This window comes from Streptomyces sp. AC1-42W (assembly GCF_003248355.1).
GTDB lineage: Bacteria > Actinomycetota > Actinomycetes > Streptomycetales > Streptomycetaceae > Streptomyces.
Genome location: NZ_QKWY01000003.1, coordinates 165,771 through 222,747, shown reverse-complemented (window position 1 = coordinate 222,747; position 56,977 = coordinate 165,771). Strand labels below are relative to the sequence as shown.

The window sequence follows — 56,977 nt, the reverse complement described above, 5'->3', positions numbered from 1 at the left end:
CGCGCACAGCGTCGGGGCAGTGTGCGGCAACCGGGCCGGTGACCCAGTCCGCCGCGTCGGCCGACACATGCGTGATCCCCGCGGAGCGTTCAGGGCCGAGGAGGTCGAAGAACTTGTTCAAGGTGGCCCTGTCCCGCCCGGGTTCGGCCCACAGCAGACGGCCCGAATCATGGTCCACGACGACAGTCAGGTACTTGTGCCGCTTCTTGTAGCTGATCTCGTCGATCCCGATCCGCCGCAGTCCGGCCAGCCGGTCGGCCTGCGCCTCGGCATCCGACCAGACCCGGGCGACCACGGCGCCGACCGTGCGCCATCCGATCCGCATCAGCCGGGTGACGGCCGTCTTCGAGCAGCAGGTGGCCAGCCAGGCGGCCTGCGCGTCGAAGGCGTAGGTGTGGCCGGCCCGGTGCCGGGCCCAGGGCACCGCCGCCACGGTCACCCCGTGCTCGGGGCAGGACACCCGCGGCGCGTCGGCCTCGATGAACGCCTTGAGTACCCCGACGTCCAGGGCCCGCCAGCGACGGCGTCCCTCTCCGGCGTCGTACTTCGCCGCCTTGCGGCCGCACACCCCGCACCGCTGCCGCCGTCCCCGAGCCGGACGGGCATGAGCGACGATCACCAGATCGTCGCCGCTGTCGGCCTCCTCGGCCTCGACCTGCTCGATCACCGTCTTTTCGACATCGAGCAGCCTGGCCCATATCCTCGTGTTCCGCACGCCGTACCTGGTTCTTCCGTTTCGTACCTTCAGCAGTCGAAACGTACTCCGGGTGCGGCGTGTTCTGCGCATACCCCCAGGTCAGCGACCCACGGAAGCGACAGGAGAGCCCAGAAAGCCCCCGGCGTGGCCGCAGTGCCGGTGCAACCGGCGACCCGGTCGAAGAGCAGTCGCAGCGGCCCCGCACCCAGCCGGGCCCGCGCCGTTGTCAGAGACCCCGTGCGCGCCGGACGCCACACCTCCCGCGCCCGGCGCGGCCAGTGCTCCACCAACTCCCGCAGCACCAGGCCGTATCCGTCACCGCTGAACAGCCACATCGTCAGGACGAAATACACCATCAGCCGGGCCGGCAACGACCGGGTCCGCTCCTCGCGCGCCCCCGCCTCATCGACCACGAAGTCGACCAGCTCGGGCGTGAACGTACGCGACAGCACCCCCATCCGGACCCGCTCCGGGTACGTCTCACCAACTATGTGATCTCTCGGCACAAGACCGAGACTCTACGCGATCATGAACTAAGCGAGCGACGTTGCCCCTCCGGCGATCGAGTGCGGCTCTGGCGTATCTCCAATGAATTCCGAGATATGCCGCTGACACGCCGCCGGCAATCAACGGGCGAACGGAAATTCGTTCCTCCCACATCTTTTCGGACGCGGTACGCGCTGTTAGCTTTCCGGCCATGGCGACCGACACGACGGCGCACGGCGCCGACCCGCTCCCGCGCAGACTGCCCGCCCCGGCCGGCCTGGGCACCGCCCCTGGAACGCCTGAGCTGCCGGGGCTTCCCGACGCGAAGATCCTGCTCGGCATACTGGGCCTCTGGTACCGGCAAGGGGTCCAGGCGGGCTTCCCCGATCTGACGGTCGGCCGTTTGGGAACCCGGCCTGAGAAATCCTTGAGAAACTCTTCAGACTTCCCGGTGGCCCGGTCGCACGCCGAACGCCGTGCGACCGGAACCCCTACGCTCCGATAGGAGAGGAAGGGGCCGCGTCCTTTTCGGATGGAATACCGGGAACGGATCTCCGGCCGCAGAGCCCTCGGGCCTCCCCCTGCGAGGATGAGATGGAGTTTCGAATACTGGGTCCGGTTCCAGGTCTTCGACGAGCGGACCGGCGTTCCGATCGTGCCGTCCGGCGCCAAACAGCGCGCCCTGCTCGGCGCGCTCGTCGTCAAGGCCGGCCAGGCCGTATCCGCGGACCGGCTCGTCGACGAATTGTGGGGCGAACACCCGCCCGTCAACGCCGCCAACGCCCTCCAGGCCCATGTCGCGCGACTGCGCCGACTGCTGCCCGCCCCGCCGCCGGCCGCCTCCGGGGAGGCGCCCCACGCATGGCTGGTGACCCGCGCGCCCGGATACGTCCTGCGGCTCGGGCACGCCGGCACCGACGCCCGGAACTTCCACCGCCTGGCCGCCGAGGGACGCGGTCTCGCGCCCACCGACCCCGGCCGCTCGGCCGATGTGCTGCGCCGGGCCCTGGCGCTGTGGCGCGGCCCCGCCCTGGAGGGCAGCGGCCGGGGCACGATCTGTTCCGTCGAGGCATCGCTGCTGGAGGAGAGCCGGCTCGTCGCGCTCGAATCGCTGTACACGGCATGCCTGGGCGCGGGGCGGGCCGGCGAGATCACGGGCGAGTTGGAGGAGCTGACCACCGCTCACCCGTTGCGCGAGCGCTTCCATGAGCTGCTGATGACCGCGCTGTACCGGTGCGGCCGCCAGGCGGAGGCCCTGTGGGTGTACAACCGCGCGCACCGCCGGCTCGTCCGCGATCTGGGCGTGGAGCCCGGCCCGCTGCTGCGCGGCCGCCTGGAGGCGATCCGCCACGACCCGGACCCCGCCCCGGCCCGCCCCTCCGGCGACGACGAGGGGGCGAGCGTGCGCCTGCTGCGTGCGGAACTCGCCGATCTGCGCCGCCACGTCGAGCGCCTGGCACGTGAACATCGGGAGCTGACGGCCCGCCTGGGGGCGCTCACCGCGACGCACGCGCCCACCTCCTGACCGGTCGCGCCACGTCGGTCGGCGGGCCGGAAGGCCCCGGCCTGCGCCCGGACCGCCTCGCTCCGCGACGACGCGCGGGCCCTCGGCCCGATCCGCGTTCAGCGATCCGGCCAAGGGCCCGCGCACCGGGCGGACGCGGTTCCGTGTACGGCTCCGCCCGCCCCTCACGTCGTCACCGCACCACGAGCCGTCCCTTGGCCGTTCCGGTGGCGGCGGCCGCCGGAACGGGCTCGGGACGCGCCGTGAGGATGAAGCGCTGGAGCCGGCTCAGCGCGGCCGACGGCTCCAGGCCCAGCTCCGAGACGAGGACCGTGCGCAGCCGCTGGTAGACGTTGAGCGCCTCGCCGCGGCGCCCAGAGCGGTGCAGCGCCAGCATGAACTGGCCGTGCAGGCTCTCGTGCATCCTGTGCCGGTTGACCAGGACGGTGAGTTCGGAGAGCAGTTCGCGGTGGCGGCCCAGCCGGAGGTCGGCCTCGATGCGCTGGTCGAGCGCGCACAGCCGGGCCTCGTCCAGGCGCCGGACCTCCATCTGGATCTGGCTGCCGGCCTGGACGTCGGTGAGCACGGGCCCGGTCCACAGCGACAGGGCGTCCGCCAGCCGGCGTGAGGCGCCCTCGTGGTCCTCGCCGTCCATCGCCCGGTAGCCGGCGCCGGCCCGGTGCTCGAACTCCCGGTAGTCGACGGCCCCTCCCCTGGTCTCCAGCCGGTAGCCGCCGGGCAGGGTGCTCAGGACGTCCTTGGCGGTACAGCGTTCGCTCTCGTCGTGTGCGAGCGCCGCGCCGATCAGCTCGCGCAGTTGGAGCACGTACGTCTGGAGCGTCGTACGGGCGCTGCGCGGCGGGTTCTCGCCCCACAGCTCCTCGATCAGCGTGGCCACCGGGACCACCTGGTCGGCGTGGAGCGCGAGCAGGGCCAGCACCTGGCGCGGTTTCGGCGCGGTCGGCGTGACCGAGATCCCGTTCTCGGTGACGGACAGCGCTCCGAGCAGGTTGATGTCCACGTACTCCCCCAAAGGTCGCTGCAGGCGGGTGCCCGGCCTGCGCGTTCCCGCGTTGCCCGTTCTGCCGGGGCCGGATCGCGATGGCGCGTCCTGGCTACTCGATAAAAAAACAGCACAGTCGGTTTGTCAATCCCCAAGGGTTCAAGACAAGCCCCCGACATCGATCTCCGGCCACACTCAGCCCGCGCTCAGCTCCCCCTCAACCGCCCGGAGTCCGGCATCCCAGCAGTTCAAAACGCACAATTGCCACCCTGGAGCATCCCTGCGCAGCGAAAGCCAGCCACTACGACGTGGCCGAATCCGATGCCAGGGAGCCCAGGGTGGCGGGCAGTGCGTTGCCATCTCATGGAGAGGCGCTGCTAAAACAAACCAGCTGGTCTCTTCAATGGGTGCGGAATGTCTCAAAGATCCCTCGAAAGTGGACAGACCCCGGGGCCTGTCCGCCCGGTACCGGCCCTAGGGTCTCCCCCGGGTTCCCGCGGGGTCCAGCGTTCCGAGCGGGGCCGGTGCGGCCAGGGCCGGGAGCAGCAGTTCCCAGAACCGCGCGACCGTGCGGGGGGCCAGCCAGACGGCATCCCGCGCGCCCAGCACCTCGAAGCCCGCGATCGCGCCCACGACCGCCGTCACGATCCCCTCCGGCTCGGCGCCCGGCCGCAATTCGGCCGCCGCGCCGGCTTCCCGTACGAGGTCCTCGACCCAGCGCCGCAGGTGCACCCGGAGGTCCGCCCCCGGCTCCCACGCCACGTCGGCGCAGAGCACGAACCCGGCCCGCAGCACCACATCGGTGGTCAGCTCGCGTGTGAGCGCGTGGGTGACGTCGACGAGGTGCTGCAACCGGCTCCGCCCGTCCGCCGGGGCCTCCAGCACCGCCCGCAGCCGGGCGAGCGCGGCGGCCTCCAGGGCCTCCACCAGGGCCCCCTTGCTGACGAAGTGGAAGTGCAGCGCGCCGTTGCTCACTCCTGCCCGCTTACTGATCCCGGTGAGCGAGGTGGCCGCCAGCCCCTCCTGGGCGACGATCTCGGCGACCGCCCCGATCAGGGCTTCCCGGGTGCGCATCGCGCGTTGCTGCCGTGCCATCGAGCGCTCCGTTACTGCGGGGGGTTGCCGTGCTTGCGGGCCGGTACGTCGGCGTGCTTGGTGCGGAGCATCGTCAGCGCGCCGATGAGCACCTCGCGGGTGTCGGCGGGGTCGATGATGTCGTCGACGAGCCCGCGTTCGGCCGCGTAGTACGGGTGCATCAGTTCGGCCTTGTACTCCTTGACCATCTGGGCCCGGGTGGTCTCGGGATCGTCCGACTCGGCGATCTGCCGGCGGAAGATGACGTTGGCGGCGCCCTCGGCGCCCATGACCGCGATCTCGTTGGTGGGCCAGGCGTAGGTGAGGTCGGCGCCGATGGACTGGGAGTCCATGACGATGTAGGCCCCGCCGTACGCCTTGCGCAGGATCAGGCTGATCCGGGGCACGGTCGCGTTGCAGTACGCGTAGAGGAGCTTCGCCCCGTGCCGGATGATGCCGCCGTGCTCCTGGTCCACGCCGGGCAGGAAGCCGGGGACGTCCAGAGGAGTGATGATCGGGATGTTGAAGGCGTCGCACATCTGGACGAACCGTGCGGCCTTCTCGGACGCCTCGATGTCCAACACGCCCGCCAGGGCCTGCGGTTGGTTGGCGACGATGCCGACGACCTGCCCGTTGAGCCGGGCCAGCGCGCAGATGATGTTGCGGGCCCAGCGCTCGTGGATCTCCAGGTAGTCGCCGTCGTCGACGATCTCCTCGATGACCTTGTGCATGTCGTACGGGCGGTTGCCGTCGGCCGGTACGAGGTCGAGCAGTACCTCCGAGCGGCGGGTCTGCGGGTCGGAGCACGGCTCGCACGGCGGGTACGCGCGGTTGTTCTGCGGGAGCATCGACAACAGGTAGCGGACCTCGGCGATACAGGTCTCCTCGTCGTCGTACGCGAAGTGCGCGACGCCCGAGATCTCGGCGTGCACATCGGCGCCGCCGAGGCCGTTCTGCGTGATCTCCTCGCCCGTCACCGCCTTCACCACGTCCGGGCCGGTGATGAACATCTGCGAGGTCTCACGGACCATGAACACGAAGTCCGTCAGGGCCGGACTGTAGGCCGCGCCGCCCGCGCACGGGCCCAGCATCACGCTGATCTGCGGGATGACGCCTGTCTTGAACGGGGTCTGGCGGCCCCACCTGAACGGGGTGAGTTCTAGATCTCGTCGCAACACAAGACCCCAAAGGTGTTGCAATGACGAGGAAGCGTCGAGGAGTTAAAACGCGTGGACCTGCTGCTTTGGCAGATAAGCGTGATCGCTACCTTCGGCTCATGGCGCAAGGGATGAGTAACTCGGCTGCTTGCCGAGAGGTCGGTGTCAACCGCAAGACGGGCTACCGCTGGACCTACGGGCGGACGGTGAAGGCTGCGACCGGCGAGGACTACGTCTACGCGCCGATCGCAGAGAAGAAGGGCGGTCAGGTCTCCGACCGCTTCCTGTCCGAGGACGAGCGCGTACAGATAGCCGACCTGCTCTGCGCGGGCCACTCTCTGCGCTCGATAGCCCGCCGGCTGGGCCGCAACGCGTCCACGATCAGCCGCGAGCTGCACCGCAACAGCATCCCCGCCACCGGCGCCTACCAGCCCTTCCAGGCCCAGCGCCGGGCCGTGGCCCGGCGGGCGAGGTCGAAGGGAGGAAAGCTCCGACGCGATCCAGAGCTGAAGGAGTTCGTCGAGCTGCACCTGGGCAAACGCTGGAGCCCCGAGCAGATCAGCCGAGCACTGCCAGCCGCGTTTCCCGGTCAGCCGGAACGTCATCTGTCCACGGAGACCATCTACCAAGCGATCTACCTACCTCACCGCGGCGGCCTGGACCGCGCGCCGGGCCAGCTACGGACCCGGCGCAAGCACCGGCGCAAGCGTCGCCGCCCCGACCAGCGCCTCACCCGGTTCAGGATCACCGGCCTGACCATCAAAGAACGCCCCGCCGAAGCCGCCGGCCGGGCCGTCCCCGGCCATTGGGAGGGAGACTGTGCGACACGAAGTTGCACGAATTTGAGTGGACTGACCGATTGGAGGGGCGGCTGATGAGGCCGTAGGTGCAGTCTCGGGTCCGTGTCCGTATAACCCGTCCCCGCCCTTGACGTGCGATGCCGGTAACGGCGTGGTGCGAAGCTCAGGGGAAAGCCCAAGGGCTCCCGTTCCATCCGGGAGTCACCGGCAAGGGGAAGACCGGACGGGTGAACGCAAGTGAACTCCCGATGATGCCTCGTGATCCCAAGCCCCGCCGATGGAAGGTTCCAGTGGGGTGCAAGGCTGGCCGCTGAGAAGCGGCAGGCGCTGGCCGGCAGAGGTCACTCCGGCCAGGCGGACACCGCCGCCTCGGGGTAAAGGGAGCACCCACCCCGGTCGTATCTCATTCGTGTGGAACGTGGAAACCCCGTTGGGGTCCGGGCCGTAGCGGTCCGGTCGGCCGACCGTGAGGAAGGCTCAACTCCCCAGCGGGAACAGGATGGCCCAAGAAGCCAATGCCGGAAGCCGAAAGGAAACGGGAACCCGGGCATGACGACCGGCCTCTCCGCTGGTCGCCCGCATAACCGTCCGGATACGGGTGTCTGCCCGGACCTGAAAGGGTGCTGACGTGGGCCAGGTGAGCCTGTGCGGACTCGCTGAACGAGGACGACGGAACCGAGGGGCAAGTTGGACACCATGACGAACACGGTCGGAACGGCCTCGACCGTCCCGATCACGGTCGCGACGGTGAACGGACCCGAGGGCGAGGACCTGGACTGGGCGTCGGTCGACTGGCGCCGAGCCGAGGAAGACGTACGACGTCTGCGGCAGAGGATCTTCACGGCATCGCAGGCAGAGGACCTCAAGAAGGTCCGCAACTTGCAGAAGCTGATGCTCCGGTCCCGCTCCAACACGCTCCTGAGCGTGCGGCGGGTCACGGAGATCAACGCAGGACGCGCGACGGCGGGAGTCGACGGGAAGGTGGTGCTGATGTCCCAGTCCAAGACCGCACTGGCTGACTGGGTTCAGCACCGAGCCCGACCGTGGATCCCCAAGCCCGTCAAGCGGGTGTTCATCCCCAAACCGGGGACCACGAAGAAGCGCGGCCTCGGGATTCCCGTGATCGTCGACCGGTGCCTGCAAGCCTTGGCACTGAGCGCACTGGAACCCGAGTGGGAAGCGCGGTTCGAGCCGAAGTCGTACGGCTTCCGGCCCGGCCGCGGCTGTCACGACGCGATCGGGGCCATCTACTCCACGCTCAACGGGAAGAACCCGCAGCGTGTGTGGGTACTCGATGCGGACCTGACGGCGGCGTTCGACCGTATCGACCACGACCAGCTGATGGCAGCGCTCGGAACCTTCCCCGCCCGGGGACTGATCCGGCAATGGCTGAAGGCAGGGGCCGTGGATCGAGGCCGGTTCGCCCCGACCGAGGCAGGAACTCCGCAGGGCGGAGTGATCAGCCCGCTGCTCTTCAACGTGGCCCTGCATGGGATGGAGGAAGCCGCAGGAGTCCGCTGGCAGACTCCGGCCCACCACTTCAGTAGGCTCATCGCAACAGTCGAGTGACCAGGTGTTGCGACGGTTGCTGGAATCCGCCCGGAAAGTTCTGGCCCCACCTTCCGAACGGATAGCCGACCGTTCACCCGGGCCCCTGACGGCCTCTTCTCGCTGGCTGCGCTTGTGCGCGGACCACCCGGCGGCCCGGCACTCGAACGCTTGGCGGAGCCACTTCTCACCGTTTTGGTGGGGCCAGAACTACCCGGCGGAGACAGACGCCCGAGGCACGCGTGTTGCGCTGGAAGATCCCGCCGTACCCGGCCAGCGCCGAAACACCCTCCTGGATACGGGCACCCGCGCCGTCGTTCAGCGACACCAGCGGCGCACCGGCCGCGATGGCCATGTCCATGATCTTGTGGATCTTGGTGGCGTGGGCCTCGCCCAGCGCCCCGCCGAAGATCCGGAAGTCGTGCGCGTACACGAAGACCGTCCGGCCCTCCACCGTCCCCCAGCCGGTGATCACACCGTCCGTGTACGGCTTCTTCGCCTCCAGACCGAAACCCGTCGCCCGGTGCCGCCGCAGCTGCTCGACCTCGTGGAACGAACCCGGGTCCAGGAGCAGTCCGATGCGCTCACGGGCCGCCAGCTTGCCCTTGGCGTGCTGCGCCTCGGTCGCCCGCTCACTCGGACCACCGGCCGCCTGTGCGCGGACCGCGTGCAGTTCGGCCACACGCTCGTGAGCGTTCGCCGCTTCCGCGGAGGCCCGAGGAATGTCATTCACAACTGTCACGACACGTCCCTTCCTCTCAAGGTGCGGCCCGATCGACGCCACCATAACAAACCGCGCATGCGGTTTGTATAGCGCGGCTGGTACGCACACGAATCAGTCGTGGGTGAAGTGGGCCGGCCCTATCGCCAGCTGTACGGAGAGCAGTAGCTCTCGAGGGGGCGCTCGGGCCGCCACGGCGGAACCTCGGGCAGCTCGGCGTCGCCGGCCTCGTCCTCCCGCCCCGCCAGCAACACGCACAGCACCACGGCGACCGCGGCCAGTTCCTCGTCGTCGGCGTGCCCGCGCTCCACCCGGAACGCGGGCATCACGGTGTCGAAATCGCCCATCAGCCCTCCTCAAACCTGTGGCCCACCGTCCGGCACTCGGCTTGAGAAGTCCTGCCGTTCCTCTGGAGATCCGCTGGAGTCCACACCGCACCGCACCCCTGCGCGGAGCCGCCCCCACCTGAAGCGGCCCCGCTGGACCGGGGTCCCCCCGGCGCCCCGGGGCCGGGTATTACGCCGTAATAATCCGAGCAGCCCGCACCCGGGCCCTCCGGTCACCACTCCCCCGCGTCCCGCCTCGCGCCCGGCACGTTGAAGGGGCTGCGCATTATTACGGCGTAATAATGCGCAGCCCCTTCAACGGCGGTCAGGCCGCCGCGGTGGCTTCCAGTTCGATCAGCTGAGTCGGGATGGCCAGGCGGCTCACCTCCAGCAGCGTGGTCGGCGGAGCCGCGGCCGCCGTCGCCAGGCGGGCGGTCAGGGTGGCGTAGTGCGGGAACAGGGCGTCGATGTCCGTCGTGTAGAGCGTGAGACGGACCAGGTCGGCCAGGGTCATGTCGGCCCCGGCGAGCACCGCTTCCAGGTTGTCGAGGCTGAGGGCCAGTTGAGCCGCCATGTCTCCCTCGTGCATCGGGTTGCCCTCGGCGTCGGTGGCGGTCTGGCCGGAGCAGTAGAGGGTCCTGGTGGGGCCGGTGATCAGCACGGCCTGGTGGAAGCCCAGCTTCTGGGACCAGGTCACCGGGTTGATCGGGGTTCGTCGCAGCGTCACGTCTGTTCCTCGCGTCGGATGACTTCGGTGTGCGCGACCCTGCCAGGAAAAGGTGACACCCCCTGTCGTGATGGATGGCTAGGGTCCTCATGTGCGTGCGGATCGGCTGGTCTCGTTGGTGTTGTTGCTGCGGCAGCGGGGCCGGATGACCGCCGGCGCCCTGGCCCGTGAGCTGGAGGTGTCCACCCGCACCGTGCTGCGCGACATCGAGGCGCTGTCCTCGGCGGGCGTGCCGGTCTACGCCGAGCGCGGTCGGCACGGCGGCTTCGCGTTGTTGCCCGGCTTCCGCACGGAGCTGACCGGGCTGAACCACGACGAGGCCCTGGCCCTGCTGGCCGCAGGTTCGGGGCGCGGCGGGCAGGCCTTCGGGCTCGGTTCGGCGCTCGCGGCGGCCATGCGGAAGGTGGTGGACGCGCTGCCGGACAGCCATCGAACCACCGTGAACGATGCCGCCCGGCGGATTCTCGTGGAGCCGGAGACCGATCTGCTGTCGCGCCCGGCGGAGACCGACGAGGTACCCGCCGCCGCGATGGCGGAGATCCGGCGCGCGGTGCTCACCGGGCGGAAGCTGCGCATCCAGTACACGGCCACGGGCCAGGAGGCCCGTCCGCGCACCGTGGACCCGGTGGGGCTGGTGACGGTCCGGGAACGCGGGTACCTGCTGGCCCTGCGAGCGGGCGAGGAGCGTACGTACCGGCTGTCGCGGGTGCTGGCGGCCGAGGCCCTCGGGGAGCCGGCGGAGCGGCCGGGGACGGTGGATCTGGAGCGGTCCTGGCGGCAGCGGTGCGCGCGGTTCCTGTCCGAGGGGCATCTCGCGGTGTCGGTGCGGGTGGCCCCTCAGCGGCGGGAGGAGCTGTTGCGCACGGCGGTGGCCGTGCGGGGCGCGGAGTCCGGGGAGGACGGGCGGCTGCGGCTGGAGGTGACGTTCCAGGATCTGCGCCATGCGGAGTGGGCGCTGTGGCAGCTGGGGACGGATGCGGAGGTGCTCTCCCCCGCGTCCCTGCGGACGGTCCTGCACGGGCGGGCCGCCGCGCTCGCCGCTCATTACGCGGACCCGGCCGCGATTATTACGCCGTAATAATCAGGAGGCCGGTCTCGGATTATTACGGCGTAATAATCCGGGACCGGCCTCCGTGGCGGCGGCTAGCGGGCGTCGGCCGCCGGGGCCTGCTCCGCCCGCATCCGCTTGGATTCCTCGATCTTGTAGTCGACGAGCAGCTCCGTCAGCTTGCGCCTGGACTGAACGTCGAGCTCGGCGATGATCAGGTTCGTCAGGGTGTGCGGGTCGGTCGAGGGCAGCCGGGCGGGGGGCTCCGTGGGCGGCTGCCGGTTCTGCTTGGGGGCGCGGGGCTTCTGGGCGCGGCTCGCCTTCAGCTGCTGGAGGTGGGCCTCCTGCTCCTCGGCCTTCTTCTTGCCGACCAGGCGCAGCGTGGCGGCGGATTCCTCGCCGGACTGGAGCTTCTCCTTGAGTGAGGGGGTCAGGGTGAGCAGCGCGAGGCGCTGGGAGACCCAGCCCTGGGAGCGGTGCAGCCGGGCGGCGAGGGCTTCCTGGGTGCCATGGATCTTCAGGAGCTGGTCGAGGGCCCTGGCCTCGTCGAGGTGGTTGAGCTCCTGGCGGTGGATGTTGGCGACGAGGGCCGATTCCAGTATTTCGTCGGGGTTGCTGCCCAGGTTGTCGTCGAGCATCACCTTGATCTCGGTGAGGCCGGCTTCGCGGGCGGCGGCGAGGCGGGAGTTGCCGTCGATGACGACGTACTTGGTGCCGGGTTCGAGGTCGGCCTCGCGGTCCGGGTTGCCTTCGAGGTAGGCGAAGCGGCCCATGATGCTGATGGCGGTCTTCTGGCCGTGGTCGCGGAGGCTGTTGCCGAGGTCGGTGAGGTCGCCGAGGTCGGACCTGGGGTTGTCGGGGTTGAGGCTGATGACGTCGACGGGGAGTTCGACCGGGGGAGGGGCGCCTTCGGTGGGGGCGGCGGCGACCTGGTTGATGGCGGCGCGCCGGGCGCTGATGGACTGGGTCTGGCCGAAGGAGGAACCGGCGCCGAGCCGGGATGCCTTGCTCATGAGATCTCCCGGGCGAGGGCGCGCAGACCGACTGCCTGGTCGCAGCGGGGGGAGTAGGCGAGCAGGGGCTGCTTCACGCGTACGGCCTCCTTCTGTTCCTTGAGGTCGCCGATGACGCCGACGACCCTGGGGTCCTTTATGTCCATCCAGGAGTTGAGGGACGAGGTGGCGATGTAGCCGCGGCGGGCGTCGTAGTGGTTGACGACGATGCCGAGGTAGTCGAGTTCGAGGTGCATGTCGTCGCGCAGGTCCTCGATCTGGGAGGTGAGGAGTCCGTAGGCGTCGGCGGAGCTGTCCTCGGCCTGGACGACGACGAGCACACCGGAGTTGCCGGGGGCTTCGCCCTGGCGGCGGCGGCCGTAGTAGGCGGCGGCGTCCATGCTGAGGCCGAGGCTGGGCGGGCAGTCGATGATGACGGCGTCGTAGTCGGCCTCGATGGCGGACAGGGCGCGTTCCAGGGCTGCTTCGCGGGCCCGGACCCCGGAGAGCTTGACGTCGAGGAGGAAGGCGTCGGTGCAGGCCGGCAGGAGGTGGAGGCGGTCGCCGAAGCGCGGGTCCTCGATGCGGACGACGAGGTCGGCGAGGTTGCCCTTGGCCTCGCCCGCCATGTGCTTGGTGAGGCTGTCGCCCTCGATGGGCAGGGGCTCGTGGCCGAGCTGCTTGGTGAGGTGGCACTGGGGGTCGAAGTCGACGAGGAGGACGCGCAGTCCGAGGCCGGGCAGGTCCTCGTAGTCGAGGGGGGAGGGGTGGTCGTCCTCGGCGAGGGCGGCCGCGAAGTGCTTGGAGATACGGACGGGGTGGAGCGCGCCGGGGTCCTCGGCGAGGGCTTCGCCGGTGCCTGCGGCGATGGCGGTCTTGCCGACGCCGCCCTTCTGGTTGCAGGTGATGATGCGCTTGGGGTGCTCGGGGCGGACGACGGTGGGGGCCGGGTTGGTCTCCAGCCACATTACGACGGACTGGGCGAGGCCCTGGATGAGGGAGACGCCGCGCGAGGCGCAGTCGGCGCGGAAGCCGTCCCACTGCCCGTCAGGCAGGAAGGTGGCGAAGGACTTGGCGCCCGCGGTGTCGATGGGGGAGAGGTTGGAGCCGAGCCGCCGCCAGGCCTCGATGCCTGCTTCGACGGCGTGCTGGATGTCGGTCTTGTGCTGGGCTGCCCGGATCTTCAGGTCCTGCTGCAGCACCGAGGGCAGCTTGGAGACGACCTTCTCGCGGTCGCCGGGGGAGGGCGAAGTCATGGCAGTCACCTTACTAACTTCGATGATCCTTCTCGGCATCGACGCGTTAGTTGTGACTGTGATTTCTTCGAGGATCACTCAAAAGCCCGGCTCCGGAGGGGTCCTGGAGCCGGGCTCGGTGGCCGGGAAGGGGCCCCCGCGCACGGGGGCGAGCGGATTATTACGCCGTAATACGTCGGCGGGGCGGCGGGATTATTACGGCGTAATAATCCCGCGGTCCCGTCAGCTGCCCGCCTCAGCCGTCGCGGCCAGGCCGCGTTGCGAGCGGGGTGTCTTGTCGCCCACCCGCTTGGGCTCGATGGTGCTCGGGTCGACCGCCTCGCCGGGGGCACCCTCGTGGTACGGGCCGTCCGGGTCGGCGTCGCGGTCGTGGGGGAGAAGGAAGAAGACCCGGCGCAGATGCAGTCCGCTGTCGGGGTCGGCCTCGGTGTCGGCCTCCAGCTCGGTGTAGCCGACCATGCGTCCGTCCCGTTCGTAGCGGGGCTTTCCCCGGCGGCGGGTGGTCTTGTCGAGCGCCTGGCGTACGTAGTCGAGATTGTCGGGGTTCTCCAGCCAGACCACGGCGTTCTCGTGGTGGAGGTCGCTCTCGTTCAGCAGCGAGCTCATGGCTGCAGCCCCTTAGTGTGTCGGCCGGCCGGGAAGAGGCCGGGGTGGGTGTGAGCACGTTCCCTGGTGGGGGCACCGTGTTCATGGTAGGCCGGATCGGCGGAAGTGTGCCGGGCGCGGTGGTCAGGCATGGCTGCTCCGGGAGTCCTCGTCCGCGAGAAGCCCGAGGCCGGGGTAGTACTTCTTGCCGCTGGACTTCATCATGTCGGCGGGCGAGGCGAGGCAGAGCTCCTGGCGGACTCGGGTCGCGAACGCACGGGCCGTCGCGGGCCTGATCCCCTCACCGGCCCCGCACCAGCTGCTGTACGCCGCGTACAGGAGACCCTGCTCCACCCGCAGGTCCGGGGCCTGGGTGGTGCAGCACTCGGCGAGGAAGCGGCCGATGTGGTCCTCGGTGGTGGCGTAGGCCGCGGTCGCCGAGCGCACCGTGGCGGGGCCGTCCAGCGGGTCGCGGGTGGCCAGGTAGAGCTTGGCGCCCTCGATGAGCCACTGCAGGATGCCGGGGCCCTCGCTTTGCACCAGTTCTTTGGCCAGGTTGTCGATCTTGCGGGCCGCCGGGACGACGCGCTCGAACGGGATCAGACGGATACGGCGCCAGAACGCATGGCCGCCGGTGCCTACTTCGGGACGGTGGTTGCCCAGCAGCCAGAGCTTGTGGGTCGGGTTGAAGCTGAAGAAGTCCTGCCGCATCCGGCGGGCCATGATGCGGTCGCCACCGGTCAGCAGCTTCACGCGGGACTCGTCGAACTTGTCGTTCGGCTTCAGCTCCGAGCAGACCACGATGCGCCGCCCGTGCAGCTCGGTCAGCTCCGTGGAGTGCTCGGAGAACTTGCCCTTCTCCATGAGGAAGCCCGGCGGCGCGGCCTGCGCGTAGTCGCCGAGAATCTGCGTCATGACGTCCAGCAGCACGGACTTGCCGTTGGCACCGGTCCCGTAGAGGAACGGCAGCACCTGGGCCCCGACGTCCCCGGTGACGGAGTAGCCGAGGAGCAGATGGAGGAAGTGGATGGTCTCCTCGCCCTTGGCGTCGTCGCCGAAGGTGTCGTGCAGGAAGCGGTGCCAGCGCGGGGTGGGCGTCTCCTCGGGCGCCACGCTCGTCGCCCTGGAGTGCATGTCGCCCTCGGGGTCCGGCTTGCGCAGATGCCCGGTGTGCAGATCGACGACCCCGGCCGGGGTGCACAGCGCGTACGGGTCGCCGTCCAGGACGTCCGGGTCGAGCGCCAGGGCGGGGGAGGCCTTCGCCTGGGTGAGCATGGCCTTGATGCCCGGCGTCGACATCGAGCGGCGCCGGTGCGCGCGGACCTCCCGGTCGGTGAACTGGCCGGTGGGGTCGGTGGCGGGCATCTGCTCCGCGAGGTCGCCCGCCGCCCACACCGCGGCCTTCTCGCCGCCCGTGCGCTTCCAGCGGTACTGGTCCCAGTGGTACCAGCCCAGGCCCTCGACGTGCCGGAACTGGTCCCCGAACATGACGGCGAACAGCTTGGCGTTGCCCCGGTCCGTGAGCAGCGCGGGCAGACGGCCCTCGGGCAGGGGCGGTTCGCCCGCCGCTGAGGCGTTCTGCTGGGCGGGCAGGCCGGGCATGCCGCCTTCGGTCTCGAGGGCGAGCATCTGCTGCGCGGCGGCAGTGGCGTCGAAGCGCGGGCTGCTCTCGGCGCTGCTCATGGGCGTCCTTCGGGATGGAGCGGGCGGGCTGCGCCGGCGGACAGGGCTGAGGCGATGACGGTGAGGCTGTGCCGGTGACGGTGCGGGCGCGCCGCGTCGGCGGCTTCGATGAGCAGGTCGCGCGCACGGGGCTCGGCGAGGTGTCCGGCGGCGACGAGGCCGCCCGCCGTGTAGGCGGCCCGGTTGAGCTTCTCGGTGAAGGCCGTGCCCTCGGCTGCCGCCGCGCACGCCCGGACCTCGGCGAGCAGGGGTTCCAGCAGCCGCACGGCCCGTGAGACGCCGCCTGCCGGGCGGACGGGGCGGGGTGCGGGGACCCGGGCCGGGGCGGGTCCGGGCGCGTGGCCGGTGCGGCGCAGTTCGACGGCGAGCCAGGAGGGCAGGGGAGCGGGCAGTCGGGCGGCCCCTACGGGGGTGTAGGTGCCCGCCGGGGTGCGGGTGGCCGGGGTGACGATGTAGCCGCCGGTGGCCCGGACGTCGACCTGCCAGGCCAGGGCCACCTTGGGGCTGGAGCCCACCGACGAGCGGTAGCGCGGTCCGTCCGGCGCGGTGCGGTACCAGACGTGGAGGCCGCCGGACGGGGTACGGACGCGAAGGGTGGCCTCGTCGTCCGCGGGGCTCGGCGCGCCGCGCAGCGCGGCCAGGAGGGCGAGGGTGTCGAACCCGGAGGCCAGGCCGGTCAGGTTGACGCTCTCGTGGATCGGAATGCCCGGCAGAAGGCGGTCCCGGTGCGGGACTTCGGCACTGTGTGCGTCGATATCCAGTACGACGAGCCCGGCCGGGCCGCAGGAGACGCCGACCCCCAGGCCGGGGTGGGCACCCCACCAGGCGGCCAGCCGCTCGGGGTCGGTGGTCGCCGCGTGGAAACCGTGGCACCACCTTCCCGCAGGCAGGCAGGGGCAGTCGGCCGGGCGGTGCGGGTCCTCCCGGCAGCCGGGGCAGTTGCCCGCCGGAGTCTTGCGGCCGGCGGCCAGCGGATGGACGGGCCAGCCGTTCCCCGCACACCAACGGGCCATGTCGAAGGGACTCGTGGCCCCCGCCGCGCGCGGGTCACCGGTCTCTCTTTGACGCGGCACGCTGATCGTCCTTGCCGAGGGGCCAACAGGTTTCGTTCAGTCCCGAACAACTCAGTCCCTCGGAGAAAGCCCAGGTCAGAGGGGTGCCTCCGACCTGCCGAGGGACTAAAGGGACTGAGTTTTCCAATCCGGATCAGAGCCTACAACAGGCATCCCGGAGCGCACGGGTCTCTTCGCTCCGCGAGTCCCTTCGGTCCCTTGCTCCGAGGAGTCGCAGTCGCACACCGCACGTTTTCGGCCAGCGAGCCGGAGGCCACCGGGGGGCGCCCGGAGGAGGGACTGAACGGAGGGACTGAACGCGGAGCCGAGGGACTGGAACTTTCAGTCCCTCTTCGGTCCCTCGGGCAAAACCGCAGGTCAGAGACTTGCAGGCCAAAATCGGAGGGACTGAAGGGACTCAAGGTCGGTAGTTATCAGCGCTTCAGGATAAAGATGATTAATGAAAGGTAAATATAGGGTGTTTCTACGCGCGAGCGCATACACACGCCTGCATAATCGCTTATAACTACCAACCTTGAGTCCCTTCAGTCCCTTCAGACCCTGATCTCCTCCGACCGCACCCCTCTGACCTGCGGTTTTGTCGGAGGGACCGAAGAGGGACCGAACGCGGAGGGACTGAACCGACGTCAGTCCCCCGCGCCAGCGGCAGGCCGGAACGCGTCCAGGTGGTCGGCCGCCCAGTCCTGGAACGTCCCGGCCGGGCGCCCGAGCAGGCGGGGGAGCGTGGGGTCCACGACCCCCTTGGAGCCGCTGTGCTGCCTTCTGGCGCTCTCCAGGAGCGCGTCGGCGATATCCGCCGGGTAGCGCGCTCCGAGGGCCGTACGGGCCTCCTGGGGGCTCAGCTCGTGGAAGCGGAGCTCCAGGCCCAGGAGCCGGGAGAGCTGAGCCGTCTGCGCGGCGGCCGAGAGCGGCTGAGGGCCGGTCAGGGTGTAGGCCCGGCCCGCGTGGTCTCCCGCAGGCCCGGTGAGGGCCCGTACGGCCGCCTCCGCCACGTCCCTGGGGTCGACGCAGGCGTTCTCGGAGAACCCGTACGGTGCGCGCACCGTACGATCGGCACGGATGGAGCGGGCCCAGGACAGGGTGTTCGACATGAAGGCGCGGGGGCGCAGCAGGGTCCAGGCCGTTCCGGAGGCGCGCAGCAGGTCTTCGTTGTGGCGCTGGCGACGGGTGATCAGATCATCGGCCCGGGGGTCGGTGACGGCGGCCGCGGAGAGTTTGACGATGTGCCGGACGCCGGCCGCGAGGGCCGGGCCGAGGAAGCGGGTGTCGTCGTCGCCGTCGGGGTTGGTGACCAAAAGGGCGGTGCGGACGTTGTGCAGAGCGTCCGTCAGCGAACTCGGGTCCGTGAAGTCGCCGTGGACGATGTGGGCGTCGGGAGGGGCGCCGGTGACCCGCTCGGGGTGCCTGGCCATGATGCGTACGGGCAGGCCGGCGGGGAGGAGCCGGAGCACTTCACGGCCGATCGTCCCGGTTGCGCCCGTGACAAGGATCATGGTTTCCCTTTCCTGCCGGACATTTCCCCGACCAGGGCGGAGGGAAGGCACCGGCCTGTAAGATACGAACTGGACGGTTTATTTACTCTTCCGCAACCACCCTTGAGGAGGGAGGAGGCAGAGTGGCTGAGCAGCTACGTGCTATCCGCACCCGGCAGACGATTCTTTCGGCGGCGGCCAAGATCTTCGAGGAACAGGGGTACCAAGCAGCCACGATCTCCCAGATCCTCACCGAGGCGGGGGTGACCAAGGGCGCGCTGTACTTCCACTTCCACTCCAAGGAAGACCTCGCCCAGGGCGTCCTCTCCGAGCAGGACCAGCGGATCATCGTGCCGATGCGCGCCTCCAAGGTGCAGGAGGTCGTGGACATCGTCATGCTGCACGCCCACCGCCTGCAGACCGATCCGATGGTCCGCGCGGGCGTCCGTCTGACGATGGACCAGCAGACGCAGAACCTCGACCGCAGCGGCCCGTTCCTGCGCTGGGGCGAGGTCGGCCTCGACCTGCTCCAGCAGGCGCAGGCCCAGGGCGAGTTGCTGCCGCACATCTCGCCGCCGGAGACGGCCGACGTGCTCGTGGGCTCCTTCGCCGGTATCCAGTCCATGTCACAGGCCGTCTGCGAGTACCGCGACCTGGTGGTGCGGGTGTCCGCCCTGATGCGGCATCTGCTGCCCAGCGCCGTGGTGCCGTCCGTGCTGGCCTCGCTCGACCTCTCCGAGGGCCGGGGCGCCAAGGTGTACGCGGAGGCCGTGAAGGCCGCCGACCTGCGCGACGGCGTCCTGGAGACCGCCAGCTGAAAGCAGCGGGGCGTCCCGCCGGGCCGTGCTCATGGCCGCCCGGCCGGGGCGCCCGCCGCGTTTCCGGAGCCGTCCGGTCCGAAGTACGCCGCCAGCACCCGGTCCAGCTCGCCGTCGCCGGGCACCCAGGCCAGATAGCCGTCCGGCCGGACCAGCGCCGCCTCGTACGGCAGGGCGGCCACGGGGCGCGCCTCGACGGTGTGCAGGATTCCCGCCCACGGCCGGGCGGCCTCCCGGTGACGGCCGGACTTCTCGCCGAGGAGCAGCAGGAGCGGCCGCCCGTCGTGCAACAGGCGGATGACGTCGGTGTCGCCGTCCGGGGTGCTCAGCGCGGTGTTGGCGAGGTAGGTCCCGGCAGCCGGGCCGCCCGCACCGGTGGGATCAGGCAGGACCGTGTCCTGGGCGCTGATCAGACCGCCCAGCCGGCCGCTCTCGTCCTCGGACGCGAGGAGCTCGGTGAACAGCGTGCGCAGGGCGTCCGCTTCGGGGCTCTGGCGCATCAGGGCGAGTTGGGCCAGGGTGCCGTCGATCACGCGGCGGGCGAGCGGTCGACGCTCGGCGCCGTAGCCGGTCAGCAGGTTTGCACCGGCCGTGCCGCGCACCGCGTGGGCCAGCCGCCAGCCGAGGTCGAGCGCGTCCAGGACGCCGGTGCTCAGGCCCTGGCCGCCGATCGGGAAGTGCACATGCGCGGCGTCGCCGACGAGGAAGACCCGGCCCTGTCCGAAGGTGCGGGCCAGCCGGGCGAAGTCGCTGAACCGGCTGAGCCAGCGCGGGGAGTGCATCGCGATGTCGCGGCCCGCGATACGGGCCACCTCCCCGCGCAACTCCTCCAGGGTGACCGGCCGGTGACGGTCCGGGTGGGGGCCGCCGCAGTCGAGCGTACGGAGATGGGCGCGACCGTCCCCGGTGTGCTTGGCGACGATCCAGCCGCGCGGGGTGCGGTGCCAGCCCTTGGGCAGGTCTCCGGGATCGTCCAGGGTGACCGTCCCCATCAGCGCCGACACCGTCGCCGGGACCGTGTCGGACTCGATGCCCGCCAGCGTCCGGACCGTGCTGCGGGCGCCGTCCGCCCCCACCGCGTAACCGGCGTCGCAGAGCACGGGGCCCCCGGGGCCCTCGGCCGTGACCCGTACGCCGGTCGGGTCCTGGGCGAGGCCGGTGACGCGGTGGCCGCGCAGCACGCGGGCACCGGCCGCCCGGGCCCGCGCCTCCAAGTGCCGTTCCAGGTCGGCCTGGGCGCACTTGAGGACGGGTTCCGGTTCGTGCGGGGGAGCGGTGATGGTCAGGCCGGGCAGCCCCGCGAAGTGGAAGGCGCTCGAGGTGGGCTCCGGCGGATACGGGGCGCGGGGCGGGCCGGGGAGGTGGCCCCGGCGGGCCAGGGACTGCACCGCGCGGGCGTGCAGCGTCGTCGCCTTCGGCTGCCCGGAGACCGACGTCCTCGGCTCCAGGAGTACGGTGTCCACGCCGGTCGCGGCCAGTTCGGCCGCGACGAGCATGCCGACAGGCCCTCCGCCGGCCACGAGCACCTCGGCCCGGATGGGATGTTCTCCCCGCACGACGGTGCCTCTCTGTCCTCGGTACTCTCCCGACGACAGAAATATACCGGACGTGCTGTTTTATATCTATCCCGGCCCGTTCTCCGGGCCCGGACGCCCGAAAACAGCTAGGGCTGGAGCTCGCGAGCGGCGGACGACGACATGGGGCCGCCCTCCGAACGCTCGGTCTTGTGCCCCTTGCTGCCCGGTGCCAGCGTGCGTACGTCCACGGCCTCGGCGGGCGCGCCGCGCGCGTACAGCCCTTCCGGCTCGGTGTCCCGGTCGTGGGGGAGCAGCCAGAACACCCGGCGGCGGAAGGTGCCCGAGGAGCGGGACGGCTTGGCCTTCGGACCGAGGAGGGCGTACCCGACCATTCTGCCGTCGCGGTGGTAGGCGGGCCGGCCCCGGCGGGTCGGGAGGCGGTCCAGGCTCTGGCGGACGTAGTCGAGCACGCTGATGTCCTCGAGCCACACGAGGTCCACCTCGTGGACGATCTCGTCCTCTGCGATGAGGGCGCTCATACTGTCTCCTCGTCCGCGAGCAGGCCGATGCCCGGGTAGTACTTGCGCTGGTTGGAAAAGATCATTTCCTTCGGTGATGCCAGCCCCACCACTTCGCGGATGTGCGCCGCGAAGGCCCTCGACGAAATCGCCGGAACGCCCTCATTCTGGCACCAGCGCTTGTAGGCCGCGTAGAGCTGGGCTTGTTCGGCCCGCAGTCCGGCGTCGAGCCGGCAGGTCTCGCCGACGAAGCGCCCGGTGTGGTCCTCGGTCTCCGCGTACACGGTCGTTGCGATACGGACGCGCTCGGGGCCCGACAGGTCCTTGTCGCCGCCCAGGTAGCGGCGGGCGCCCTCGATCAGCCAGTTGAGGATGCCCGGACCCTCCTGGGTGACCAGGATGTCCGCCAGGTTGTCGATCTTGCGGTGGTCGGAGACGACCCGTTCGAACGGGATGAGACGCATCCGGCGCCAGAACGCGAAGCCGCCCGTGCCGACTTCGGGGCGGTGGTTGCCCAACAGCCACATCTTGTGGGTGGGCTCGAAGCTGAAGAAGTCCTGCCGCATCCGGCGGGCCTTGATCCGGTCCCCGCCCGTCAGCAGCTTCACCCGCGCCTCGTCGAACCGGTCGCCCGGCTTGACCTCGCTGCACACGATGACCCGGCGGCCGTGCAGTTCGGCGAGGTCCGTGGGATGGCCCTCGTACGGGCGGGACATCAGGAAGCCGGGCGGCGCCGCGTCCGCGTAGTCCCGCAGCAGCTTCATCAGGACGTCCAGCAGGACCGACTTGCCGTTCTTGCCGGAGCCGAACAGGAACGGCATCACCTGCCCGCCGACGTCCCCGGTGATGGAGTAGCCGAGCAGCAGCTGGAGGAAGGAGATCATCTCTTCGCCGTCCGGGCCCTCGCCGAAGGTGTCGGCCAGGAAGCGGTCCCAGCGCGGGGTGGGCATCGCCTGCGGGGCGGCGGAGGTGGAACGGGAGTGGAAGTCCCTGGTGGGTTCGGCCGGGCGGATGTGCCCGGTCCGCAGGTCCACCACACCCGCCGGGGTGCACAGGGCGTACGGATCGGCGTCCAGCAGCGCCGCGTTGAGCACCATGCCCGGCGCGGACTTGGCCTGGGTCAGCATCGCGTTCATCCCGCTGGTGCTGAGGGTGCGCCGGCGGTGCTGCTGGAGCGCGGCCTGGGTGAACAGGCCGCGCGGGTCGGTTCCGGCCAGGGACTCCGCCAGATCGCCCGCCGACCACATCACCGTGTCGTCCTCGTCGAACTGCCAGCGGGTGCCGTCCCAGCGGAACCAGCCGATGCCCGGCACATGCCGGTAGTCGTTGCGGTAGAGCTTGACGAATAACTTGGCGTTGCCCCGGTCGGTGAGGGTGTCCGGCAGCAGCCCGTCCGCCGTCGCCTCGCCGTCCGCCGCCCGGTCCTGGGGCTCCGCGGGCGGGTAGGCGCCGTCCTGACGGGGCAGGGCCACGGGCTGCGCGAGGATCTGCGCGGCCACCGCCTGCACGTCGAAGGAGGCGGCCGACGGCAGCACTCTCTCCTTGTCCACGCTCACGTGCGCCCCCCGAGAGCCAGTGGCCGGGTGCGGCCCGCGCTCAGCCCGCCCCTGATGACGGCCATGCAGCGCCCCCGCTGCCCGGGGCGGGCCGCTTCGGCGGCCTCCCGCAGGGCCCGTACGGCCTCGTCCTCCGTGAGGTGCCCGGCGGCGACCAGACCGCCCGCCGTGTACGCGGCGCGGTTCAGCTTCTCGGAGAACGCGGCGCCCTCGGGCACCGCCGCGCAGGCGGCCACATCCGCGAGGAGCCCCCTCAGCAGCCGTTCGCCCGACGCGGTGGGCCGGCCGCTCGCCGCGAGCACCGCCTGCCGGGCCCGGGGCGGCACCGGCCTGGGCCCCGGCGCGGGGGCGTTGGGCAGATGGCCGGTGCGCTGGAGTTCCCTGGCCAGCCAGGCGGGCAGCGGCGCCGGGGTGCGCACGGCGTCGACCGGGCGGTAGGCCCCGGCCTCGGTGACGGTGCCGGGGGCGATGATGTACCCGCCGTGCGCCCGGACGTCCACCTGCCAGGCGAGTGCCCGGCCGCTGCCCGAACCGGCCGAGCACTGCCAGCGGTGGCCGCCGTCGTTGCGGTACCAGACGTGCATGCCGCCCGACGGCGTACGCACCCGCAGCGTCGAGGCGTCGTCGGCCGGGCTGGTGGTGCCGCGCAGGGCGGCCAGCAGGCCCAGTGTGTGGAAGCCGTTGGCCAGGCCCGTCAGGTCGATCCCTGCGGAGATCCCGACCCCGGGCAACAGGCGGTCCCGGTGCGGGAGTTCGCGGGCGTGCGCGTCCACGTCGATGACCACCAGGCCCGCCGGGCCGGTGGCCACGCCGACCCCCAGATCAGGGCGCCCGCCCCACCACCGGCCGATCCGCTCGAAGTCGAGCGTCGCCGCGTGAAACCCGTGGCACCAGCGGCCCGCCCGGACGCAGCCGCAGCGGGCCCGGACGTGGTCCGGGCCGCGGCATGCCTCGCAGTTGCCCACCGGTGTCTTGCGGCCCGGCGCAAGAGGATGAACCGGCCACCCCTGACGCGCGCACCACCATGCGGTCGTCAAGGGCTGCGAAGCGACCGGAGCAGCCCTCTTGAACTGCCGTGGGTCATCGCACGAGACCCGCAGTTCAGCTGCCATTCACTTCCCCCGTCAGCGACCGAAGCGACTCAACTCGCAAAATCAGATTAGCGAAACCATCGGGGGAGAAGAGGGACAAGCGCCAGAACAGATGTGCGCACGGGGAAGTGGGTCCAGCGACCCAGCGACCGGGCGTCGAGCGGCCCCCGGTCGCTGGGTCGCCCATCCGGTGTCCGTAAACCCCGCAGGTCAGCGCGGTGCCCCGGGCCGAACAGCGACCGAAGCGACTCAAGCTCGCTATATATGACGCGCACGCGCGCACATGCCAATGGCTCCATATACCTGAGCCTTCGGTCGCTTCGGTCGCTGCGTGCCCGAGTCGGGCTTGTGACCTGGTACTTCTCTTTCGGCCCGGCAGCGACCGAGAACGCGCCCGGTCGCTGCCGCCCGGTCGCTGGGGGCGGAAATCCCTTCCGGCCCTCTCCAGTCCTTCACAACCGCGTTTCCAGCGCTTGCCCCCCGGCCCGCGAAACCCGTGCGCTGTCCGAGGGGGAACGCGCCGGCCGGCGCGGGGGGCCGGAAACCCGGCTCCGCCGCACGCAGCGACTGCGTGCGGCGGAGCACCGAGGTGATGTCACGTTGTGTCCGAGCGGGGCCTTCGGTCGCTTCGGTCGCTGCCGGGCCCTCCTGTACGGCTCTGACCTGCCAGTTCCGCGGCGAGCGGGACAGCTACCGAAGCGGCTTACGGCGCCCCGCGCGGTGGGGAAGCCAGCCCTCCTGATGAAAAACAGGATAACCGGTTTGTTTTTTGGCGAAGGAATAACCGGCCGACGGACCGGGCCGCCGCTCAGCCGACCGGGCCGGTGAGCACCGAGGTGAAGACGTCCTTGCCGTCCTGGCGGCCGGTGACTTCGAGCGTCACCATGTTGTGCGCCTCCCGCTCGACGCGGGTCACCTCGATCCAGCAGGGCCGGTCGAGCTCGGCGTACTGGTGGAAGTGGTTCGCGGCGGCGGCCGGGACGAACGAGTGGGGTGCCATCACCGCACAGGCCGCCTGGCGGGCCGCTTCGAGCAGGACCATGCCGGGGACGTGGTCGCCCTTGTGGTCGAAGAGGATCGGATGGTTGAGGTCCGGAGTGAGCAGCCAGCGCGGGCCGGAGCCGGACCCGGCGACGGCGGAGAGCACCACGTCCGTCAGGAAGGTGCGCCCGACCATCGACGGCGGCAGCAGGGTGCGGTCCGGGGCCGTCCCGGCGGCCGCGGACGGCTGCTGGACGGTGCGGTTCTGCCGTAACCGGTTGTAGACGGCCGGCGGGATCACCGAGATCTGACCGGTGCCGCTCGCCATGGGCCGGCCGCTGCGGCGGAGCGCGAACTCGAACGCCATACGGCTGGCCACGCCCCTGCGCCGGACGATCTCCGTACATCGGGTGTCGAGATCGAAGTCGGTGGGGCCGGCCTCGATGCGCAGACCCGTGGTGTCCGTGGTGTAGGTGATGCTCGACATCACGAATTTGTGGCCGAGCGGTACTCCCAACTCCACGTGCGAGATGTAGATTCCTGCTTGGCGGAACGTTTCCGCCACCTGGAGCGGGTCGTGGCTCGCTCCGTCGAGACTCCGGAACATGGTGTGGGCTCGGGGCCATTGGCCGGTGAGCGAGAAGTTCACCCCGTCCCGGGTGTCGCAACCGGTGAGGAACACCTCGGCGACGGAGTCGCGGTGTACGTACTCCTTTGCGACCGTGGTGGTCAGCCGCGGTGCGGCAGCAAGTGCGGTTCGGGCTTCAGCAGTGGTGAGACTCACGGGGGCCCCCATCTTGAAACCTGCGTTCGGCGACGCCACTTAAGATACGGACCTACCGGTTTTTTTCAATCGGCCCAAAAGTAAAGGATTTACCAAGTGCGGACCGGTTCGCTTGAAGATTCCATTCCACTTCAAGGCTTCCGGTCGGTAACTTCCTCTCCCGTCACGGTGTAAATCGGTACATAGGTGACGTAGATCGTCGGGACCGCGACCGCGAGCCTCGGGGTGCTCGTAGAAAAAAACCTTTCACGCGGTTTCCTTTGAGGGGCAGTGGTCCAGTCCACGGACAGGATGGCTGGAGAAACCAACTACTTCCACGGCCCGGTCGCCCAACGCCGCCCGCCCGGAGGCAAAATGATCAGCCGGGCCCGGGGCGTTGCACGTCGCAGTGCTAAACCAACCAGCCGTGCGGTTTACTTGGGTCAGTAGGGGTCAGCAGGAGAATCCAGGGTGAATCGGACGGCGGTACGTCGGGCCCGCGCCCCGCCAGGAGGAGGGCATGATGGTCAAGCAGGCGCGAGCGGCTGTGACACGTCAAGCTCTCATCTCGGCTGCCGCGGAGGTCTTCGGTGCCGACGGGTATGCGTTGGCAACGCTGCCGACGATCAGCGGCCGGGCGGGGGTGAGTTCGGGTGCCCTGCACTTCCACTTCCCCAACAAGGAGGCCCTGGCCTCCGCCGTGGAGAGTGCCGCCGCCGAGTCCGCCCTCGCGCTGACCGAGGAGAGCGCGGAGGCCGTCAAGGGCGGCTGGCTCCAGCGGCTCGTCGCGGCTGTCCGCCGGCTGATGGACGCCGTCGTCGACGACCCGGTCGTGCGCGCGGGCTTCCGGCTGAGTGGCGACCCCTCCCGCAAGAGCGAGGCCAGGCTGCACGACTGGTGGTACGAGTGGGTGCGCAACGCCCTCGCGCAGGCGCGCAGTAATGGGGAGCTGGCCGAGGACGTCTCGGCCGAGGGCGCGGCGGTGGTCATCGTCGCGGCGACGCTCGGGCTGGAGACCCTCGGCGCGGCCGACCCGTACTGGCGGTCCGCGGAACGGGTGTCCCAGCTGTGGTCGTTCGCGCTCCCGAGGCTCAGCCGCGCGGACTAGGGTCTGCCCGACCCCGATCCGCCGGACAGGCCCCGGCGGGCCCGTGCGCGGTCCGTCCGGCTCGGGTCGCCCGGATCGAAGAAAACAATCCGCGTGGTCTGCTTGTGGAGTCGCGTCCGGCGGGCCGGCGAGGGTGAAACGCCTGCATGAATGCCCAACTTTGATGCATTAAGCACCTTTTGAGCGGTCGTTCTCAAGGCTCGCTGGTGCTGTGAACCAGGGTGGCGAGTGGTTTGGTTGGGCATTGACATACCGCCTGCGCTGTTTTTAAATCAGTGTGTCAGCAACAGTTCCGGGCTGTCCGAGGCAGCCGGGAGATGACGGGGAGACGGCGTGGACATCGACGTACTCGGCACGCTTGCCGTGCGGGAAAAGGGCACCTCGATCGCACCGACCGCGCCCAAACCCAGGCAGGTGCTCGCCCTGCTGGCGCTGCACGCCGACGAGGTGGTACCGGTCGGCACCCTCATCGAGGAGCTGTGGGGGAGCGAGCCGCCGCGCAGCGCCCGGCCCACCCTCCAGACCTACATCCTCCAGCTGCGCGAACTGATCACCGCCGCGCTCGAAGTGCACGGCGACGGTACCCGTACGGCCAAGGACGTCCTGCTCACCGTCCCCGGGGGCTACTTACTCAAGGGCGGCGAAGGCGGCCACGACGTGCAGGAGTTCGAGCGGCTGGCCGGCATGGGATACCGGGCGATGGACGCCGAGGACTTCCCCGAGGGGGCGCGGCTGCTGCGCGAGGCGCTGGCCCTGTGGACCGGCCCGGCGCTCGCCGACGTCCACACCGGACCGTACCTCGACACCCAGATCAAACGGCTGGAGGAGAGCCGGCTGTGCGCCCTGGACCAGCGCATCGAGGCCGATCTCAGGCTCGGCCGCCACCGCGAACTGCTCTCCGAACTCACCGTGCTGCTCAGCAGGTACTCGACCCATGAGAGCCTGTGCGGCCAGTACATGCTGGCCCTCTACCGCTCCGGGCGGCGCGGTGAGGCACTGGACGCCTATCAGCGGCTGCGCTCCACGCTGGTCCGCACGCTCGGGCTCGAACCCTCGCCCGCGCTGGCCAAGTTGCAGCGTTCCATTCTCATGGCCCGGCCCGAGGGCGTCGCGGGGGCGGGCGGAGTGCGGCTCGCCTGAGAAGGCCGTACCGGCTGAGGGAGGGCATGTGATGCGGCGCACGCGGGATCAGGGCCCCGATGAGTGACGATCCGGTGCTCGCGGTGGTCCTCGCCCCCGTGCCCGCCTCCGGCCCGTCCGTCGAGGTGGAGCTGTGCGGCCCCCTCGACCCGGGCCTGGCCGAGGCGGTGGCGGCCCGGGTGACCCGGCGTCACGCGTACACGGTGACGGCGGAGGCGTCCGGCGCCGGGCGCCTCACGCTGCGCGTCGAGTCCTCGCAGGGCGGCTCCGCCCGGCCCGGCGCCGAGGTGTTCGCCGACGTCCTGGCGCTGGTGGGCGGCGCGCGCGACACCGTCGCGGTGGCCGGACACCAGCAGGACCTGATCCGCGCGGCCGTCGAGGAACCGGCGGGCGGGCACGTCGGCCAGGTCGCCTGGAACTGGACCGGGCCGGTCGATCTCGCCCGGTTCACCGCCGCCTGGCTGTCCGTCGCCGACCGGGAGTCCGTGCTGCGGGCGGCCTTCGACTGGACGCACCTGCCCCGCCTGATGCTGCACGACCGGGCCGCGATCGACGTCGCCCACCTCGCACACGGCGCCGTCTCCTGGAGCGACCTGATCGAGCGCGACCGGCTGCGCGGCTTCGCACCGCACCGCCCCGGCCTGCTGCGCGTGACCCTGATGGACGGGCCGCCCCGCCCCGGCGGCACCCACGCCCCCACCCGGGTCCTGCTCACCTACCACCGGGCGCTCCTCGACGAACGCGGCGTCCACCTGCTGCTGCGGGAGTTCTACCGGGCCTACGCCCGCGGAGGCACCCTGCCCGGACGCGAGCGGCGCCCCGATGCGCGCGACCACGCCCAGTGGCTGGCACGGCAGCGGACCGAGGGCGCCCGCGCCTACTGGGCGACGGCCACCGCGCCCCCGGAGCCGGCCGCGCCCGGGGCCCAGGACGACGCGTCCCCGGCCGGTCCGCTGGGCATCGGACGCGTCCACCGGCGGCTGCGGCCGCCCCAGACCACCCGGCTGCGCACCTGGGCCGCGATGCGCGGGGCGGGGGAGTCCAGCGCCCTGCACGCCGTGTGGGCGCTGCTGCTGTACCGGGCGGCCGGTGCGGCCGGACCGGTACCGGTCAGCTTCGGCGTGCACCTGTCGGCCCGGGACATCCCGATGGAGGGTGCCGCGGGCATTCCGGGGCTGCTGGGCAACCCGCTGCCGATGACGGTCACCGTCGACCCCGCCGAGCCGGTGACCGGTCTCCTCGCGCAGGCGCGCGACGCCGCGCTGGACCTGGCCGTGCACGCCTGGGTGCCGGGCGACCGGGTCCGGGTCTGGACCGGCCGGAACCCCGACGCCGAACTCTTCGAGACCGGCATCGTGTTCGACAACCGGGTCGAGCTGTCCGCCGCGCTGCTGGCGGAGCTGCGCGCCCAGGACGTCGAGGTGGACGCCCCGCGCAGCATCAGCGCCCACCCCGGACTGCCGCTCACCCTGGCCGCCCGGCACGACCCGGACGGCGGGCTCTCCCTGACAGTGCGCCACGACCGCCGGTGCCTGGGGGACGTGGACGCGTCCGCGCTGCTCTCGCACTGCGTACGCCTGCTGAGGTCGTTGCCGGACCACCGCGATCCGCAGTCCGCCGTGGGCGATCTCCTCGAACTCCTCCAGGGCTTCGAGGTGCCCCGCGTGCTGCCCCGGCCGCCCGTGCCGGAGGGGCCCGACGTGGCGGTGCTGCGCGCCGGGGACCCGGCGGCCGACACGATCGTGCTGGTGCGGACACGGGGGGTGCCGGTGGGGGCGTACGAGGCCCTGGTACGTCATCACCGGGGCCTGGAACGGATCGTGAGCCTGCGGGCGGCGCGGCCGGGGGATGCCTCCGGGCTGTCCGGGCTGCTGGGGGCCGGGGAGCCGGTGGGGGCCGGGCGGCTGGTGCTGTGCGGTGCCGGGCCGGGGGGCGCCGCCGCGTACGAGATGGCGTGCGCGGCCGGTGCGGGCATGGTCGCGGCCGTCGTCATGACGGGGGTCGGCAGCGGTTCCGGCTGCGCCGGTGCGCTGGCGGCCGGGCTGAAGTCCGCGTGCGCGGGGAGCCGTTGAGCGGTTCTCCAGTGGAGCCGGAGCGGTGCTCCAGCGGGGCGGCCGATGCTGCCGTAAACACTGGAGGTGGGGTATGGGCGGTCCGGAACCGGCGGTGTCCTCGTTGCGCGTCGAGCGCGGGCGGGCCACAGAGGAGGAGCTTGCCGCGCTCACGGTGGTGCTGCTCGCCCTGCGCGCGGAGGCCGGCGGGCGGCCGGACGAGGCCCCGGCCGGGCGCGTCCCGGGGTGGTCCCCGGAGCCCGTCTACCGCGCTCCGCGCAGCTGGCGACAGTGCGGCAACGCCTTCCAGGAAGGGACCTGACGACATGTCGATGACTACTTCCCCCGTCCCGGAACTGCTGGGGCGGGCCGGACTCCGCGGCCACGTGGCGGAACTGCGCGAGATCCACGCGGCGGCGGAGCACGGACCCAGTGACCGGGCGACCGAGGCCCAGCACGCCAAGGGCAAGCTGACCGCGCGCGAGCGCATCGAGCTGCTCCTGGACCCGGACTCGTTCCACGAGGTCGAACAGCTCCGCCGCCACCGGGCGACGGGTTTCGGTCTGGAGGCGAAGAAGCCGTACACCGACGGTGTCGTCACCGGCTGGGGCACGGTGGAGGGCCGGACGGTCTTCGTGTACGCCCATGACTTCCGGATCTTCGGCGGTGCGCTGGGTGAGGCCCACGCCACGAAGATCCACAAGGTCATGGACATGGCCATTTCGGCCGGTGCGCCGTTGGTGTCGCTGAACGACGGTGCCGGTGCCCGTATTCAGGAGGGTGTTTCGGCGCTCGCCGGATACGGCGGTATCTTCCAGCGCAACACCAGGGCGTCCGGTGTCATCCCGCAGATCAGTGTGATGCTCGGCCCTTGTGCGGGTGGCGCGGCCTACAGCCCCGCTCTGACGGACTTCGTGTTCATGGTCCGTGAGACCTCGCAGATGTTCATCACCGGTCCGGACGTCGTGAAGGCGGTCACCGGCGAGGAGATCACCCAGAACGGCCTGGGCGGCGCGGACGTCCACGCCGAGACCTCGGGCGTCGCGCACTTCGCGTACGACGACGAGGAGACCTGCATCGCCGAGGTCCGCTACCTGCTGTCCCTGCTGCCGCAGAACAACCGCGAGAACCCGCCCGTGGCAGCGACCGCCGATCCGGCCGGCCGCCGCTCGGACACCCTGCTGGATCTGGTGCCGGTGGACGGCAACCGCCCGTACGACATGGCGGAGGTCATCGAGGAGCTGGTGGACGACGGCGAGTATCTGGAGGTCCACGAGCACTGGGCGCGCAACGTCATCTGCGCGCTGGGCCGGCTGGGCGGCGAGGTGGTGGGCATCGTCGCCAACCAGCCGAAGACGCTGGCCGGGGTGCTGGACATCGAGGCGTCCGAGAAGGCCGCACGCTTCGTGCAGCTCTGCGACGCCTTCAACATCCCGCTGGTCACACTGGTCGATGTGCCCGGTTTCCTGCCCGGCGTGGACCAGGAGCACGGCGGCATCATCCGGCACGGCGCCAAGCTGCTGTACGCGTACTGCAACGCCACCGTGCCCCGTATCTCGCTGATCCTGCGCAAGGCGTACGGCGGTGCCTACATCGTCATGGACTCGCAGTCGATCGGTGCGGACCTCACGTACGCCTGGCCCACCAACGAGATCGCGGTCATGGGCGCGGAGAGCGCCGCCAACGTCATCTTCCGGCGGCAGATCGCGGCGGCCGAGGACCCCGAGGCGATGCGCGCCCGCATGGTCAAGGAGTACAGGACCGAGCTGATGCACCCTTATTACGCCGCCGAGCGGGGGCTCGTGGATGACGTCATCGACCCGGCCGGGACGCGCGAGGTCCTGATCGCCTCGCTCGCGATGCTCCGCACCAAGCACGCCGACCTGCCGTCCCGCAAGCACGGCAACCCCCCGCAGTAGAGGCTTCCCGAAGCTCCCCGGTAAACAGGGCGCGCGGTTTGGTATTGACAAACCGCGCGCCCTGTTTTCAGCTTCGCTGATGACTCATGCGTGAAAAGGGGGAGCACCATGGACATCGAAGTACTGGGCGCGCTGGTCGTCACCGAGGGCGGGATCTCGGTCACCCCGACGGCGCCGAAGGCCCGGCAGGTACTGGCGCTCCTGGCCGTGCACGCCGAACGGGTCGTCTCCGTACCCGATCTGATCGAGGAGCTGTGGGGCGGGAACCCGCCGCGCAGCGCCCGTACCACCTTGCAGACGTACGTGTTGCAGGTGCGCGAGCTCATCGCCGCGGCTCTGGAACGCGCCCCGGGCGGCGCCTCGGCGCGTACCGCCAAGGACGTCCTGGTCCCCCCGGCGGGCATCTGCTGGACACCTCGGGCGGCACCGTCGACGTCCGCGAGTTCGAGCGGCTGGCCGGCTGCGGCTACCGCACGAGCGACGCGGGCGACTTCCCGCGCGCCGCGCGCGAACTGCGGGACGCGCTCGCGCTGTGGACCGGGTCCGCCCTCGTGGACGTACGGACGGGGCCGCGGCTGGACATGGAGCTCCGGCGCCTGGAGGAGACCTGGCTGTGCGCCCTCGACCAGCGCATCGACGCCGATCTGCGCCTCGGCCGCCATCGCGAGCTGCTGAGCGAACTCACCGTCCTGGTCAGCCGCTACCGCACGCACGAGAACCTGCACGCCCACTACATGGTCGCCCTGCACCGCTCGGGCCGGCGCAGCGAGGCGCTGGACGCCTACCACCGGCTGCGGGCCAGGCTCGTCGGTGAGCTGGGGCTTGAGCCATCCGCAGGGCTGCAACGACTACAGCGCTCCATCCTGAAGGCCGGGTTCGCACCCGCACCCGGGACGGCCGCCGCCGACACCGGCGAGCGGCTGACCCGGGTCGGCTGAACGCAGGGGTCCCACGGTCCTGGGAGGACGGAATGCAGGAGAGGTCGGAACGCACCCGGCGCCGGCTCGTCGGCGCGGCGGCGGAGCTGTTCACCCGGAGCGGGTACGCGAGCGCCACGCTCGGCCAGATCGCCGCGGCCGCGGGCGTGACCAAGGGCGCGCTGTACTTCCACTTCCCGTCGAAGGAGGCGCTGGCCGACGCGGTGGCGATGCACGGCCACACCCTGCTCGGGGAGTTCCTGGACGGGCGGCGGACCACCGGCGACGGGCCGGTGCAGCAGCTCATCGATCTGACGCACTGGCTGATCCTGGCCCGGTGCGAGGATCCGGTCGCCCGGGCCGCGATCCGGCTGGCCGACGACGGTGTGGCCGGTCCGGCCGGCACCGGCGGGCTGCGCCGGGCATGGCTCGCCGAGGCCCGGCGGCTGCTGGCCGAGGCCGGCGCGGCCGGGGAACTGAGCGCGGACGCCCGTGGCGCCGACGGAGAGACGCTGCTCGCCGCCCTGTTGTACGGGGTGGCGCCGCCCGGTACGGAGCAGACCGCCTGGACCGGGCCGCGGCCGGGGGACGGCGGGGCGCTGTGGCAGCTGCTGCTGCCGGTGCTCGTGGGCCCCGGGCGGACCGGCGGCTACCGCACGGTGCCCCGGCCCGGGGCCGAGGCCGTGCGGGCCGCGTGACATGGTCGCCGCCCCCGCCGATGTCCTGGCCACGCTGACCGGCCTGCTGGCCGGCGTCACCCGCCGCGACGCGTGCACCCTGCACCCCTGGCAGCCGTTTCCGGAGATCGGCCTGGACTCGCTGCTCGGCACGGAGTTCGTGGCGACCGTGAACGCCCGCTTCGGCACCGCCATCAAGGGCGCGGCCGTCCTGGACCACCCCAGTCTGGAGGCGTTCGCCGTGCATGTGGCGCGGGAGGCGCGGTGCGGGTCGGCCCCCGCGCCGGTCGCCGCCCCGGCCGCGCCGCCGTGCCGGCTGCTGCCCTCCGCCGACGAGCTGCGCGAGGAGCTGGCGCAGGTCCTGGCCTGCGATCCATGGGATCTGGACCCGTGCACCCCGTTCAGCGATCTGGGCGTCGACGCCCGGGCAGGCGCGGAGTTCATGACGGTGGTCAACCGGCTGTACGGGCTACGGGAGCGGGCCGTCGTCCTCCACGACCACCCGGACCTGACCGCGCTGGCCGCTCACCTCGCCACTGCCTGAGGGCCCGTTTGAGCGCCCTCCGTCGCCGCGTTCAGCCGGCGGGTCAGCTCCAGCTGCCGGCGGCCCAGCTCGTCCACCCGGCGGCGCAGCCGGTCCAGTTCGTCCAGGACACCGGGGGCCACGGGCGCGGCCAGGCCGGGGGAGTGGGTGAGCACCGACTCCAGGCGGCCGCGCAGTGCCGGGCCCGGTTCGATGCCGAGGGCGGCGACCAGGCGGCGCCGGGCCCGCTCGTACACGCCGATGGCCTCCGCCTGGCGGCCGCTGCGGTACAGGGCGACCATGAGCAGGTCGTAGAAGCGCTCGCGCAGCGGATGGTCGGCGGTCAGCCGCTCCAGGTCGCCGACGCACTCGCCGTGCCGCTCGCAGCGCAGCCGCGCCTCGTACAGCGCCTCCAGCGTGGTGAGCCGCATCTCGTCCAGCCGGTCGGCCTCCGCCGCGCACACCGGCCCCCGGCGGCAGTCCTGCAACGCCGGGCCGCGCCACAGCCCCAGGGCGCCGTGCAGGATCTTCGCCGCCCGGGCCGGGGCGGCGGTGACGGCCGCCCGCCCCTCCGCCGAGCGCCGGGTGAAGCGCTGGACGTCCGTGGAGGCGCCGCCCAGGTCGAGCAGATAGCCCGTCGGCAGGGTGCTGATCCACACATGGCCGTAGTCGCCGGGTGCGGGCAGCAGCCGCCGCAGCCGGGCCACATGGGCCTGAAGGGCGTTCGCCGCGTTTCCGGGAGGGGTCCCGTCCGCCCCGTCCCACAGCTCCGCCGCCAGCCGGTCCACGTCGAGCAGCGCCCCGGCGTGGGTGACGAACGCGGCGAGCAGCGCCCGCTGCTTGGAGCCGGCCGGGACGATGTCCGTGCCGCCGGTGGCGTCGTGGACCATGACCGGGCCCAGCAGCCGGAACTCCACGGGGCTCGGCGCGGCGGCCCGTGCCGCCTCCGGGCACGGAGTGGTGAGGACGCTCATCGGGTGGCCCTCCCTCGTAATCCGGTCACGGCATGGACGGTAACGACCGGCAGATGGCCGGGGGAGACCGCCCGAGCGCCCCTCCAGCCGTCGTCCGCGTGTTCTTGAGGCGGCTGCTCCGGGGCCGCAATCCGGGCGCAATGCCTGCTTGGAAGGCTGCTCGAACGCCGATCGAGAGAATGAGGCGCACGGGGTGCCCGGGGCTAGCGTGCCTGGCGCCGACGGCTTTCGGCCACGGGGCGAAGGCGCCGGCGCACGCGATCACGGCCGGGCCCACCCTGGCCGGTCCTTGGGGAGGCCACCGTGCGAATACAGGTTCTGGGTCCGTTGAGCGCCGAGGTCAACGGGATGTCGATCGTGCCCACCGCGGGCAAGCCGCGACAGCTCCTCGCGCTGCTCGCCTTCCACCCGGGCCGCGTCGTGCCCGTGCCCACCCTCATGGAAGAGATCTGGGGCAGCAACTCGCCGCAGAGCGCCATGACCACCCTTCAGACGTACATCCTCCAGCTGCGCCGCCGGCTCGGCACCGCCATGGGACCCGACACCCCCGGCGCCGCCAAGGAGGTCCTGGCCACCCGGCACGGCGGCTATCTGCTCCAGGTCCCGCCGGACGCCGTCGACGTGCACCGTTACGAGGAGCTGGTGACGGCCGGGCGCGGCGCCTTCGACCGGGGCGAGGACGTCCGGGCGTCCTCGCTGTTCGGTGAGGCGCTCGGGATGTGGCAGGGTTCCGCGCTGGTCGACGTACGGCTGGGCCCCGTCCTCGACATCGAGGTGATGAGGCTGGAGGAGTCCCGCCTGGTCACCGTCGAACGGCGCATCGACGCGGATCTGCGCTGCGGCCGGCACACCGAGGTCCTGGCCGAGCTCACCGACCTGATCATGCGTCACCCCCAGCACGAGGGGCTGCACTCGCAGGCGATGGTCGCCCTCTACCGGTCGGGCCGGCAGGCCACCGCCCTCGACGTCTACCGCAGGCTGAGGCTGCGCCTCGTGGAGGAGCTGGGCGTCGAGCCGTCGCCGCAGATGCAGCGGCTGCACCGGGCCATGCTCACCGTCGATCCGGCGCTCGACGTGCTCAGCGGGCCGCGCGGACTGTCCACGTTCGATCTGTACGCGGCCTGAGCGCAGGTCCAGCGCCGTTCGAGTGGGAGTTGCCAGGCTGCGGTCGGGGAGGGCCCAGGCCGAGGGCCCGGACTCCTATGCGAGAGGACGGCCCATGTCCGACGAACGGCCCGTACGGCTCCACTGCTTCGCGCACGCCGGAGCGGGCGTCTCCGCCTTCTACGGCTGGGGCCCGCGCCTTGGCCCCGGTGTCGAGACCGTGCCGCATCTGCTGCCCGGCCGGGAACGCCGGCGCTCGGAGCCGCGCCTCACCCGCCCCGCCGACCTGCTCGCCGACCAGCTGCCCCACTTCACCGGCGAGAGCGGCGAAGCCCCGTACATCCTGTACGGGCACAGCCTCGGCGCCCTCGTCGCGTACAGCGTCACCCGGGCCCTGCACGAGGCGGGGCTGCCGGGGCCCGCGCTGCTCGTCGTCGGCGCCTGCCCGCCGCCCGACCAGCTGTCCGCCCTGGCCGACCAGTGCCGGGCGGGCGACGACGAGCTGCTGCGCCTGCTCGGCGAGGCCGACGCCCTGCCCGCGCGCGCCCGGCCCGGCGACTTCTGGCACCAGGCCGTGCTGCCGGTGCTCCGCGACGACCTCGTCCTCGCCCACGAACTGCGGACGGCCGCCCGCGAACCCTCGCCGGCCGGGCCGCTCAAGGTCCCCGTCCTCGCGGTGGCCGGCGCAGGCGACCCGCTGGCGCGGCCCGGGGCCATGGCGCGGTGGCGTGCCTGGACCACCGGCCCGTTCGCCGCCCGCACCGTGCCCGGCGACCACTTCTTCCTGCGGGGCCACGACCTGCCCCGTCTGGTGGGCCGCGCCGCACGTGTGGTGCGCCGGCTCGCCCCGCAGCCGGCGGGTGTCCGATGAGGCGGGTCGTCATCACCGGGATCGGGGTGGTCGCCCCGGGCGGCATTGGTACCGCCGCGTTCTGGTCGCTGCTGACCGAGGGCCGTACCGCCACCCGCCGCATCACCCGCTTCGACGCCACGTCGTTCCGGTCCCGGATCGCCGCCGAGGCCGACTTCGACCCCGCGCGGCACGGCTTCGACGCGGGGGAGGCCCATCGCCTGGACCGGGTCGCCCAGTTCGCGCTTACCGCCGCCCGCGAGGCCGTCGCCGACAGCGGCCTCGACACGGCGGCCGGGGGCGAGCGCACCGGCGTCTCGCTGGGCACCGCGGTCGGGTGCAGCAGCGGGCTCGACGAGGTGTACGCGCATGTCAGCGAGGGCGGCGAACACTGGCTGCTGGACCCGGCCCGCGCGGAGCGACGGCTCGGCGACTACCTCGTGCCCAGCTCCGTGGCCGCCGAGGTCGCCCGGGACGCCGGGGCGCTCGGCCCCGTCGCCGTCGTCTCCACCGGGTGCACCTCCGGCCTGGACTCGCTCGGGCACGCCGCGGAGCTCATCCGCGAGGGCAGCGCGGATGTGATGCTGGCCGGGGCGTCGGAGGCGCCGATCACCCCGATCACCCTGGCGTCCTTCGACGCGATCCGGGCCACCTCCGCGCGCAACGACGAGCCGGAGACCGCCTCACGCCCCTTCGACCGGACCCGGGGCGGCTTCGTACTCGGCGAGGGCAGCGCCGTACTCGTACTGGAGGAGTACACGCACGCGGTACGCAGGGGGGCGCATGTGTACGCGGAGATCGCGGGGTTCGCCGGCCGCTCGAACGCGTATCACATGACCGGACTGCGCCTGGACGGGCGGGAGATGGCTGAGGCCGTCCGGACCGCCCTGGACGAGGCGCGGCTCGACCCGGCCGCCGTGGACTACGTCAACGCGCACGGCTCGGGCACGAAGCAGAACGACAAGCACGAGACGGCCGCCTTCAAGGCGAGCCTGGGCGAGCACGCCTACCGGGTGCCCGTCAGCTCCATCAAGTCGATGATCGGGCACTCGCTCGGCGCGATCGGCTCCCTGGAGATCGCCGCGTGCGCGCTGGCCATCGAGCACGACACGGTGCCGCCCACCGCGAATCTGCACGAGCCCGACCCGAGCTGCGACCTCGACTACGTACCGCTCGTCGCCCGCGAGCAGCGCACCGACGCCGTGCTCAGCGTCGGCAGCGGATTTGGCGGCTTCCAGAGCGCGATGGTGCTCACCGCACCCCGGACGGAGGCACGCCGATGACCGCCCCGGCGCCGACGACCGCCCCCGCACCCGCCCGTACCGCGACCGCGGCCGTCACCGGGATCGGGATCGCCGCACCCGGCGGTGTCGGCACCGAGACCTGGTGGTCGGCGGTCCTGCGCGGGCACCGCGCGATCGGCCCCGTCACCCGGTTCGACGCCTCCGGATACCCGGCCGTCCTCGCCGGTGAGGTCGCCGGCTTCGAGGACGCGGCGCATGTGCCGGCCAAGCTGCTGCCGCAGACCGACCGGGTGACCCGGCTCGCCCTCGCGGCGGCGGCCGAGGCCATCGGCGACGCGGACATCGACCCGTCGGCGCTGCCCGAGTACGGCATGGGCGTCGTCACCGCGAACGGCGCGGGCGGCTTCGAATTCGGCCAGCGCGAATTGCAGGAGCTGTGGAGCAAGGGCAGCCGGTACGTCGGCGCCTTCCAGTCCTTCGCCTGGTTCTACGCCGCCAACTCCGGGCAGATCTCCATCCGGCACGGCCTGCGCGGCCCCAGCGGTGTCGTCGTCTCCGAGCAGGCGGGCGGCCTCGACGCGATGGCCCAGGCCCGGCGCCAGCTGCGCAAGGGCGGCCGGGCCGTCCTCACCGGCGGCCTCGACGCGACGGTGTGCCCGTGGGGCTTCACCGCCCAGCTGGCCGCCGGGGGCCTGAGCACCCGGCGCGACCCGGCCGGCGCCTATCTGCCGTTCTCCGCCGACGCCTCCGGACACGTCGTCGGGGAGGGCGGCGCCCTGCTCGTCGTGGAGGACAGCGACACCGCACACTCCAGGGGGGCGCGCGTCCTCGGCACCGTCGAGGGCTGCGCCGCCACCTTCGACCCGGCGCCAGGACGCGGCGCGCCCCGGCTGCTCGACGCCGCACGCCTCGCCCTCGCCGACGCCCGGGTCGACGCGGCGGACGTGGACGTGGTCTTCGCGGACGCCGCCGGGGACCGGGCCGCCGACCGCGCCGAGGCCGCCGCGCTCACCGCGCTCTTCGGCCCGTACGGGGTGCCGGTGACGGCCCCGAAGTCGCTGTTCGGGCGCCTCGGTTCGGGCGGGTCCGCCCTCGATCTGGCGGCGGCCCTGCTCGCCCTGCGCGACCAGGTCGTCCCGCCGGGCGCACCGGTCGGCCGGCTCGCCGACGACTGCCCGCTGGACCTGGTGACCGGCGTGCCCCGCCCGGCACGGCTGCGGCACGCACTGGTCCTCGCCCGGGGCCGGGGCGGCTTCAACGCGGCGGCCGTGGTGCGCGCGCCCCGCGCGTGAGCGCCGTACACCTCCGAGCACATCCGCGTACGCCACCGGGCACATCCGTACGTACACCGCCGAGCATCACCCGTACCGGGAGGGGAACACCGTGGACCGCCTGAACCTGACCGACCTTGCCGCCCTGCTGCGCGCCGCCGCAGGCAGCGACGAGGGCGTGCCGCTGGACGAGGCCGCCCAGGACACCCTTTTCCTCGACCTGGGCTACGACTCGCTGGCCCTGCTTCAGGTCACCGGCATCGTGGAGCGCGACCACGATGTGGCGCTGGACGAGGAGGCGCTGGACGAGGCGCAGACCCCGCGCGCGTACCTCGACCTCGTCAACGGGGCGCTCGCCGCCCGGGCGGTGGCCTGAATGCCGGACGGCCGGCTCACCGAGATCGCCGACGGTGTCCACGCCCATGTCCAGGGCGACGGCGGCTGGTGCCTGAACAACTCCGGGCTGCTCACCGACGGTGGCGAGAGCGCCCTGGTCGACACCGTCGCCACCCTGGACCGGGCCCGCGCCCTGCGCGCCCGGGTCCTGGCGGTGACGCCCGGGCCGCCCCGCTACCTGGTCAACACGCACTTCCACGGCGACCACACCTTCGGCAACTGCGTCTTCCCGGAGGCGGTCGTCGTCGGCCATGCGCGGGCCCGGGACGAGGCCGCCGCGGCGGGGCTGCATCTGACGGGGCTCTGGCCCGAGGTGCGCTGGGGGGACCTGGAGGTCGTCGTCCCGCAGGTCACGTTCGAGGAGCGGATGACCCTGTACGTGGGAGAGCTGCGGGCCGAACTCCTGCACGTGGGGCCCGCGCACACCTGCGGCGACACCGTGGTGTGGCTGCCCGGGCCGCGCGTCCTGTTCGCCGGTGACGTGGTGATGAACGGGGTCACCCCGTTCTGCCCGATGGGCTCGGTCAGCGGCTCCCTGCGCGCCCTCGCCGGGCTGCGCGCCCTGGAACCGCTCACGGTCGTCCCCGGGCACGGCCCGGTCGGCGGCCCGGAACTCCTCGACGCCGACGCGGGGTACTTCCGCCGCCTCCAGGAACTCGCCCGCGAGGGCGTCGCCGCCGGCCTGACCCCGTACGACCTCGCCCGGGAGGCGGGGCCGGGACCGTATGCCGGGCTCCTGGACTCCGAGCGCCTGGTGCCCAATCTGCACCGGGCGTACGCGGAGGAGCGCGGCGCCCGCCCGGGCGCGCCCCTCGACATCGGGGCGCTGTTCCAGGAGATGGCGCGGTACCACGGCGGCCTGCCGGTCTGCCGCGCCTGACGCTCCTACACCAGCACGGGGGCGGGATATCCGGCCGTGAGGTCGTCCCGCGACACCACGCGGCTGCGGACCCGCAGCCGCCCCCGGCAGCGCACCAGTTCGTCCGCCATCACACAGAACCGCGACACCACCGGCGCACCGCCCCGGGGCGTCGCGAAGACCAGGGCGTAGGCGCGGGTGTGCAGGACGCCGCCGGGCAGGACGTCCACGTCGAGCATGCCGATCCAGTGGCGCAGCTGCCCGCCCTCGCGCTCTTGCCGGGCCCGGTTGCGGTGCACGTTGGCGGCCAGCTCCGCGCGCCCGTGCACCGGGCTGTCCAGCGTGGGCACGCTGAACACGGCGTCCGCAGTGAAGGTGGCGGCCCAGCGCTCGGCCTCGTGCCGGTCGAACAGCTGCATCTGGTGGGCGTAGAACTGCTGCACCTCGGCGTACAGCGAACCGAAGTCCGAGGTGTCCGGCGCGGGTCCGGTGAGGTGTGTGGTATCGGCCGTCATCGTGTCTTCCTTCTCGTCCGCAGGGTCTTCGGGCGGTTCTTCGGCGGTTCGTAGGCGGTTCTTCGGGTGGTTCTCTCCCAGCTTCCGTGGTGCTGATCGAGCGCTCTTCAAAGATTCCTCAAGCGCGCCGGCGGAGGGTGAAGGCAATCCGGAGGTAAAGGCCGCCGGTGTACGAGGAAGGGGACCCCGGTGCGCGACATCCCGTACAGCGACCTCCCGGTGGACGGGCTGCTGCGGCGCGCCGCGCGCCGCGACCCCGACGGCACCGCCGTGCGCACCGCGACCTGCGTGCTGCGCTTCGCCGAACTCGACGCCTACGCCGACCGGATCGCCGGCCGGCTCTCCGCCGCAGGCGCCGGCCGCGGCGCCCGGGTCGGGGTCACCCACACCCTCACCCCGGAATTCGCCGCCGCGTACCACGGGGTCATCCGGGCCGGGGCCACCGTCGTGCTGGTCAACCCGCTGCTCCCGCCGGAGGGGCTGCGCCATGTGCTCGGCACCTCGGGCGCCGGCATCGTCCTCGCGCCCGCCGCCACCGCCGCGTCCCTGATACGGATCGCGCCCGGGCTGCCCGCCCTGCGCACCGTCGTGGTCATGGACGGGCAGGCCCCCGCAGGCACCGTCCCCCTGCACGAGCTGATCGCCGGGGCGCGGCCGTACGCCGGGCCCGCCGCATCGCCGGACGAGGTGGCGTGCGTGCAGTTCACCACCGGGACCACCGGTGCCCCCAAGGGGGTCCTGCTGACCCATCGCAACGTCGTCGCCAACGCCTGGCAGACCGCCGAAGCGCACGGCCTGACCGGCGCTTCGGTGACCCTCAACCACCTGCCGCTCTACCACGTCATGCACCTGAACTCGGCCCTGTACGCGGGCGCGTGCCAGGTCCTCTGCCAGGACCCCGACCCCTACGCCTCGCTCACCGCCGCCGCCGACGCGGGAGCCACGCACTACTACGGGCTGCCCGCCCGGCTGCACGCCCTGGCCGCCGACGAGCGCCTGGCGGCGGGCGGCACGCCGGACGGGCTGCGGCTGACCGCCGTGCTGTCCGGCGGATCGGCGCTGCGCCCGCAGGCGGCGCGGGTCCTGGAGGAACGGCTCGGCGTGCCCGTCATCCAGGGCTACGGCATGGCCGAGCTGTCCCCGCTCACGCACAGCCAGCGGCCCGGCCGCCACCGCCCCGGTACCGTCGGCTCCGTCGTCGCGGGCACCGAGTGCCGCATCGTGGACCTGACGACCCGGCGCCCGCTCGGCCCCTGGTCGGCCGGCGAGGTCCTGGTGCGCGGGCCGCAGCTGATGGCCGGTTACCTGGACGAGGAGCACCCCGCTCGGGTCGACGCGGACGGCTTCTTCGCCACCGGGGACGTCGGCCGTCTGGACGACGAGGGCAATCTGACCCTGGTCGACCGGCTCGCCGACGTCTTCAAGTACGACAACGAGATCGTCTCGCCCAGCCGCATCGAGCGGATACTCGCCGACGACCCCCGGGTCGCCGACTGCCTGGTCGCGGACTGGCCAGACCCCGAGCACGGGGCCCTGGTCTGGGCCGGGATCGTGCTGCGCGAGGACGCCGGGACGGGCGGCGACCCGTACGGCCACGGCGTCCTCGACGTGCTGGACGCCATCACCGAGCGCGCCAACGACCGCCTCGGCTGCTTCGAGCGGATCCGCTTCGCCGAGGCGATCGACACCGTGCCGCGCACGCCCACCGGGAAGCCGCAGCGGCGTGCCGTGCGGCAGAAGCTGCGGGCGAGCGCCGCGCTGTGACCGCCCGACCGTCCGCCCCGACCCAGGAGACCGACCATGGTGAACTCCGGCACGGAACCGGCCGCCCCGCCGCAGGTGCTGATCGCGGGCGCCGGCCCCGTCGGCCTGGCCGCCGCCCATGAACTGGCCCGCCGCGGCCTGCGCGTCCGCCTGATCGACGCGGCCCCCGGCCCCGCGCGCACCAGCCGCGCCGTCGCCACGCACCCGCGCACCCTGGAGACGTACGACCAGATGGGCGTCGTGGACGCCATGCTCACCCGGGGCCGCCGGAACGCCGCCTTCACCATGTACGCCGAGGGCCGCCGCCTGGTCCGCCTCCAGGCCGACTACGCGTCGATGCCCACCGCGTACCCCTTCACGCTGATCATCGGCCAGACCGAAACGGAGGCCGTGCTGCGCGAGGCGGTGGCCCGGCTCGGCGTCGACATCGAATGGGGCGTGCGGCTCACCGGCCTCGACCAGCGCCCGGACGGGGTGCGGGTGACGCTGGAGGACGCGGACGGCGCCCGGAGCACCGCGGACGCCTCCTGGCTGATCGGGTGCGACGGCGGCCACAGCACAGTCCGCAAGCTCCTCGGCCTGGAACTCGCCGGCACCAGCAGCGAGACATGGATGCTCGCCGACGTGCCCGTCACGATGGACCTGCCGCCCGACACCATCTACTGGGCGCACACCGGCGGACAGGCCCTGATGATGGTGCCGTACGCGCGCGAGGGGCACTGGCGCCTCCTGGACACCGTGCCGGACCGCGACCCCGCCGGTGCCGAGGAACGCCTCGGCGCGAAGCTGTCCAAGGGCCTGGGCCGTCAGGTCACCGTCGGGCCCAGCGAGTGGACGTCCGTCTTCACGTTCCAGCAGCGCCGGGTCGACCGGATGCGCGAGGGCCGGGTCTTCGTCGCGGGCGACGCCGCCCATGTGCACAGCCCCGCCTCGGGCCAGGGCATGAACACCGGCATCCAGGAGGCGTACAACCTGGCCTGGAAGCTCGCCCAGGTCGAACAGGGCCACGCGGCGGACCGGTTGCTCGACAGCTACGGCGCCGAGCGCGTACCCATCGGCGCCGCCCTGCTCGACTCCACCCGCACCGCCACCGTCCTCGTGCAGCTGAAGAACCTGCTCGCCGCGGCCGTGCTGCCCGTCGTCTTCACCGTCGTCCGCAACGTCACCCCGCTGCGCCGCGCCATTCAGCGCAAGGTCCTCGGCGGGATGTCCGGGCTGCGCATCGGCTACGGCGCATCCCCGCTCACCACCCCGGGGACCGCCGCCACCGGGCCCGCCCCGGGCGGCCGCGCCCGGGCCGTCGCGCTGGACGGCCTGGAGCCCACCGTGCGCGAGGCGTTCGCGCGCGAGCTGCGGGACGTGCGCTGGAGCCTGCTCCTCGGCGCGGGCGGCACCGGACCCGGTGACGTGCCCGTGGGCGTCGCCGTCACCGCGGCCGCCCAGTACGGCGAATGGCTCTCCGTACGCACCCTCGGCGGCCGCACCGACGGGTCCGAGGGTCCCGCACCGCTCGCCGACCCCGGCGCCGCGCTGCGCACCGCGCTCGGCCTGCGTCCCGGCTCCTGGCTCCTGGTGCGTCCCGACGGATACGTCGCCGCGCGCGGCCCCGTGCTCAGCCGGACCGCGCTCGACCGGGCCCTCGCGCCCGTCGGGCCGTCCGCCCCGCTCGCGCTGCCGGCCCGTGTGGAGCCGCGCGCCGTCCCCGTACACCCGGCCACCACGAAGGAGCACCGCTCATGACCGCCACCTCCGAGACCCGTCCCGTCGCCCTGGTGACCGGCGGGACGAGCGGCATCGGGCTGGAAGTGGTCCGTACGCTCGGCCGCGCCGGACACCGCGTCTTCCTGTGCGCCCGTACGGACGCGGCCGTCAAGGAGACCGTCGACGCGCTGCGCGACGAGGGCCTCGACGTGTCCGGGCAGGCCGCCGACGTGCGGTCCCGCGAGGACGTCGCCGCCCTGGTGCGCGCCGCCGTCACCGCGTACGGGCCGCTCACCGTCCTCGTCAACAACGCCGGGCGCAGCGGCGGCGGGGTGACCGCCGAGCTGACCGACGAGCTCTGGTACGACGTCATCGACACCAACCTCAACAGCGTGTTCCTGGTGACCCGAGAGGCCCTGGCGAACGGCGGGCTCCAGGACGCCGCGACCCGGGGGCGGATCATCAACATCGCCTCCACCGCCGGAAAGCAGGGCGTCCTGCTCGGCGCCCCGTACAGCGCCTCCAAGCACGGCGTCGTCGGCTTCACCAAGGCGCTCGGCCGCGAACTGGCGCCGGCCGGGGTCACCGTCAACGCCGTCTGCCCCGGCTATGTCGAGACCGCGATGGCCCAGCGGGTGCGCGCGGGGTACGCCGCCGCCTGGGACACCACCGACGAGGACGTCCTCACCCGGTTCGAGGCGAAGATCCCCCTCGGGCGCTACTCCACCCCGGAGGAGGTCGCGGCCCTGGTCGGCTACCTGGCGTCCGGGCCCGCGGCCTCCATTACGGCGCAGGCCCTCAACGTCTGCGGCGGCCTGGGGCCTGTCTGACCCTCCCGGACCGCCCGCGCCACGCGGGCGGGGTCCACGAACAACCGAGAAAGAGGTGTGTGGTGTCGGACGTACGTGTGCACCGGACGAGGCACAGTGTCGACGTGGACGCCCAGCCGGGCGTCGTCTACGGGCTGATCGCGGACGCCGAGCGCTGGCCGCTGTTCTTCCCGCCCAACGTGCACGTGGAACGCCTGGAATTCGACGGCCGCGACGAGCGGCTGCGCATGTGGGCGACCGCCAACGGCGACGTGCGGTCCTGGCTCTCCGAGCGCACCCAGGACCCGGCGGCGCGCCGCATCACCTTCCGGCAGACCCGGCCGCAGGCCCCGGTCGAGACCATGAAGGGCACCTGGATCGTCGAGGAGCGCCCCGGCGGCGGGACCCGGCTGGTCCTGCTGCACGACTTCACCGTCGCCGGGGACCGCCCCGGCGATGTGGCCTGGGTCGAGACCGCGTGCGACACCAACTCCCGGGCGGAGCTGGCAAGTCTGAAGGGGATCGCGGAGCGCTGGACCCTGCTGGACGACCTCGTCCTGTCCTTCGAGGACTCGGTGCGCGTCCACGGCCCCGCCGAGCTGGTCTACGACTTCCTGTACCGCATCGGCGACTGGCCCGAGCTGGTCCCGCACGTCTCGCGCCTCGACTTCACCGAACCCGCCCCCGGTGTCCAGATCATGGCGATGGACACCGTTACCGCCGACGGCGGTACGCACACCACCGAGTCCGTCCGCATCTGCTTCCCGCACGCCGGGCGCATCGTCTACAAGCAGACCGCCACCCCCGCCCTGATGGAGGCGCACACCGGCGAGTGGTCCGTGGTGCCCGACGCGACCGGCGTCACCGTCGTCTCCCAGCACACCGTCGTCCTCCGCGAGACCGCCGTCGAACAGGTCCTTGGCGCGGGCGCCGGACTGCCCCAGGCCCGCCGTTACGTACGTGAGGCGCTGGGCCGCAATTCCACGGCCACGCTCAACCTGGCGAAGCGGCACGCGGAGACCGCGATCCGCATGCTGTGACGGGGCGCTGACCGTTCGGACCGTCCGTGGAGCGGTTCCCGAGCCGTTCTCCACCGCGTCGCGAGCGGCCGCCCGCAGGGTCGAGCCACGCCCACCCGCACCCCGTGCCCGTACGACGAAGGAGGCGGACGCCGCCGTCATGACCACCCTCGCAGAGACCCCCGGGCACCCCGCCCCCTCCTCCACCACCGCACCCGGCCGCACGGACGACGCGGACGCCCTCGACCGGGCGCGCCGCCTGGAAGCACGGCTCGGCGACCCCTACGACCCCGGCAACCCGCACGGGTTCGCCGCCCTGTTCGACGCCGACGCCCGCAGCACCCCGCCCGAGGCGACCGAAGCCCTGCTCACCGAGGCGGGGACCGGCGCCGAATTCGTGCCCGCCGCCCTGGGCGGCCTGCTCACCCGCGCCGATCTGCTGGCCCGGGCCATGCGGCCGGTGTTCCGGCGCGACCTGGGCCTCGGCATGGGACACGGCCTCATCTCGCTGTTCGCGGCGGGCGCGGTGTGGGCGGCCGGGGACGAGGCACAGCGCCGCGCGACCGCCCGGCTGCTGCTCGGCGGCGGCCGGATCGCGATCCTGCACCACGAACTCGCCCACGCCAACGCCATCCTGCGCCACGAGTTCACCGCCCGCCCGGCCCCCGGCGGCCGCCTGATCAGCGGCCGCAAGGACGTCATCCTCAACGCGTCACGCGCCGACCTCCACATCGTCTACGCCCGCACCGACGAGGCCCCCGGCCCGCGCAGCCACTCCGTCCTGCTGCTCGACCCGGCCGGACAGGACCCGGACCGCCTGCGCCACCTGCCCCGGGTGGAGAGCACCGGAATGCGCGGGGCCCTCTTCTCCGGCCTCGAACTCGCCGAGCTGCCCGTGCCCGAGGACGCGCTGGTCGGGCACCCCGGCGGCGGGGCCGGTATCGCCCTGCGCGCCTTCCAGGTGAACCGGAGCCTGATCTGCGGGCTCGTCACCGCCGCCGCCGGAACGGTCCTGCACTCCGCGGCGCGCGCCGCGACGGAGGGCCGCGCGAGCGGGGTCGCCCGGCGCTGGCACAAGCCGCTCACCGGGGTCTTCGCCGACCTGCTGGCCTGCGACGCGATGTCCACCACCGTCCTGCGCGCCCTCAGCCTGCTGCCCGCGAGCGCCCACCTCTTCGCCGCCGCCGTCAAATACGTGGTGCCCGAACTGCTGCGGGAGAACCTGGAAGAGCTCGCCACGGTGCTCGGCGCCCGCGGCTACGACCACACGAGCCCCGCGTACGGGGCACTCGGCAAGCTCGGCCGCGACCTGCCCGTCGCCGGGCTCGGGCACGCCGGAAGCGCCTCCTGCCAGTCGGTCCTGGTGCCCCAGCTGCGCGGCCTCGCCGAACGCTCCTGGTTCGCCGAACCGGAGCCGCCCGCCGAGCTGTTCACCGCCGGCGCCGCGCTGCCCCACCTGGACTACCGGCTCCTCGGCATCGCGGGCGGCGGCGACTTCATGGCCGCCTCGCTCGTCGCGACCGCCGAACGGCTCGCCCCGCTCCGCGAGGCCGGCGGGCACACCGGCGCGCTGGCCGGGCTCGCCGAGGCGTTCGTGACCGAGCTGCGCGGGCTGCGCGCCCAGTGCCGCCGCATCCCGGCCGGTCCCGCCGCCCTCGCCGACCCGGCCGTCGTCCGGCTCAGCGACCGCTACAGCCGGATCGTCGGCGCCGCGGCCGTGCTCGCCGTCCGGGAGGGCCAGGACGGCACCGACCCGTTCCTGGCCGACCCCGCCTGGGCCGTGCTCGCCCTCACCCGGGCCGGGCAGCGCCTCGGCATCCCGGTGCCCGCCCTGCCCGACGGCGTTCAGGACCAGGTGCTCGCCGAGCTGATCCGCCGTCATGGCCAGGGACTGGGCTACGACCTCGACGCGCTCCCGTACGAAGGCAGGCCATGACCGGCATCCCCGCGCCCGGTGCCGGGCGGATCAGCGCACCCCTGCACGTCGCGGGGCCCGGCGCGCCCTGGCACCTGGTGCGCGAGGCCATGGACCGCCGGGGCAACGCCGTCGTTCACACCACCTGGGGCGAGTGGCTGGGGGCGGCCGTCACCCGTCCTGCGCTGCGGCAACTGCTCGGCGGCGACTGGCAGCGCTACCGGCGCACCCAGGACCCGACCCTCCGCTACCGGTTCCTCGCCTCCCGCCTCGTCACCAAGTACACGGCCGCCGCCGCCCTGCGCACCGCACCGGCCGAACTCGACCTGGCGTACCGGATCGGCGGCCGGCCCTATCTGCGCAGCCTCGACCAGATCGACGTGAGCCTCACCCACACCGAGGACATGATCGCCGTCGGCATCAGCCGCAACGGCCGGATCGGCGTCGACGTCGAACCCGCCACCCGGCCCATGTCGTACGACCTGCTCCAGGGACACGTACTGACGCCCGCCGAGCGCGGGGCGCTGGAACACCTTCCGGGGGGCGAGCGGGCGGCGCGGCTGCTGCGGCTGTGGACGCTCAAGGAGGCGTACACCAAGGCGCTCGGGCAGGGGCTGCGGCTCGACTTCACCGAATTCGGCTTCGCCGAGGGCGGCGGTGAACTCCTCGCGCCCGACGGCCGGCCCGCCGCCGACGGCGAATGGTCCTTCGACACCCACCGGGTCCTGGGCGGGCGGTACATGCTCAGCGTCGCCTGCCACGACACCGGCCTGGCCGGCTCCGCCGACACGACGGTCCGCACCATGCTCGACACGGGTTTCGCGGGGGCGGTCACCGAACTCCTCGGCTGAATCGTGCCCCGCTCGGCCCCGCGTCCAGTCCCGCTGGAGGGCGACGCGGGGCCTTCGTACGCCCGCGTACGGTACGGGCCCGGCCGCCTCCCCGACGGAACCGTGCGGGACCACGGCGCCCCACCACCGGACCACCGCCGTGTCGGTGCCGTGTCGGTCCCGTGTGGGCGGGCCCTCGCATACTCGTTCCGCATTCGCCGACAGAGGGGAGGGAGGGGGTCTCCCGCATGCGCGCCGCAGCCGGTCCGCCGCGCTCCCGCATGCGTGCCCCGCAGGACGATGACCACCGACCACTCCTTGCCCACCGCCTCCGCCCGGGCCACCCCCGGCGGCCCGATGACCGTCGTCCTCGGCCTCGACGGGCCGGACCCGGCCGCACCCGTCCTGGAGCTGCGCGGCCCCGTGGACCCGCACCGCGTCGAAGCCGCCCTCGACCGCCTGGCCCGGCTCGTGACGCGCCCCGCCCCCGCCTGGCGGCCGAGCCTGGAGCCCGGCGACGACGGACACCACACCCTGCGCCTGACCCCGGACGGGCCCGCCGCCGCGCCCTTCCCCGCCGGGCTTCTCGCCGACCTGCTCACCGTCGCGGAGAGCGGCCCCGGGCCCGCGCCCCGGATCGAGCCGACCCCGCTGCAACGCGAACTCCTCGCGGACGCGGACGCGCACCCCGGCACCGAGGGCTGGTGCGAACAGCTCGCGGTCACCTGGTCCGGGCCGCTCGACCCGGAACGGCTCGCCGCCGCCTGGCAGTCCGTCGCCGAACGGGAGAGCGTGCTGCGGGCCGCCTTCGAGGAGGGGCCCGAGCCGTGGATCGTCTGCCATGAGGGCGCCGGGCCCGAAGTGCTGCGCTTCCCGTACGGCAGCGTCGACTGGCACGCGCTGGTCGAGGCCGACCGGCGCCGGGGACTCGACCCGCGCCGCCCCGGACCGCTGCGCGTCACCTTCCTGGGCGGCGGCCCGGACGCGGCGGGCAGCACCCGCGTCCTGCTGAGCTTCCACCCCGCGCTCCTGGACGACTGGAGCGTGCGGCTGCTGCTGCACGAGTTCTACCGCGCCTACCTGGCGGGTGGTGAGCTGCCCGGCGGCGCCCGCCGCCCCGACCTCGGCGACTACACGCGCTGGCTCGCGGCCCAGGACACCGCCCCGGCCCGCGAGTTCTGGCGCGACGCCCCGCCCGGCCCCGCCGCCACGCTGCCGCCCGCCGGCGACGGCAGCGGCCAGGTCCGCACCCGGATCACGCCCGAGGAGAGCGAACGGCTCGCCGCCTGGGCGGGGGGCCTCGGCTGCCCCGAGAGCAGTGCTCTGCACGCCGTGTGGGCGCTGGCCCTCTACCGGGCCGGCGGCCACGAGGGCGCGGCCGACATCGGCTTCAGCGCGGCGGTCTCCGGCCGGGGCATCCTCCTCGACGGCGTCGAACGGCTGCCCGCCGCCCTGCGCAACCCGCTGCCGATGACCGCCGGCGTTCACCCGTACGCCCCGCTCGCCGAACTCCCGGCCCGCCTGCGCGACCAGGCCCTGGACGTGGCCGGGTACGAGTGGGTGTCGCAGGGGCGTATACGGTCCTGGACCCGCCCTGGCGGCCGCGCGGCGCCGGACGTGGTCGCGACTGCGGCCCCGAACGCGACCCCGAACGCGGCCCCCGCCGTCCCGCGCACCGGCAGCCTCGTCGTCTTCGAGAACCGGCCGCGCCCGCCCGGCGACCTCGCACCCGCGCTCGCCGCGCTCGGCGTCCGCGTCAGCACCCCGGACACGCTGGGCGCGCGCACCGGATTCCCGCTCACGCTCGTCGCCCACCGGGACGACGAAGGGGGCCTCGTGCTCACCGCGACCTGTCTCGGGACGGGTCTCGCCCAGGCCGAGGACCTGCTGACCAGGACCGCGCACGCCCTGCGCGAACTGCCGCGCACGGCGACGCCCGCGACGACGGTCGGCGGGGCGCTCGCGCTCCTCGCCGGACCGCCGGACCGGATACCGCGCGGCCGGCCGGGCGCCCGGCGCGGAGCCGCCCTGACGGAGCTGCGCCCCGCCGCGCACCCCGGCACCGGCACCGTCTGCCTGGTCCGGGCGCCGGGCACCCCGCTGTCCGCGCTGACCCGGGTCGCCTACGCCTACCGGGGGCCGGAGGGCGTGGTGCTGCTGCGGCCGCCGCCGTACGCGGACGCCTCGGCCCCGGCCGACGACGCCGTGGTGGTGGCGCTGACCGGCCTCGGCGGCCCCCTGGTGCTTGGTGCGTTCTGCGGGGGCGGCGAACGTGCCCACGCGCTCGCCGGACAGCTCGTCGCCGCCGGTTCCCGGCCGCCCGGAGTGGTCCTCACCGGCACCACCACGCCGGCCGGGGCCTTCGCCCACACCCTCGAAGCGGTGGTCCGCCGCATCCGGTGACCGCCGCGGTCACCGCCAACCGCCCCACCTCACACCTCAGGAGAGTCATGACGACACGTCTGTTCACCTCGGAGTCCGTGACCGAGGGACACCCCGACAAGATCGCCGACCAGATCAGCGACGCGATCCTGGACGCGCTCCTCGCCCAGGACCCGGGCTCCCGCGTCGCGGTGGAGGCCCTGATCACGACCGGACAGGTCCACATCGCGGGCGAGGTGACGACGTCGGCGTACGCGGACGTGCCGGGCATCGTGCGCCAGGCCATCCTCGACATCGGCTACGACTCCTCCGCCAAGGGCTTCGACGGCACCTCCTGCGGGGTCTCCGTCTCCATCGGCGCGCAGTCCCCGGACATCGCGCAGGGCGTCGACACGGCGTACGAGAAGCGCGTCGACGGCTCCGGCGACGACACGCTCGACCAGCAGGGCGCCGGCGACCAGGGGCTCATGTTCGGCTACGCGTGCGACGAGACGCCGAGCCTGATGCCGCTGCCGATCGATCTCGCGCACCGGCTCTCGCGGCGCCTCACCGAGGTACGCAAGAACGGCACCGTCCCCTATCTGCGCCCCGACGGCAAGACTCAGGTGACGATCGGTTACCTGGGCAGCCGCCCGGTCCGCCTGGACACCGTCGTCGTCTCCAGCCAGCACGCCGCGGACATCGACTTGGACGGCCTGCTGGCCCCCGACATCCGCGAGCACGTCGTCGAGCACGTCCTGAACGAACTCGCCGACGAGGGCATCAAGCTGGAGACCGACGACTACCGGCTCCTGGTCAACCCGACCGGCCGCTTCGAGATCGGCGGCCCGATGGGCGACGCCGGCCTCACCGGCCGCAAGATCATTATCGACACGTACGGGGGCTACGCCCGGCACGGCGGCGGCGCCTTCTCCGGCAAGGACCCGTCGAAGGTCGACCGCTCGGCGGCGTACGCGACCCGCTGGGTCGCCAAGAACGTCGTCGCCGCCGGCCTCGCCACCCGCTGCGAGGTCCAGGTCGCGTACGCGATCGGCAAGGCGGAGCCGGTCGGTCTCTTCGTGGAGACCTTCGGCACCGCGAAGGTCGCACAGGCCCGGATCGAGAGCGCCATCCGCGAGGTCTTCGACCTGCGCCCGGCCGCCGTCATCCGCGACCTGGACCTGCTGCGCCCCATCTACCGGCAGACCGCCGCCTACGGGCACTTCGGCCGCGAGCTGCCCGACTTCACCTGGGAGCGCACCGACCGCGTCGAGCAGCTCAAGGCCGCCGCCGGTCTCTGACCGCGTCCACCGGCCCAGTTGACAGGGACAGGAGTTCGAATGCGTATCGCGGTGACAGGCTCCATAGCCACCGATCACCTGATGGTCTTCCCGGGCCGGTTCGCGGACCAGCTCATCGCCGACCAGCTCGCCCATGTGTCGCTTTCGTTCCTCGTGGACGACCTGGAGGTGCGGCGCGGCGGAGTGGCGGCCAACATCGCCTTCGGGCTCGGCTCGCTCGGACTTGATCCGCTGCTGGTCGGCGCCGTCGGCAGCGACTTCGCCACGTACGAGGTGTGGCTCAAGGAGCACGGCGTCGACACCGGTGCGGTGCGGGTGAGCGACGAGCGGCAGACCGCCCGTTTCTCGTGCATCACCGACCGGGACGACAACCAGATCGCGGCGTTCTACGCGGGCGCCATGGCGGAGGCCCGGGAGATCGACCTGACGGCTGAGACGGCCCGGGCCGGCGGCGTCGGCTTCGTCCTCGTCGCCCCCGACGACCCGGCCGCCATGCTCCGGCACACCGCGGCCTGCCGGACCCTCGGCGTCCCCTTCGCCGCCGACCCCTCCCAGCAGCTCGCCCGCCTCACCGGTGACGAGGTGCGCGAACTGGTCGACGGCGCCCGGTGGCTGTTCACCAACGAGTACGAGGCGGCGCTCCTGCTGGAACGCGCCTCTTGGGACCGCGACGACGTGCTGGACCGCGTCGGCAGCTGGGTCACCACGCTCGGCGCGGGCGGCGTCCGCATCGAGAGCGCCGGTGCCCCCGCCCTGACCGTGCCGGCCGTCGCGGGCGTCGAGACCGCCGACCCGACCGGGGTGGGCGACGCGTTCCGCGCGGGCTTCCTCGCCGCCACGGTCCGGGGCACCGGACCTGAGCAGGCGGCGCGCCTCGGCTGCGCGGTCGCCTCGCTGGCGCTCGCCGCCGTGGGGTCCCAGGCGTACGAGCCGGAGGCCGGGCGGCTGCTGGACATCCTGCGGCGGCAGTACGGCTCCGAGGCGGCGGCCGCGCTCGCCCCCGTCCTGGGCGGTGCGTCATGACCGCGGGGGAGCGGGTCGCCGCGCTCCGGGACGCGCTCGCCACCCGGGTGGTGGTGGCCGACGGTGCGATGGGCACCATGCTCCAGGCCCAGGACCCGACCCTTGAGGACTTCCAGCGGCTGGAAGGGTGCAACGAGGTCCTGAACGTGACCCGGCCCGACATCGTGCGCTCGGTCCACGACGCGTACTTCGCGGTGGGCGTGGACTGCGTCGAGACGAACACCTTCGGGGCCAACACGGCGGCGCTCGGCGAGTACGACATTCCCGAGCGGGTCCACGAGCTGTCCGAGTCCGGTGCGCGCATCGCCCGCGAGGCCGCCGATGCCTTCACCGCGTCCACCGGCGAACAGCGCTGGGTCCTCGGCTCCATGGGCCCCGGCACCAAGCTGCCCTCGCTCGGTCACATCCGGTACGCCACGATCCGGGACGGCTTCCAGGCGAACGCCGAGGGGCTGATCGCGGGTGGCGCCGACGCGCTGATCGTGGAGACGACCCAGGACCTCCTCCAGACCAGGGCCGGACTGGTCGGCGCGCGCCGCGCGATGGACGCGACGGGGGTCCGGGTCCCGCTGATCTGCTCGCTCGCCTTCGAGACGACCGGGACGATGCTCCTCGGCTCGGACATCGGCGCGGCGCTCACGGTCCTGGAGCCGCTGGGCATCGACCTCATCGGCCTGAACTGTTCGACCGGTCCGGCCGAGATGACCGAGCACCTGCGCCACCTGGCCCGCCACTCGGCGACCCCGCTGATGTGCATGCCCAACGCCGGCCTGCCGGTGCTGGGCGCGGACGGCGCCCACTTCCCGCTCGGGCCCGACGGCCTGGCGGACGCGCAGCAGGCGTTCGTACGGGACTACGCCCTGTCGCTGGTGGGCGGCTGCTGCGGGACGACGCCGGACCACCTGCGGGCGGTGGTGGAGCGGGTACGCGGCACGGTCCCGGGCACCCGCGACCCACGCCCGGAGCCGGGCGCCGCGTCGCTCTACCAGACCATCCCGTTCCGTCAGGACACGGCGTATCTGGCGATCGGTGAGCGTACGAACGCCAACGGGTCGAAGAAGTTCCGCGAGGCCATGCTCGAAGGCCGCTGGGACGACTGCGTGGAGATGGCCCGGGAACAGGTTCGCGAAGGCGCGCACATGCTCGACCTGTGCGTCGACTACGTGGGCCGCGACGGGGTTGCCGACATGGACGAGCTCGCGGGACGCCTCGGGACCGCGTCGACACTGCCGATCGTGCTGGACTCCACCGAGGTGGACGTGCTGCGCACCGGCCTGGAACGGCTGGGCGGACGGGCCGTCGTCAACTCCGTCAACTATGAGGACGGGGATGGGCCCGAGTCGCGCTTCGTCAAGGTCACCGAGCTGGCTGCGGAGCACGGTGCCGCGCTGATCGCGCTGACGATCGATGAGGAGGGTCAGGCCCGCACCGTCGAGCACAAGGTGGCCATTGCCGAGCGGCTGATCGCGGATCTGACGGGCAACTGGGGCATCCAGGAGTCGGACATCCTCATCGACACGCTGACGTTCACCATCTGCACCGGTCAGGAGGAGTCCCGCAAGGACGGCATCGCCACCATCGAGGCGATCCGTGAGCTGAAGAAGCGCCACCCGGATGTGCAGACGACCCTGGGCCTCTCCAACATCTCCTTCGGTCTGAACCCGGCCGCCCGTGTCGTGCTGAACTCGGTCTTTCTGGACGAGTGCGTGAAGGCGGGTCTGGACTCGGCGATCGTGCACGCGTCGAAGATCCTGCCGATCGCCCGTCTGGAGGAGGAGCAGGTCAAGGTCGCGCTCGATCTGGTCTACGACCGGCGTGCCGAGGGTTACGACCCCCTCCAGCGGCTCATGGAGCTGTTCGAGGGCGTCAACATGAAGTCGCTCAAGGAGGGCAAGGCCGAGGAGCTGGCCGCCCTGCCGCTGGACGAGCGCCTCAAGCGCCGCATCATCGACGGCGAGAAGAACGGCCTGGAGGACGACCTCGCCGAGGCGCTGACCACCCGTAAGGCTCTGGACATCGTCAACGACACGCTGCTGGACGGCATGAAGGTCGTGGGCGAGCTGTTCGGCTCCGGGCAGATGCAGCTGCCGTTCGTCCTCCAGTCCGCCGAGGTCATGAAGGCCGCGGTGGCGTATCTGGAACCGCACATGGAGCGGGCCGAGGGCGAGGAGGGCAAGGGCACGATCGTGCTGGCCACGGTCCGCGGTGATGTCCACGACATCGGCAAGAACCTGGTCGACATCATCCTCTCCAACAACGGCTACAACGTGGTCAACCTGGGCATCAAGCAGCCCGTCTCCGCGATCCTGGAGGCCGCCGAGGAACACAAGGCGGACGTCATCGGGATGTCGGGGCTTCTCGTCAAGTCCACGGTGATCATGAAGGAGAACCTGGAGGAGCTGAACCAGCGCAAGCTGGCCGCCGACTACCCGGTGATCCTCGGCGGCGCCGCCCTGACCCGCGCCTACGTCGAACAGGATCTGCACGAGCTGTACGAGGGTGAGGTGCGCTACGCGCGCGACGCCTTCGAGGGCCTGCGCCTCATGGACGCGCTGATCGCCGTCAAGCGCGGTGTGCCCGGCGCCACCCTGCCTCCGCTCAAGCAGCGCCGCGTACCGCTGAGGGAGCCGAAGCTTGAGGAGCCGGCGGACGTCGGCCGGTCGGACGTCTCCGTCACCAACCCGGTCCCCACCCCGCCGTTCTGGGGCAGCCGGGTCGTCAAGGGCATCCCGCACAAGGAGTACACCTCCTGGCTGGACGAGGCCGCCCTGTTCAAGGGCCAGTGGGGGCTGAAGGGCGACACGATCGAGGCGGAGGGCCGGCCGAGGCTGCGGATGTGGCTGGACCGGCTGCGTACGGAGAACCTGCTCGAAGCGGCCGTCGTGCACGGCTACTTCCCGTGCGTGTCCAAGGGCGACGACCTGATCGTCCTGGACGAGCACGGGCACGAACGGACCCGGTTCACCTTCCCGCGCCAGTCGCGCGGCCGGCATCTGTGCCTGGCGGACTTCTTCCGGCCGGAGGAGTCCGGTGAGCCGGACGTCGTCGGGTTCCAGATCGTGACCGTCGGCTCGAAGATCGGCGAGGCCACCGCGGAGCTCTTCGCCTCCGGCTCGTACCGCGACTACCTCGAACTCCACGGTCTCTCCGTGCAGCTGGCGGAGGCCCTGGCCGAGTACTGGCACGCACGCGTCCGCGCCGGACTCGGGATCGCCGACCGCGAACCCGAGGGCCTGGACGGCATGCTGCGCACCGAGTACCAGGGCTGCCGCTACTCGCTGGGCTATCCGGCCTGCCCCGACCTGGAGGA

Annotated in this window: 47 protein-coding genes and 3 pseudogenes (2 of these 50 only partly in view); 29 read left to right on the top strand and 21 right to left on the bottom strand. The window is 72.4% G+C overall.

The features are described 5' to 3' along the window. Positions 1-715, bottom strand: partial view of an ISL3 family transposase gene (locus tag DNK56_RS33915; RefSeq protein ID WP_111329909.1) — the 5' portion only. Its footprint begins 554 nt before the window's first position; the window shows 715 of its 1,269 coding nt (coding positions 1-715); the start codon lies at positions 713-715; the stop codon falls past the left edge of the window. A gap of 29 nt (positions 716-744) precedes the next feature. After that, positions 745-1,155 (bottom strand): transposase domain-containing protein, encoded by a 411-nt coding sequence (locus DNK56_RS33910; RefSeq protein ID WP_111339892.1) that lies wholly within the window; start codon positions 1,153-1,155, stop codon positions 745-747. 617 nt (positions 1,156-1,772) lie between these two features. On the opposite strand from DNK56_RS33910, the gene DNK56_RS33905 reads away from it, so the two are divergent. Next, entirely contained in the window at positions 1,773-2,708 is a 936-nt protein-coding gene (locus tag DNK56_RS33905) for a BTAD domain-containing putative transcriptional regulator (RefSeq protein ID WP_241990226.1), read from the top strand. A gap of 172 nt (positions 2,709-2,880) precedes the next feature. Here DNK56_RS33905 and DNK56_RS33900 read toward each other — a convergent pair whose 3' ends face one another. The 3 genes and pseudogenes from DNK56_RS33900 to DNK56_RS33890 all read right to left on the bottom strand — a co-directional run. Beyond that, positions 2,881-3,708, bottom strand: coding sequence for an AfsR/SARP family transcriptional regulator (locus tag DNK56_RS33900; protein WP_111339951.1), 828 nt, complete (start codon positions 3,706-3,708; stop codon positions 2,881-2,883). Positions 3,709-4,164: 456 nt separating this feature from the next. Beyond that, complete coding sequence (locus DNK56_RS33895) at positions 4,165-4,785, bottom strand: TetR/AcrR family transcriptional regulator (RefSeq protein ID WP_111339891.1); 621 nt, start codon at positions 4,783-4,785, stop codon at positions 4,165-4,167. 11 nt (positions 4,786-4,796) lie between these two features. Further along, positions 4,797-5,882 (bottom strand): annotated as a pseudogene (locus DNK56_RS33890) (acyl-CoA carboxylase subunit beta); the annotation flags it as partial. 170 nt (positions 5,883-6,052) lie between these two features. On the opposite strand from DNK56_RS33890, the gene DNK56_RS33885 reads away from it, so the two are divergent. Continuing rightward, a complete protein-coding gene (locus DNK56_RS33885; protein WP_158558563.1) occupies positions 6,053-6,796 on the top strand; it encodes an IS30 family transposase in 744 nt (247 codons plus the stop codon). A 621-nt stretch (positions 6,797-7,417) separates the two neighbouring features. After that, positions 7,418-8,290 carry a reverse transcriptase N-terminal domain-containing protein gene (locus DNK56_RS33880; RefSeq protein WP_111339950.1) on the top strand — a complete coding sequence of 291 codons (873 nt, stop codon included), beginning with the start codon at positions 7,418-7,420 and terminating at the stop codon, positions 8,288-8,290. 175 nt (positions 8,291-8,465) lie between these two features. Here the strand turns inward: DNK56_RS33880 and DNK56_RS33875 are convergent. The 3 genes and pseudogenes from DNK56_RS33875 to DNK56_RS33865 form a co-directional block, all read right to left on the bottom strand. Further along, positions 8,466-9,056, bottom strand: a pseudogene (locus DNK56_RS33875) (carboxyl transferase domain-containing protein); the annotation flags it as partial. A 74-nt stretch (positions 9,057-9,130) separates the two neighbouring features. Beyond that, the gene (locus DNK56_RS33870; protein ID WP_111339889.1) at positions 9,131-9,337 is read right to left on the bottom strand and encodes an acyl-CoA carboxylase subunit epsilon; all 207 of its coding nucleotides are present in this window, start codon (positions 9,335-9,337) and stop codon (positions 9,131-9,133) included. Between the two features lie 304 nt (positions 9,338-9,641). Beyond that, complete coding sequence (locus DNK56_RS33865; RefSeq protein WP_199563960.1) at positions 9,642-10,037, bottom strand: RidA family protein; 396 nt, start codon at positions 10,035-10,037, stop codon at positions 9,642-9,644. 97 nt (positions 10,038-10,134) lie between these two features. Here DNK56_RS33865 and DNK56_RS33860 point away from each other — a divergent pair, with 97 nt between their 5' ends. Continuing rightward, a complete protein-coding gene (locus tag DNK56_RS33860) occupies positions 10,135-11,121 on the top strand; it encodes a helix-turn-helix transcriptional regulator (RefSeq protein ID WP_111339887.1) in 987 nt (328 codons plus the stop codon). Positions 11,122-11,186: 65 nt separating this feature from the next. Here DNK56_RS33860 and DNK56_RS33855 read toward each other — a convergent pair whose 3' ends face one another. From DNK56_RS33855 to DNK56_RS33830, 6 genes are all read right to left on the bottom strand, one after another. Beyond that, positions 11,187-12,104 (bottom strand): ParB/RepB/Spo0J family partition protein, encoded by a 918-nt coding sequence (locus tag DNK56_RS33855; protein ID WP_111339886.1) that lies wholly within the window; start codon positions 12,102-12,104, stop codon positions 11,187-11,189. After that, positions 12,101-13,339, bottom strand: a complete 1,239-nt coding sequence (locus DNK56_RS33850; protein ID WP_111339885.1) for a ParA family protein — start codon at positions 13,337-13,339, stop codon at positions 12,101-12,103. Before DNK56_RS33850 ends, DNK56_RS33855 begins: the two co-directional genes overlap by 4 nt. A 222-nt stretch (positions 13,340-13,561) precedes the next feature. Beyond that, on the bottom strand, positions 13,562-13,945 hold the full coding sequence (locus DNK56_RS33845) for a DUF6009 family protein (RefSeq protein WP_111339884.1): 384 nt from the start codon (positions 13,943-13,945) through the stop codon (positions 13,562-13,564). A 123-nt stretch (positions 13,946-14,068) separates the two neighbouring features. Further along, positions 14,069-15,607, bottom strand: a complete 1,539-nt coding sequence (locus tag DNK56_RS33840; RefSeq protein ID WP_111339883.1) for a DNA primase family protein — start codon at positions 15,605-15,607, stop codon at positions 14,069-14,071. After that, a complete protein-coding gene (locus tag DNK56_RS33835; RefSeq protein ID WP_111339882.1) occupies positions 15,604-16,620 on the bottom strand; it encodes a bifunctional DNA primase/polymerase in 1,017 nt (338 codons plus the stop codon). The genes DNK56_RS33840 and DNK56_RS33835 overlap by 4 nt, the downstream gene beginning before the upstream one ends. A gap of 686 nt (positions 16,621-17,306) precedes the next feature. Continuing rightward, positions 17,307-18,173, bottom strand: a complete 867-nt coding sequence (locus tag DNK56_RS33830; RefSeq protein ID WP_111339881.1) for an NAD(P)H-binding protein — start codon at positions 18,171-18,173, stop codon at positions 17,307-17,309. A gap of 122 nt (positions 18,174-18,295) precedes the next feature. Between DNK56_RS33830 and DNK56_RS33825 the strand changes: the two genes are divergently transcribed. Then, the gene (locus DNK56_RS33825; RefSeq protein WP_111339880.1) at positions 18,296-18,970 is read left to right on the top strand and encodes a ScbR family autoregulator-binding transcription factor; all 675 of its coding nucleotides are present in this window, start codon (positions 18,296-18,298) and stop codon (positions 18,968-18,970) included. 29 nt (positions 18,971-18,999) lie between these two features. Here the strand turns inward: DNK56_RS33825 and DNK56_RS33820 are convergent, their stop codons facing one another. From DNK56_RS33820 to DNK56_RS33800, 5 genes are all read right to left on the bottom strand, one after another. Continuing rightward, positions 19,000-20,526 (bottom strand): FAD-dependent monooxygenase, encoded by a 1,527-nt coding sequence (locus tag DNK56_RS33820; RefSeq protein ID WP_111339879.1) that lies wholly within the window; start codon positions 20,524-20,526, stop codon positions 19,000-19,002. Positions 20,527-20,633: 107 nt separating this feature from the next. Then, the gene (locus DNK56_RS33815) at positions 20,634-21,026 is read right to left on the bottom strand and encodes a DUF6009 family protein (protein WP_111339878.1); all 393 of its coding nucleotides are present in this window, start codon (positions 21,024-21,026) and stop codon (positions 20,634-20,636) included. After that, positions 21,023-22,540: a DNA primase family protein gene (locus tag DNK56_RS33810; protein ID WP_111339877.1), complete on the bottom strand. Its 1,518-nt coding sequence runs from the start codon at positions 22,538-22,540 to the stop codon at positions 21,023-21,025. The genes DNK56_RS33815 and DNK56_RS33810 overlap by 4 nt, the downstream gene beginning before the upstream one ends. Before the next feature lie 17 nt (positions 22,541-22,557). Beyond that, positions 22,558-23,673 (bottom strand): bifunctional DNA primase/polymerase, encoded by a 1,116-nt coding sequence (locus DNK56_RS33805; RefSeq protein ID WP_111339876.1) that lies wholly within the window; start codon positions 23,671-23,673, stop codon positions 22,558-22,560. Positions 23,674-24,460: 787 nt separating this feature from the next. Then, positions 24,461-25,417 carry a ScbA/BarX family gamma-butyrolactone biosynthesis protein gene (locus tag DNK56_RS33800; protein WP_111339949.1) on the bottom strand — a complete coding sequence of 319 codons (957 nt, stop codon included), beginning with the start codon at positions 25,415-25,417 and terminating at the stop codon, positions 24,461-24,463. A gap of 502 nt (positions 25,418-25,919) precedes the next feature. Between DNK56_RS33800 and DNK56_RS33795 the strand changes: the two genes are divergently transcribed. The 8 genes and pseudogenes from DNK56_RS33795 (at position 25,920) to DNK56_RS33760 (ending at position 33,752) form a co-directional block, all read left to right on the top strand. After that, positions 25,920-26,504, top strand: a complete 585-nt coding sequence (locus DNK56_RS33795; protein WP_111339948.1) for a ScbR family autoregulator-binding transcription factor — start codon at positions 25,920-25,922, stop codon at positions 26,502-26,504. A 333-nt stretch (positions 26,505-26,837) separates the two neighbouring features. Continuing rightward, a complete protein-coding gene (locus tag DNK56_RS33790) occupies positions 26,838-27,644 on the top strand; it encodes an AfsR/SARP family transcriptional regulator (protein WP_111339875.1) in 807 nt (268 codons plus the stop codon). Between the two features lie 59 nt (positions 27,645-27,703). Continuing rightward, positions 27,704-29,716, top strand: a complete 2,013-nt coding sequence (locus DNK56_RS33785) for a condensation domain-containing protein (RefSeq protein WP_199563948.1) — start codon at positions 27,704-27,706, stop codon at positions 29,714-29,716. A 73-nt stretch (positions 29,717-29,789) separates the two neighbouring features. Next, a complete protein-coding gene (locus tag DNK56_RS33780) occupies positions 29,790-30,017 on the top strand; it encodes an acyl-CoA carboxylase subunit epsilon (RefSeq protein WP_111339874.1) in 228 nt (75 codons plus the stop codon). 10 nt (positions 30,018-30,027) lie between these two features. Further along, a complete protein-coding gene (locus DNK56_RS33775) occupies positions 30,028-31,614 on the top strand; it encodes an acyl-CoA carboxylase subunit beta (protein ID WP_111339946.1) in 1,587 nt (528 codons plus the stop codon). Between the two features lie 108 nt (positions 31,615-31,722). Beyond that, positions 31,723-32,552: pseudogene (locus tag DNK56_RS33770) on the top strand (AfsR/SARP family transcriptional regulator). Positions 32,553-32,584: 32 nt separating this feature from the next. Next, positions 32,585-33,229, top strand: coding sequence for a ScbR family autoregulator-binding transcription factor (locus DNK56_RS33765; protein ID WP_111339873.1), 645 nt, complete (start codon positions 32,585-32,587; stop codon positions 33,227-33,229). A gap of 1 nt (position 33,230) precedes the next feature. Then, entirely contained in the window at positions 33,231-33,752 is a 522-nt protein-coding gene (locus DNK56_RS33760) for an acyl carrier protein (protein WP_111339872.1), read from the top strand. Here the strand turns inward: DNK56_RS33760 and DNK56_RS33755 are convergent. Beyond that, positions 33,734-34,705, bottom strand: coding sequence for an AfsR/SARP family transcriptional regulator (locus tag DNK56_RS33755; protein ID WP_111339871.1), 972 nt, complete (start codon positions 34,703-34,705; stop codon positions 33,734-33,736). The two genes, DNK56_RS33760 and DNK56_RS33755, sit on opposite strands and share 19 nt — an antisense overlap. Before the next feature lie 303 nt (positions 34,706-35,008). Here DNK56_RS33755 and DNK56_RS33750 point away from each other — a divergent pair, with 303 nt between their 5' ends. The 6 genes from DNK56_RS33750 (at position 35,009) to DNK56_RS33725 (ending at position 40,450) form a co-directional block, all read left to right on the top strand. Then, positions 35,009-35,830 carry an AfsR/SARP family transcriptional regulator gene (locus DNK56_RS33750; RefSeq protein WP_111339870.1) on the top strand — a complete coding sequence of 274 codons (822 nt, stop codon included), beginning with the start codon at positions 35,009-35,011 and terminating at the stop codon, positions 35,828-35,830. Positions 35,831-35,924: 94 nt separating this feature from the next. Next, a complete protein-coding gene (locus tag DNK56_RS33745; protein ID WP_111339869.1) occupies positions 35,925-36,680 on the top strand; it encodes a thioesterase II family protein in 756 nt (251 codons plus the stop codon). Further along, positions 36,677-37,942, top strand: a complete 1,266-nt coding sequence (locus tag DNK56_RS33740) for a beta-ketoacyl-[acyl-carrier-protein] synthase family protein (RefSeq protein WP_111339868.1) — start codon at positions 36,677-36,679, stop codon at positions 37,940-37,942. Before DNK56_RS33745 ends, DNK56_RS33740 begins: the two co-directional genes overlap by 4 nt. Further along, positions 37,939-39,195: a beta-ketoacyl synthase N-terminal-like domain-containing protein gene (locus DNK56_RS33735; RefSeq protein WP_111339867.1), complete on the top strand. Its 1,257-nt coding sequence runs from the start codon at positions 37,939-37,941 to the stop codon at positions 39,193-39,195. Before DNK56_RS33740 ends, DNK56_RS33735 begins: the two co-directional genes overlap by 4 nt. Positions 39,196-39,286: 91 nt before the next feature. Beyond that, positions 39,287-39,550: an acyl carrier protein gene (locus DNK56_RS33730; RefSeq protein ID WP_111339866.1), complete on the top strand. Its 264-nt coding sequence runs from the start codon at positions 39,287-39,289 to the stop codon at positions 39,548-39,550. Continuing rightward, the gene (locus DNK56_RS33725; RefSeq protein ID WP_111339865.1) at positions 39,551-40,450 is read left to right on the top strand and encodes an MBL fold metallo-hydrolase; all 900 of its coding nucleotides are present in this window, start codon (positions 39,551-39,553) and stop codon (positions 40,448-40,450) included. A gap of 5 nt (positions 40,451-40,455) precedes the next feature. Here DNK56_RS33725 and DNK56_RS33720 read toward each other — a convergent pair whose 3' ends face one another. Further along, the gene (locus DNK56_RS33720) at positions 40,456-40,944 is read right to left on the bottom strand and encodes a nuclear transport factor 2 family protein (RefSeq protein WP_111339864.1); all 489 of its coding nucleotides are present in this window, start codon (positions 40,942-40,944) and stop codon (positions 40,456-40,458) included. Between the two features lie 189 nt (positions 40,945-41,133). Here DNK56_RS33720 and DNK56_RS33715 point away from each other — a divergent pair, with 189 nt between their 5' ends. The 10 genes from DNK56_RS33715 to metH all read left to right on the top strand — a co-directional run. Beyond that, the gene (locus DNK56_RS33715; RefSeq protein ID WP_111339863.1) at positions 41,134-42,708 is read left to right on the top strand and encodes a class I adenylate-forming enzyme family protein; all 1,575 of its coding nucleotides are present in this window, start codon (positions 41,134-41,136) and stop codon (positions 42,706-42,708) included. A gap of 36 nt (positions 42,709-42,744) precedes the next feature. Then, complete coding sequence (locus DNK56_RS33710) at positions 42,745-44,448, top strand: FAD-dependent oxidoreductase (RefSeq protein ID WP_111339862.1); 1,704 nt, start codon at positions 42,745-42,747, stop codon at positions 44,446-44,448. Next, positions 44,445-45,239, top strand: coding sequence for an SDR family NAD(P)-dependent oxidoreductase (locus tag DNK56_RS33705; protein ID WP_111339861.1), 795 nt, complete (start codon positions 44,445-44,447; stop codon positions 45,237-45,239). The genes DNK56_RS33710 and DNK56_RS33705 overlap by 4 nt, the downstream gene beginning before the upstream one ends. Before the next feature lie 62 nt (positions 45,240-45,301). Next, positions 45,302-46,258, top strand: a complete 957-nt coding sequence (locus tag DNK56_RS33700; protein ID WP_111339945.1) for an aromatase/cyclase — start codon at positions 45,302-45,304, stop codon at positions 46,256-46,258. Between the two features lie 139 nt (positions 46,259-46,397). After that, positions 46,398-48,173: an acyl-CoA dehydrogenase gene (locus tag DNK56_RS33695; protein WP_111339860.1), complete on the top strand. Its 1,776-nt coding sequence runs from the start codon at positions 46,398-46,400 to the stop codon at positions 48,171-48,173. After that, positions 48,170-49,003, top strand: a complete 834-nt coding sequence (locus DNK56_RS33690; protein WP_111339859.1) for a 4'-phosphopantetheinyl transferase family protein — start codon at positions 48,170-48,172, stop codon at positions 49,001-49,003. The genes DNK56_RS33695 and DNK56_RS33690 overlap by 4 nt, the downstream gene beginning before the upstream one ends. A gap of 279 nt (positions 49,004-49,282) precedes the next feature. Next, a complete protein-coding gene (locus tag DNK56_RS33685) occupies positions 49,283-51,385 on the top strand; it encodes a condensation domain-containing protein (protein ID WP_111339858.1) in 2,103 nt (700 codons plus the stop codon). 47 nt (positions 51,386-51,432) lie between these two features. After that, a complete protein-coding gene (gene metK / locus DNK56_RS33680; protein WP_111339857.1) occupies positions 51,433-52,644 on the top strand; it encodes a methionine adenosyltransferase in 1,212 nt (403 codons plus the stop codon). Between the two features lie 39 nt (positions 52,645-52,683). Continuing rightward, positions 52,684-53,667, top strand: a complete 984-nt coding sequence (locus DNK56_RS33675) for a carbohydrate kinase family protein (RefSeq protein ID WP_111339856.1) — start codon at positions 52,684-52,686, stop codon at positions 53,665-53,667. Then, positions 53,664-56,977: the 5' portion of a methionine synthase gene (gene metH, locus DNK56_RS33670; RefSeq protein WP_111339855.1), read on the top strand. Its footprint extends 157 nt past the window's final position; 3,314 of the gene's 3,471 nt are visible here — the first part of the coding sequence; it begins with the start codon at positions 53,664-53,666; its stop codon lies beyond the right edge, outside the window. Before DNK56_RS33675 ends, metH begins: the two co-directional genes overlap by 4 nt.

What these genes read in the sequence shown, in the direction of transcription:
- DNK56_RS33815 (WP_111339878.1), bottom strand. Translation starts at nt 21,026, where the DNA reads ATGAGCGCCCTCATCGCAGAGGACGAGATCGTCCACGAGGTGGACCTC.
- DNK56_RS33710 (WP_111339862.1), top strand. Translation starts at nt 42,745, where the DNA reads ATGGTGAACTCCGGCACGGAACCGGCCGCCCCGCCGCAGGTGCTGATC.
- DNK56_RS33755 (WP_111339871.1), bottom strand. Translation starts at nt 34,705, where the DNA reads ATGAGCGTCCTCACCACTCCGTGCCCGGAGGCGGCACGGGCCGCCGCG.
- DNK56_RS33705 (WP_111339861.1), top strand. Translation starts at nt 44,445, where the DNA reads ATGACCGCCACCTCCGAGACCCGTCCCGTCGCCCTGGTGACCGGCGGG.
- DNK56_RS33785 (WP_199563948.1), top strand. Translation starts at nt 27,704, where the DNA reads ATGAGTGACGATCCGGTGCTCGCGGTGGTCCTCGCCCCCGTGCCCGCC.
- DNK56_RS33685 (WP_111339858.1), top strand. Translation starts at nt 49,283, where the DNA reads ATGACCACCGACCACTCCTTGCCCACCGCCTCCGCCCGGGCCACCCCC.
- DNK56_RS33850 (WP_111339885.1), bottom strand. Translation starts at nt 13,339, where the DNA reads ATGACTTCGCCCTCCCCCGGCGACCGCGAGAAGGTCGTCTCCAAGCTG.
- DNK56_RS33795 (WP_111339948.1), top strand. Translation starts at nt 25,920, where the DNA reads ATGGTCAAGCAGGCGCGAGCGGCTGTGACACGTCAAGCTCTCATCTCG.
- DNK56_RS33910 (WP_111339892.1), bottom strand. Translation starts at nt 1,155, where the DNA reads ATGGGGGTGCTGTCGCGTACGTTCACGCCCGAGCTGGTCGACTTCGTG.
- DNK56_RS33760 (WP_111339872.1), top strand. Translation starts at nt 33,231, where the DNA reads ATGGTCGCCGCCCCCGCCGATGTCCTGGCCACGCTGACCGGCCTGCTG.
- DNK56_RS33840 (WP_111339883.1), bottom strand. Translation starts at nt 15,607, where the DNA reads ATGAGCAGCGCCGAGAGCAGCCCGCGCTTCGACGCCACTGCCGCCGCG.
- DNK56_RS33720 (WP_111339864.1), bottom strand. Translation starts at nt 40,944, where the DNA reads ATGACGGCCGATACCACACACCTCACCGGACCCGCGCCGGACACCTCG.
- DNK56_RS33740 (WP_111339868.1), top strand. Translation starts at nt 36,677, where the DNA reads ATGAGGCGGGTCGTCATCACCGGGATCGGGGTGGTCGCCCCGGGCGGC.
- DNK56_RS33835 (WP_111339882.1), bottom strand. Translation starts at nt 16,620, where the DNA reads ATGGCCCGTTGGTGTGCGGGGAACGGCTGGCCCGTCCATCCGCTGGCC.
- DNK56_RS33725 (WP_111339865.1), top strand. Translation starts at nt 39,551, where the DNA reads ATGCCGGACGGCCGGCTCACCGAGATCGCCGACGGTGTCCACGCCCAT.
- DNK56_RS33870 (WP_111339889.1), bottom strand. Translation starts at nt 9,337, where the DNA reads ATGGGCGATTTCGACACCGTGATGCCCGCGTTCCGGGTGGAGCGCGGG.
- DNK56_RS33780 (WP_111339874.1), top strand. Translation starts at nt 29,790, where the DNA reads ATGGGCGGTCCGGAACCGGCGGTGTCCTCGTTGCGCGTCGAGCGCGGG.
- DNK56_RS33765 (WP_111339873.1), top strand. Translation starts at nt 32,585, where the DNA reads ATGCAGGAGAGGTCGGAACGCACCCGGCGCCGGCTCGTCGGCGCGGCG.
- DNK56_RS33735 (WP_111339867.1), top strand. Translation starts at nt 37,939, where the DNA reads ATGACCGCCCCGGCGCCGACGACCGCCCCCGCACCCGCCCGTACCGCG.
- metK (WP_111339857.1), top strand. Translation starts at nt 51,433, where the DNA reads ATGACGACACGTCTGTTCACCTCGGAGTCCGTGACCGAGGGACACCCC.
- DNK56_RS33855 (WP_111339886.1), bottom strand. Translation starts at nt 12,104, where the DNA reads ATGAGCAAGGCATCCCGGCTCGGCGCCGGTTCCTCCTTCGGCCAGACC.
- DNK56_RS33845 (WP_111339884.1), bottom strand. Translation starts at nt 13,945, where the DNA reads ATGAGCTCGCTGCTGAACGAGAGCGACCTCCACCACGAGAACGCCGTG.
- DNK56_RS33745 (WP_111339869.1), top strand. Translation starts at nt 35,925, where the DNA reads ATGTCCGACGAACGGCCCGTACGGCTCCACTGCTTCGCGCACGCCGGA.
- DNK56_RS33830 (WP_111339881.1), bottom strand. Translation starts at nt 18,173, where the DNA reads ATGATCCTTGTCACGGGCGCAACCGGGACGATCGGCCGTGAAGTGCTC.
- DNK56_RS33695 (WP_111339860.1), top strand. Translation starts at nt 46,398, where the DNA reads ATGACCACCCTCGCAGAGACCCCCGGGCACCCCGCCCCCTCCTCCACC.
- DNK56_RS33675 (WP_111339856.1), top strand. Translation starts at nt 52,684, where the DNA reads ATGCGTATCGCGGTGACAGGCTCCATAGCCACCGATCACCTGATGGTC.
- DNK56_RS33805 (WP_111339876.1), bottom strand. Translation starts at nt 23,673, where the DNA reads ATGGCAGCTGAACTGCGGGTCTCGTGCGATGACCCACGGCAGTTCAAG.
- DNK56_RS33690 (WP_111339859.1), top strand. Translation starts at nt 48,170, where the DNA reads ATGACCGGCATCCCCGCGCCCGGTGCCGGGCGGATCAGCGCACCCCTG.
- DNK56_RS33905 (WP_241990226.1), top strand. Translation starts at nt 1,773, where the DNA reads ATGAGATGGAGTTTCGAATACTGGGTCCGGTTCCAGGTCTTCGACGAG.
- DNK56_RS33895 (WP_111339891.1), bottom strand. Translation starts at nt 4,785, where the DNA reads ATGGCACGGCAGCAACGCGCGATGCGCACCCGGGAAGCCCTGATCGGG.
- DNK56_RS33775 (WP_111339946.1), top strand. Translation starts at nt 30,028, where the DNA reads ATGACTACTTCCCCCGTCCCGGAACTGCTGGGGCGGGCCGGACTCCGC.
- DNK56_RS33885 (WP_158558563.1), top strand. Translation starts at nt 6,053, where the DNA reads ATGAGTAACTCGGCTGCTTGCCGAGAGGTCGGTGTCAACCGCAAGACG.
- DNK56_RS33880 (WP_111339950.1), top strand. Translation starts at nt 7,418, where the DNA reads ATGACGAACACGGTCGGAACGGCCTCGACCGTCCCGATCACGGTCGCG.